The 56,665-nt window shown below is 68.2% G+C and carries 53 protein-coding genes and 1 pseudogene (2 of these 54 cut by a window edge); 31 read left to right on the top strand and 23 right to left on the bottom strand.

The genetic code is table 11. The features are described from left to right. The 13 genes from ACZ0AA_RS14190 to ACZ0AA_RS14130 form a co-directional block, all read left to right on the top strand. Positions 1–503: the end of a DUF4064 domain-containing protein gene (locus ACZ0AA_RS14190; protein ID WP_400863213.1), read on the top strand. Its footprint begins 622 nt before the window's first position; the window shows 503 of its 1,125 coding nt (coding positions 623–1,125); its start codon lies beyond the left edge, outside the window; it ends in the stop codon at positions 501–503. Between the two features lie 39 nt (positions 504–542). Beyond that, the gene (locus tag ACZ0AA_RS14185; RefSeq protein WP_400863215.1) at positions 543–776 is read left to right on the top strand and encodes an AbrB/MazE/SpoVT family DNA-binding domain-containing protein; all 234 of its coding nucleotides are present in this window, start codon (positions 543–545) and stop codon (positions 774–776) included. Beyond that, entirely contained in the window at positions 760–1,176 is a 417-nt protein-coding gene (locus ACZ0AA_RS14180; RefSeq protein WP_400863217.1) for a PIN domain-containing protein, read from the top strand. Before ACZ0AA_RS14185 ends, ACZ0AA_RS14180 begins: the two co-directional genes overlap by 17 nt. A 155-nt stretch (positions 1,177–1,331) precedes the next feature. Beyond that, on the top strand, positions 1,332–2,402 hold the full coding sequence (locus tag ACZ0AA_RS14175; RefSeq protein ID WP_400863218.1) for a LacI family DNA-binding transcriptional regulator: 1,071 nt from the start codon (positions 1,332–1,334) through the stop codon (positions 2,400–2,402). After that, positions 2,399–3,340 carry a carbohydrate ABC transporter permease gene (locus tag ACZ0AA_RS14170; protein WP_400863220.1) on the top strand — a complete coding sequence of 314 codons (942 nt, stop codon included), beginning with the start codon at positions 2,399–2,401 and terminating at the stop codon, positions 3,338–3,340. Before ACZ0AA_RS14175 ends, ACZ0AA_RS14170 begins: the two co-directional genes overlap by 4 nt. Beyond that, entirely contained in the window at positions 3,337–4,176 is an 840-nt protein-coding gene (locus ACZ0AA_RS14165) for a carbohydrate ABC transporter permease (RefSeq protein WP_400863223.1), read from the top strand. Before ACZ0AA_RS14170 ends, ACZ0AA_RS14165 begins: the two co-directional genes overlap by 4 nt. A 65-nt stretch (positions 4,177–4,241) precedes the next feature. After that, positions 4,242–5,534, top strand: coding sequence for an ABC transporter substrate-binding protein (locus ACZ0AA_RS14160; RefSeq protein WP_400863225.1), 1,293 nt, complete (start codon positions 4,242–4,244; stop codon positions 5,532–5,534). Positions 5,535–5,604: 70 nt separating this feature from the next. After that, a complete protein-coding gene (locus tag ACZ0AA_RS14155) occupies positions 5,605–6,774 on the top strand; it encodes an ADP-ribosylglycohydrolase family protein (protein ID WP_400863226.1) in 1,170 nt (389 codons plus the stop codon). Next, positions 6,771–8,138 carry an ADP-ribosylglycohydrolase family protein gene (locus ACZ0AA_RS14150; protein ID WP_400863228.1) on the top strand — a complete coding sequence of 456 codons (1,368 nt, stop codon included), beginning with the start codon at positions 6,771–6,773 and terminating at the stop codon, positions 8,136–8,138. The genes ACZ0AA_RS14155 and ACZ0AA_RS14150 overlap by 4 nt, the downstream gene beginning before the upstream one ends. Beyond that, positions 8,135–9,067, top strand: a complete 933-nt coding sequence (locus tag ACZ0AA_RS14145) for a ribokinase (RefSeq protein ID WP_400863229.1) — start codon at positions 8,135–8,137, stop codon at positions 9,065–9,067. The genes ACZ0AA_RS14150 and ACZ0AA_RS14145 overlap by 4 nt, the downstream gene beginning before the upstream one ends. Then, positions 9,064–11,001 (top strand): SUMF1/EgtB/PvdO family nonheme iron enzyme, encoded by a 1,938-nt coding sequence (locus ACZ0AA_RS14140; RefSeq protein ID WP_463513295.1) that lies wholly within the window; start codon positions 9,064–9,066, stop codon positions 10,999–11,001. Before ACZ0AA_RS14145 ends, ACZ0AA_RS14140 begins: the two co-directional genes overlap by 4 nt. After that, on the top strand, positions 10,998–12,185 hold the full coding sequence (locus ACZ0AA_RS14135; RefSeq protein ID WP_400863232.1) for a CaiB/BaiF CoA transferase family protein: 1,188 nt from the start codon (positions 10,998–11,000) through the stop codon (positions 12,183–12,185). Before ACZ0AA_RS14140 ends, ACZ0AA_RS14135 begins: the two co-directional genes overlap by 4 nt. Next, positions 12,182–13,030 (top strand): HpcH/HpaI aldolase/citrate lyase family protein, encoded by an 849-nt coding sequence (locus ACZ0AA_RS14130; protein ID WP_400863234.1) that lies wholly within the window; start codon positions 12,182–12,184, stop codon positions 13,028–13,030. The genes ACZ0AA_RS14135 and ACZ0AA_RS14130 overlap by 4 nt, the downstream gene beginning before the upstream one ends. 16 nt (positions 13,031–13,046) lie before the next feature. On the opposite strand, the gene ACZ0AA_RS14125 is transcribed toward ACZ0AA_RS14130, so the two are convergent. The 3 genes from ACZ0AA_RS14125 to ACZ0AA_RS14115 all read right to left on the bottom strand — a co-directional run bounded on the left by ACZ0AA_RS14125 (position 13,047) and on the right by ACZ0AA_RS14115 (position 15,993). Next, entirely contained in the window at positions 13,047–13,754 is a 708-nt protein-coding gene (locus ACZ0AA_RS14125; protein WP_400863235.1) for a ZIP family metal transporter, read from the bottom strand. 62 nt (positions 13,755–13,816) lie between these two features. Further along, positions 13,817–14,608 carry an NAD(P)H-dependent oxidoreductase gene (locus tag ACZ0AA_RS14120; protein WP_400863236.1) on the bottom strand — a complete coding sequence of 264 codons (792 nt, stop codon included), beginning with the start codon at positions 14,606–14,608 and terminating at the stop codon, positions 13,817–13,819. Between the two features lie 14 nt (positions 14,609–14,622). After that, a complete protein-coding gene (locus tag ACZ0AA_RS14115; RefSeq protein ID WP_400863237.1) occupies positions 14,623–15,993 on the bottom strand; it encodes an MFS transporter in 1,371 nt (456 codons plus the stop codon). Between the two features lie 98 nt (positions 15,994–16,091). Here ACZ0AA_RS14115 and ACZ0AA_RS14110 point away from each other — a divergent pair, with 98 nt between their 5' ends. The 6 genes from ACZ0AA_RS14110 to ACZ0AA_RS14085 all read left to right on the top strand — a co-directional run bounded on the left by ACZ0AA_RS14110 (position 16,092) and on the right by ACZ0AA_RS14085 (position 24,420). Continuing rightward, positions 16,092–16,496, top strand: coding sequence for a winged helix-turn-helix transcriptional regulator (locus tag ACZ0AA_RS14110; protein ID WP_400863238.1), 405 nt, complete (start codon positions 16,092–16,094; stop codon positions 16,494–16,496). A gap of 49 nt (positions 16,497–16,545) precedes the next feature. Further along, positions 16,546–17,979 (top strand): argininosuccinate synthase, encoded by a 1,434-nt coding sequence (gene argG / locus ACZ0AA_RS14105; protein ID WP_400863240.1) that lies wholly within the window; start codon positions 16,546–16,548, stop codon positions 17,977–17,979. Between the two features lie 173 nt (positions 17,980–18,152). Continuing rightward, positions 18,153–18,776, top strand: a complete 624-nt coding sequence (locus ACZ0AA_RS14100; RefSeq protein WP_400863242.1) for a TetR/AcrR family transcriptional regulator — start codon at positions 18,153–18,155, stop codon at positions 18,774–18,776. Further along, entirely contained in the window at positions 18,773–19,726 is a 954-nt protein-coding gene (locus ACZ0AA_RS14095) for a hypothetical protein (RefSeq protein WP_463513294.1), read from the top strand. Before ACZ0AA_RS14100 ends, ACZ0AA_RS14095 begins: the two co-directional genes overlap by 4 nt. Further along, positions 19,723–21,642, top strand: coding sequence for a YhgE/Pip family protein (locus ACZ0AA_RS14090; protein ID WP_463513293.1), 1,920 nt, complete (start codon positions 19,723–19,725; stop codon positions 21,640–21,642). Before ACZ0AA_RS14095 ends, ACZ0AA_RS14090 begins: the two co-directional genes overlap by 4 nt. 135 nt (positions 21,643–21,777) lie before the next feature. After that, positions 21,778–24,420 carry a penicillin acylase family protein gene (locus tag ACZ0AA_RS14085; protein WP_463513292.1) on the top strand — a complete coding sequence of 881 codons (2,643 nt, stop codon included), beginning with the start codon at positions 21,778–21,780 and terminating at the stop codon, positions 24,418–24,420. Between the two features lie 29 nt (positions 24,421–24,449). On the opposite strand, the gene ACZ0AA_RS14080 is transcribed toward ACZ0AA_RS14085, so the two are convergent. After that, positions 24,450–25,814, bottom strand: a complete 1,365-nt coding sequence (locus tag ACZ0AA_RS14080; RefSeq protein ID WP_463513291.1) for an MFS transporter — start codon at positions 25,812–25,814, stop codon at positions 24,450–24,452. 102 nt (positions 25,815–25,916) lie between these two features. Here ACZ0AA_RS14080 and ACZ0AA_RS14075 point away from each other — a divergent pair, with 102 nt between their 5' ends. Next, a complete protein-coding gene (locus ACZ0AA_RS14075) occupies positions 25,917–26,678 on the top strand; it encodes an alpha/beta fold hydrolase (protein WP_463513290.1) in 762 nt (253 codons plus the stop codon). 28 nt (positions 26,679–26,706) lie between these two features. On the opposite strand, the gene ACZ0AA_RS14070 is transcribed toward ACZ0AA_RS14075, so the two are convergent. The 7 genes and pseudogenes from ACZ0AA_RS14070 to ACZ0AA_RS14040 form a co-directional block, all read right to left on the bottom strand. Next, entirely contained in the window at positions 26,707–27,522 is an 816-nt protein-coding gene (locus tag ACZ0AA_RS14070; RefSeq protein ID WP_400863251.1) for a DUF2510 domain-containing protein, read from the bottom strand. Between the two features lie 15 nt (positions 27,523–27,537). After that, on the bottom strand, positions 27,538–27,927 hold the full coding sequence (gene mnhG, locus ACZ0AA_RS14065; protein WP_400863252.1) for a monovalent cation/H(+) antiporter subunit G: 390 nt from the start codon (positions 27,925–27,927) through the stop codon (positions 27,538–27,540). Continuing rightward, positions 27,924–28,193, bottom strand: a complete 270-nt coding sequence (locus ACZ0AA_RS14060; RefSeq protein ID WP_042540345.1) for an MrpF/PhaF family protein — start codon at positions 28,191–28,193, stop codon at positions 27,924–27,926. The genes mnhG and ACZ0AA_RS14060 overlap by 4 nt, the downstream gene beginning before the upstream one ends. Further along, positions 28,190–28,789: a Na+/H+ antiporter subunit E gene (locus ACZ0AA_RS14055; protein ID WP_400863255.1), complete on the bottom strand. Its 600-nt coding sequence runs from the start codon at positions 28,787–28,789 to the stop codon at positions 28,190–28,192. The genes ACZ0AA_RS14060 and ACZ0AA_RS14055 overlap by 4 nt, the downstream gene beginning before the upstream one ends. Continuing rightward, positions 28,786–30,339 carry a Na+/H+ antiporter subunit D gene (locus ACZ0AA_RS14050; protein WP_463513289.1) on the bottom strand — a complete coding sequence of 518 codons (1,554 nt, stop codon included), beginning with the start codon at positions 30,337–30,339 and terminating at the stop codon, positions 28,786–28,788. The genes ACZ0AA_RS14055 and ACZ0AA_RS14050 overlap by 4 nt, the downstream gene beginning before the upstream one ends. A 263-nt stretch (positions 30,340–30,602) precedes the next feature. Beyond that, positions 30,603–31,112 (bottom strand): annotated as a pseudogene (locus tag ACZ0AA_RS14045) (Na(+)/H(+) antiporter subunit C); the annotation flags it as partial. Further along, positions 31,112–34,054 (bottom strand): Na+/H+ antiporter subunit A, encoded by a 2,943-nt coding sequence (locus ACZ0AA_RS14040; RefSeq protein ID WP_400863257.1) that lies wholly within the window; start codon positions 34,052–34,054, stop codon positions 31,112–31,114. The gene ACZ0AA_RS14040 and the pseudogene ACZ0AA_RS14045, both read right to left, overlap by 1 nt. A gap of 295 nt (positions 34,055–34,349) precedes the next feature. Here ACZ0AA_RS14040 and ACZ0AA_RS14035 point away from each other — a divergent pair, with 295 nt between their 5' ends. Together ACZ0AA_RS14035 and ACZ0AA_RS14030 are read left to right on the top strand one after the other, a co-directional pair. After that, on the top strand, positions 34,350–34,676 hold the full coding sequence (locus tag ACZ0AA_RS14035) for an L-rhamnose mutarotase (protein WP_400863259.1): 327 nt from the start codon (positions 34,350–34,352) through the stop codon (positions 34,674–34,676). Positions 34,677–34,724: 48 nt separating this feature from the next. Beyond that, a complete protein-coding gene (locus tag ACZ0AA_RS14030) occupies positions 34,725–36,224 on the top strand; it encodes a hypothetical protein (RefSeq protein ID WP_463513288.1) in 1,500 nt (499 codons plus the stop codon). Positions 36,225–36,292: 68 nt separating this feature from the next. Here ACZ0AA_RS14030 and ACZ0AA_RS14025 read toward each other — a convergent pair whose 3' ends face one another. Beyond that, a complete protein-coding gene (locus ACZ0AA_RS14025) occupies positions 36,293–37,354 on the bottom strand; it encodes a LacI family DNA-binding transcriptional regulator (RefSeq protein WP_463513287.1) in 1,062 nt (353 codons plus the stop codon). A gap of 59 nt (positions 37,355–37,413) precedes the next feature. Here ACZ0AA_RS14025 and ACZ0AA_RS14020 point away from each other — a divergent pair, with 59 nt between their 5' ends. Continuing rightward, positions 37,414–38,664, top strand: coding sequence for an MFS transporter (locus tag ACZ0AA_RS14020; RefSeq protein ID WP_400863262.1), 1,251 nt, complete (start codon positions 37,414–37,416; stop codon positions 38,662–38,664). Between the two features lies 1 nt (position 38,665). Here ACZ0AA_RS14020 and ACZ0AA_RS14015 read toward each other — a convergent pair whose 3' ends face one another. After that, positions 38,666–39,055, bottom strand: coding sequence for a response regulator (locus tag ACZ0AA_RS14015; RefSeq protein ID WP_463513286.1), 390 nt, complete (start codon positions 39,053–39,055; stop codon positions 38,666–38,668). 147 nt (positions 39,056–39,202) lie between these two features. Between ACZ0AA_RS14015 and nucS the strand changes: the two genes are divergently transcribed. Then, a complete protein-coding gene (gene nucS, locus ACZ0AA_RS14010) occupies positions 39,203–39,898 on the top strand; it encodes an endonuclease NucS (protein WP_400863265.1) in 696 nt (231 codons plus the stop codon). 63 nt (positions 39,899–39,961) lie between these two features. Beyond that, a complete protein-coding gene (locus tag ACZ0AA_RS14005) occupies positions 39,962–40,627 on the top strand; it encodes an HAD hydrolase-like protein (protein WP_463513285.1) in 666 nt (221 codons plus the stop codon). A gap of 259 nt (positions 40,628–40,886) precedes the next feature. On the opposite strand, the gene ACZ0AA_RS14000 is transcribed toward ACZ0AA_RS14005, so the two are convergent. After that, positions 40,887–41,093 carry a cold-shock protein gene (locus tag ACZ0AA_RS14000; RefSeq protein WP_042540947.1) on the bottom strand — a complete coding sequence of 69 codons (207 nt, stop codon included), beginning with the start codon at positions 41,091–41,093 and terminating at the stop codon, positions 40,887–40,889. A gap of 542 nt (positions 41,094–41,635) precedes the next feature. Here ACZ0AA_RS14000 and ACZ0AA_RS13995 point away from each other — a divergent pair. Beyond that, a complete protein-coding gene (locus ACZ0AA_RS13995; protein ID WP_463513284.1) occupies positions 41,636–42,454 on the top strand; it encodes a shikimate 5-dehydrogenase in 819 nt (272 codons plus the stop codon). Positions 42,455–42,484: 30 nt separating this feature from the next. On the opposite strand, the gene ACZ0AA_RS13990 is transcribed toward ACZ0AA_RS13995, so the two are convergent. Both ACZ0AA_RS13990 and ACZ0AA_RS13985 read right to left on the bottom strand, forming a co-directional pair. Beyond that, entirely contained in the window at positions 42,485–43,318 is an 834-nt protein-coding gene (locus ACZ0AA_RS13990; protein ID WP_463513283.1) for an aldo/keto reductase, read from the bottom strand. 32 nt (positions 43,319–43,350) lie between these two features. Next, positions 43,351–44,538, bottom strand: a complete 1,188-nt coding sequence (locus ACZ0AA_RS13985) for an MFS transporter (RefSeq protein WP_463513282.1) — start codon at positions 44,536–44,538, stop codon at positions 43,351–43,353. A gap of 113 nt (positions 44,539–44,651) precedes the next feature. Between ACZ0AA_RS13985 and ACZ0AA_RS13980 the strand changes: the two genes are divergently transcribed. After that, positions 44,652–45,101 (top strand): MarR family winged helix-turn-helix transcriptional regulator, encoded by a 450-nt coding sequence (locus ACZ0AA_RS13980; protein WP_400863275.1) that lies wholly within the window; start codon positions 44,652–44,654, stop codon positions 45,099–45,101. Between the two features lie 69 nt (positions 45,102–45,170). Here the strand turns inward: ACZ0AA_RS13980 and ACZ0AA_RS13975 are convergent, their stop codons facing one another. From ACZ0AA_RS13975 to ACZ0AA_RS13955, 5 genes are read right to left on the bottom strand one after another with little or no spacing between them, the layout of a single operon-like run. Next, complete coding sequence (locus ACZ0AA_RS13975) at positions 45,171–46,160, bottom strand: glycoside hydrolase family 43 protein (protein ID WP_463513281.1); 990 nt, start codon at positions 46,158–46,160, stop codon at positions 45,171–45,173. Then, on the bottom strand, positions 46,157–46,714 hold the full coding sequence (locus ACZ0AA_RS13970) for a carbohydrate ABC transporter permease (protein WP_463513280.1): 558 nt from the start codon (positions 46,712–46,714) through the stop codon (positions 46,157–46,159). Before ACZ0AA_RS13970 ends, ACZ0AA_RS13975 begins: the two co-directional genes overlap by 4 nt. A gap of 17 nt (positions 46,715–46,731) precedes the next feature. Then, complete coding sequence (locus tag ACZ0AA_RS13965; RefSeq protein WP_463513279.1) at positions 46,732–47,010, bottom strand: hypothetical protein; 279 nt, start codon at positions 47,008–47,010, stop codon at positions 46,732–46,734. After that, a complete protein-coding gene (locus ACZ0AA_RS13960; protein ID WP_400863280.1) occupies positions 47,007–47,981 on the bottom strand; it encodes a carbohydrate ABC transporter permease in 975 nt (324 codons plus the stop codon). The genes ACZ0AA_RS13965 and ACZ0AA_RS13960 overlap by 4 nt, the downstream gene beginning before the upstream one ends. After that, complete coding sequence (locus ACZ0AA_RS13955; RefSeq protein ID WP_463513278.1) at positions 47,974–49,284, bottom strand: ABC transporter substrate-binding protein; 1,311 nt, start codon at positions 49,282–49,284, stop codon at positions 47,974–47,976. The genes ACZ0AA_RS13960 and ACZ0AA_RS13955 overlap by 8 nt, the downstream gene beginning before the upstream one ends. 141 nt (positions 49,285–49,425) lie before the next feature. Here ACZ0AA_RS13955 and ACZ0AA_RS13950 point away from each other — a divergent pair, with 141 nt between their 5' ends. From ACZ0AA_RS13950 to ACZ0AA_RS13940, 3 genes are read left to right on the top strand one after another with little or no spacing between them, the layout of a single operon-like run. Continuing rightward, a complete protein-coding gene (locus ACZ0AA_RS13950) occupies positions 49,426–50,475 on the top strand; it encodes a LacI family DNA-binding transcriptional regulator (RefSeq protein ID WP_400863282.1) in 1,050 nt (349 codons plus the stop codon). A gap of 36 nt (positions 50,476–50,511) precedes the next feature. Next, positions 50,512–52,350: a glycoside hydrolase family 2 protein gene (locus tag ACZ0AA_RS13945; protein WP_463513277.1), complete on the top strand. Its 1,839-nt coding sequence runs from the start codon at positions 50,512–50,514 to the stop codon at positions 52,348–52,350. Next, the gene (locus ACZ0AA_RS13940) at positions 52,341–53,297 is read left to right on the top strand and encodes a glycoside hydrolase family 43 protein (protein ID WP_463513276.1); all 957 of its coding nucleotides are present in this window, start codon (positions 52,341–52,343) and stop codon (positions 53,295–53,297) included. Before ACZ0AA_RS13945 ends, ACZ0AA_RS13940 begins: the two co-directional genes overlap by 10 nt. 16 nt (positions 53,298–53,313) lie before the next feature. Here ACZ0AA_RS13940 and ACZ0AA_RS13935 read toward each other — a convergent pair whose 3' ends face one another. Beyond that, entirely contained in the window at positions 53,314–55,668 is a 2,355-nt protein-coding gene (locus ACZ0AA_RS13935) for an FdhF/YdeP family oxidoreductase (RefSeq protein ID WP_463513275.1), read from the bottom strand. After that, positions 55,658–56,548: a formate dehydrogenase accessory sulfurtransferase FdhD gene (gene fdhD, locus ACZ0AA_RS13930; RefSeq protein ID WP_463513274.1), complete on the bottom strand. Its 891-nt coding sequence runs from the start codon at positions 56,546–56,548 to the stop codon at positions 55,658–55,660. The genes ACZ0AA_RS13935 and fdhD overlap by 11 nt, the downstream gene beginning before the upstream one ends. A gap of 77 nt (positions 56,549–56,625) precedes the next feature. Here fdhD and ACZ0AA_RS13925 point away from each other — a divergent pair, with 77 nt between their 5' ends. Next, positions 56,626–56,665: the beginning of a substrate-binding and vWA domain-containing protein gene (locus ACZ0AA_RS13925; protein ID WP_463513273.1), read on the top strand. The gene runs 1,790 nt beyond the window's last position; 40 of the gene's 1,830 nt are visible here — the first part of the coding sequence; its start codon is at positions 56,626–56,628; its stop codon lies off the right edge, out of view.

The following is a 56,665-nucleotide window of genomic DNA, read 5'->3' as shown; positions in this document are numbered from 1 at the left end:
AGTGGGTGCAGGTCGGCGACGAGGATCTGCGTCCCGAGCGCAACGGCTACGGCGGCGAGTCGATGCTCATCGAGTACACCTCCGTCGGATGGGCGACCACCGAGCCGATCCAGGACTACAGCCTCAAGCTCGAGGTCATGGCCACGATCGACTCGGTCGTCGCCGAGCACGGCCTGCCGTCGCTGTACTCGTTCAACGGCGAGTACTCGGGGATCGATCCGTCGATGATCGCCAAGCTCTACGGCAGCGAGGATCCGCGCGAGCAGCACACCTGGGAGTACTACACCGAGAACTACCCCGACCCGATGCGCTTCTACGCGAACATCTTCGACCTCTCGAACGACCCGTCCGGCGACTTCCTGACGACGCGGGAAGCCCAGAGCGCACGCACCGGAGAACCACTCGAGGGGCTGCAGATGGTCGTCATCGCGAGCGCGGTGCTCAGCGAGGCCGACCGTGCCGAATTCGAGGAGAAGCTGCAGGAGTACCCCGGGTTCGGTTGAGTCCTGGTGGATCTGCCATCGCGATGGTACTCTCATGGCATGCACGTGACCATTGACAAGGCAGGGCGAATCGTCATTCCTGCGTCGATCCGCGAGCGTCTCGGGATGGTCCCAGGACCGGTCGACATCATGATCGACGGAACCGGCATCCGCATCGAGGTCACTGCACCGGATGACCTCGTCGAGAAGGACGGACGCCTCGTCATCCGCGGCAGCGGAACGACGCTCTCGGCCGACGACATCAGAGAGCTTCGTCTTGCCGACCAGCGCTGATCTGCTTCTCGACACTAGCGCGGCGATCGCACTGGTCACAGAAGACAGCGACGCGCACGAGCGCGTTCGCGCTGCGTGCGCAGGACTCGTCCTGGGTCTGTCCGGGCACGCGCTGCTCGAGACCTACTCGGTGCTCACCCGACTGCCGGGCGGAAGCCGGCTCAGCCCCGCCGCCGCCGCGCGCGTGATCGCTCATGAGTTCCCCGGCTCCGTCGCAGTGCCTGAAGCGGATGCGCTGCGCGCGGTGGCCGTCCTCGCCGAGGCAGGCATCGCGGGCGGAGCGGTATACGACGGCCTCGTCGCTCTCGCGGCCCGCTCGGCGGGAATCACCCTGCTCACGTGCGATCGGCGCGCGATCGGCACCTACGCGAAGCTGAGAGTCGACGTCGAGATCGTCTGATCCCGAGAGCGGGGTCGCATTCCCGATCACGCGCCGCTGGTCGAACCGATCGTCCTTCACGCACGGATTCCGACCGGGCGCTTGACAGCGAAGGCGCCCGGTGAGATCGTGATGTAGTTCGTTGGAAACGTTTACAGCACTCAAGGGAGAGCGCTTTGGCTCGAGTCACCATCACGCAGGTCGCCGCCCATGCCGGTGTCTCCGTGGCGTCAGCCTCCCGTGCACTGAACGGGATGATCGCGAGCGCCGAGACCGTCGCCAAGGTGCAGGAGGCCGCCGCCGAACTCGGCTATGTCGCCGACGCGACGGCGCGATCCCTCAAGCTGGGTCGTACGAACCAGCTCGCCTACGCGGTGGCCGATATCGGCAACCCCGTGTACGTCGAGATGATGAGCGCGATCGAACGTGTGATCTCCTCGTCTGAGTACCGCTTGGTGCTCTCGTCGACCGGCACGGCGTCGTCGTCTCTCGACGTGGTGCGCGACCTCGGGCGCGGCTACGTCGACGGGATGATCCTCTCGCCTCTCCGGGTCACCGACGAGCTCCTCTCCGCCCTCGCCGCCACTCCCGTGCCCGTCGTCGTGCTCGGACGTCTGCCCGACGGCACCCCGCTCGACACGGTCCGCGCCGACTCCATCACCGCGATGCGCCTGGTCGTCGACCACCTGATCGCCGAGGGGCGCGAAGACATCGCATTCCTCAACGGCCCCACCGACACGACGCCGGGAGCGTTCCGACGCGACGGCTTTGCCGCAGCATCGGCCGCGCACCCTCAGGTGGCCACCCGCAGCATCAGCATCCCCGACTTCACGATCGCCGCCGGCTACTCCGCCGCCCGCACCGTGCTCGACGGAGAGCGACGACCGGATGCCATCGTCGCCGCGAACGACCTGATCGGCATCGGCGCACTCCGCGCCGCAGAAGATCTCGGGCTCACCGTCCCCGGTGACATCGCGATCACCGGTATAGACAACACCGAGCTCGCTGGCGTCGTTCGCCCGGGCCTCACGAGCGTGGACCTCGGCGCTGAGGAGCGCGGACGCGTCGCGGCCGAACTCCTCCTCGCCCGAATCGCGGAGCCCTCGAGAGCGGCGCATACGGTGACGGTCGCCCCCTCGCTCGTCGTCCGCGGATCCTCTCGCGCACTCAGACGCACGAGCCTCGGCTCGCGCACCGACGACGCGCCCGCGAGCGACGCGCACGATGACGAGAGGGCCTTCGGATGAGCACCGACACCGTCACTGGCAGCGCCGCATCGGCGCCCGCCAAGAAGATCGGCCATCGCACCCGCGCTCAGCGCCGCGAGGCCATCGCCCTGGTCATCCCCGCTCTTCTTCCGATCATCATCTTCTCCGTCATCCCGCTCGTCAGCGGCGTGGCCCTCGGCTTCACGGATGCGACTCTCAAGCGCAACGCGGAGATCAACTTCATCGGGCTGGGCAATTTCATCGAGTTGCTCAGCGATCACCGGTTCTGGGGATCGTTCGGCATCGGCATCGTATGGGCAGGCTCGGTCGCCGTCCTGACGCTGGTGTGCGCGATGGGACTCGCGCTGCTGCTCAACAGCGATCTGAGGCTCAAAGGGCTCACTCGGGTCCTCGCCCTCATCCCGTGGGCCATGCCGCCTGTGGTGATCGCCATCGTGTGGCGCATGATCTACAACCCGAACTCAGGGCCCCTGAACGGCGCACTCGAGGCCGTCGGGATTCCGGGAGTGAACTGGCTCGGCGACTTCTCCACCGCTCTGCCCGCCGTCATCGTGGTGGGAGTATGGGCGGGCATCCCGCAGACCACCGTGCTGCTGCTCGCCGGAATGCAGTCGATCTCTGCAGAGCAGCATGAGGCGGCGGCCGTCGACGGCGCAGGAGCGCTGCGTCGCTTCTGGCACATCACGCTGCCGGCGCTGCGCCCGGTCATCATCGCGGTCACGGCCCTCGACTTCATCTGGCAGTTCAACTCCTTCGGGCTCATCTACGTGCTCACCGAGGGCGGACCCGGCGGCCGCACCATGATCCCGCCGCTGTTCACGTACCTCGAGGCCTTCCGCAACCGGGAGATCGGATACGCATCGGCGATGGGCGATGTCCTGGTGATCGCCATCATGTTGATCCTGTCGCTGTACCTCGTCAATCAGTTCCGCCAGACGAAGGGGGCGCGCTCATGACCACTCGGCGACCCTGGTACGCGACGGTGCTGATGTACGTGGCCCTCGCGGCCTTCCTCCTCTTCCTCGGATTCCCACTGCTCTGGCTGCTGTCCGCGTCGTTCAAGTCGTCGGGTGAGCTGAACTCGCTCGCCGTCAACCTGCTGCCCGCCGAGTGGGACTTCAGCAACTACGCGTCGGCTCTCGAACGCCAGAACCTGCTCCCGGCGGCCGCAAACTCGCTGCTCGTCTCGATCGCGACGATGGTGATCACGGTGCTGCTGTCGATGCCCATGGCCTATGCGCTCGCCAGGTTGAAGGGCCGGCTCAGGGCGACGGGAACCGTGTGGATCCTGACCAGCCAGGTGTTCCCATCGATCCTCATCATCATCCCGCTGTTCCTCGTGCTGAGGTCCATCAACTTGAACGACACCCTGTTCGGGCTGATCCTCGTGTACGTCACCTTCACGCTTCCGTTCACTCTCTGGATGCTCCAGGGCTACGTCGCCGCGATCCCCCCGGAGCTCGAGGAAGCCGGCGAGATGGACGGGGCATCGAGGGTCACGATCCTCCGCACGATCATCCTGCCCCTTCTCGCACCCGGCCTCGTGGCGACCGCGATGTTCACCTTCGTCTCGGCGTGGAACGAGTTCTTCCTCGCTCTCGTGCTGCTCCAGAGCCCCGAGCTCTACACGCTTCCGATCGCGCTGCGGTCGTTCCTCGGGGCCGAAGGACAGACCCAGCTCGGCCCGTTGGCGGCCGGTGCGATCCTCGCGACGATCCCGTCGCTCATCATCTTCAGCATCCTGCAGAAGAAACTCACCGGCGGCATGCTCGCCGGTGCCGTCAAGGGCTGAACCACGCCCACCCGGCAATACCGAGAACACCAAGAACACCAAGAACACCAAGAAAGGCGAGCAACATGAACAGCATCCGAGGCATCGGCGCCATCGCTTTCGCAGGCGTCGCCATCCTCTCCCTGAGCGGTTGTCAGCAGGGCAGCGCGAGCAACGGATCCGAAGGCGAAGACGGCGCAGTCACGCTGCAGTTCCAGTCGCTGTCGGATCAGCCGGCAACCCAGGCGGCCGTGAAATCGATCGTCGACGAGTGGAATTCCGAGAACGAAGACGTTCAGGTCGAGATCGTGCAGGCGGGCTGGGACGGCACCTTCGACAAGCTCATCACGCAGTTCACCGGCGGCACCGCGCCAGACATCATCCACTACGAGGCCAGCTCCATCGTGTCCTTCGCAGCGGACGGCTACCTGGCCGACCTCACCGACTACATCGATGAGGACCTGAAGTCGGACATCTCCGAGGGCATCTGGGAGTCGGTCACCCACGACGGTCAGATCGTCGCATACCCGTCGACACTGCAGTCGTACATGGTGTTCGCCAACGCCGACCTGCTCGAGGCGGCGGGGATCGACATCCCCAGCGGCGACACCATGACGTGGGAGGAGATGCAGGAGATCGCGAAGGCGACCACTGCGGGCGACACCTACGGTCTCGGCTGGGGCCTCGCCTCGCCGACCGCGACGATGATGAGCCTCGGACTCGGGTTCGACGGCGGATACTTCTCCGGCGAGGGCACCGACGCGTCGATCGAGATCGGCGAGAACGAGCTCGCCGTACCGGAGCTGATCCACGAGATGGCATACACCGACAAGTCGATCCAGCCGACCTCGCTCACCCAGTCGGGTTCCGACGTGCTCGCCTCGTTCTACGGCGGCAAGGTCGCGATGACGGTGCAGGGGTCATTCCAGGCGACGAACATCGCCAACGACGCCCCCGAGGGATTCAACTGGGTCGCCCTGCCCCCGCTCGAGGGCTCCGAGGGCGCCATCCAGGCGGCGAACCCGCAGACGTACTCGGTGAACGTCGACTCGGAGCACGTCGAGGAGTCGGCCGACTTCCTCAACTTCTTCATGGGTGCCGACAACCTCGCATCGATCGCCTACGCCGACGCGCTCATCCCGTCATCGGGCTCAGCCCGGACAGAGGTCGAGAAGCTCGCGGCAGACAACCCGGCCTGGACGCAGGTGCTCGCCTCCGGAGACGGACTCGTCGGACCTCCGTTCCTCAGTGTCGACAAGTACACGGAGTGGAAGGACACGATCGCCACTCCCGCCTTCCAGCAGTACCTGGCCGATCAGATCACCAGCGAGCAGCTCTCGACCCAGCTGACCGACGGCTGGGCGGACATCGCCGGCTGATGATGCTCGGGGGCGACCCGACCGGTCGCCCCCGTCCGTCATCGACAGAACGACGCAAGAAGGAGTGGGAATGTTCGTGTTGCAGGATCGAGTGGCCGGGGTGCTCGCAGGCGCCGCAGTGGGAGACGCGTTGGGCGGAGCGACGGAAGGATGGACTCCCGAGCAGATCGAGGAGCGTCACGGCGGCCGAGTCGAAGGCATCGTCGGGCCGTTCCTCGCCGACTGGAAGACCGCACGCCCGATCGCTCCGTACCACAAGGGCGATGGCCACGTGACGGATGACACCCTCATGACGCATGCGCTCGTGGAGGTCTATGCGAAGCGGCGCCGCCATCTCGACGCCTACGACGTCGCCTCCGATCTCGTGCCGCTCATGATCGGCGAACGCCGGTGGGTGCCCGAACTCGAAGACGATGCGCTCATCCTGCAGCGCGTGTTCCTCGCGGAGAAGTGGATCGTGGCGAAGCTCCACTACGGTCACGCCGACCCTCGCGAAGCGGGCGTCGGCAACATCGTCAACTGCGGCGCGACGATGTACATGGCTCCGGTGGGACTCGTTCACATCGGCGACCCGGGCGGGGCGTACGCCGAGGCGATCGACATCGCCGGGGCCCACCAGTCGTCGTATGGCCGTGAGGCGGCCGGTGTGTTCGCTGCGGCCGTCGCCGCATCGGCCGCCCCCGGGGCGACGGTGGCCGACGTGCGCACCGCCGTGCTCGATGTCGCCCATGACGGCACTGCCGCTGCGATCCGCGCCGTCTTCGATGCAGTGGATTCGCTGCTCGAGTCGGGCGCGCCCCAGGACCCGCGCGAGCTCGCTCGGGTGGTCCGCGACGCTGTCGCCCCGTTCGACACGGTCGGCGAGCACTACCGCGCCCCGGCGATGGATGCACGGCTGCCCTCTCGGACGAAGTCGATCGAGGAGCTCCCCGTCGCACTCGGATTCGTCGTCGCCCGCGACGGAGACCTGAGAGAGGCGGTCCTCGATGCCGTCAACTACGGTCGCGACTCCGACTCGATCGCCACCATGGCCGGCGCGATCTGCGGCGGACTGCACGGCGCCGACGGGGTTCCCCCTGAATGGGTCGACGGGGTGACGACGGCGAGTCGGCTCGACCTCGACGGCGTCGTCTCGACCATGACCGAGGTCGTGCGAGAGGTGATCAGCGCGGATGCCGACCGCGCGACCAGCCGTGCGATCACTGTGGCTGGCCTGCTCGACCGAGAGGGTGCGGCGTGAGGCTCACCTGGGCGCAGCCGGAGGACCTCGTGCCGGCGGAGTTCGCAGCTCTGCGCGAACAGGGCGTGGCCGAGCGCGACCTGGCGCTGATAGAGCGGCGCTGGACCGACGGAGGGGGCTCGACAGTGCTCGTTCCGTCGGGGGCGAGCGACATTCCCGCACCCGCGGCCGTGCGAGCCCTCGCCCGTGTCGTGCTCGACGAACTGCAGCACCTGCAGGGGGCGAGCACCGAAGAACCGGACGACTGGACGACGATCGCCGCGTTGATCGAGCCCGCAGCGCGCACTGCAGCAGCGCACGTCTCACTCGACCGGATGCACGGCGCGTGGCTCGGCCGTGCAGCCGGCTGCCTGCTCGGCAAGCCCGTCGAGAAGATCCCCCGCGAAGGCATCGAGCAGATCGCGCGGGCTACCGACAACTGGCCCATCCGCCGTTACTTCACCGCCGTCGGACTACCGGCGGAGACGGCCGAGCGCTGGCCGTGGAACCGTCGGTCGGCGCCGACCTCCCTGCGCGAGAACATCGACGGGATGCCGGAGGACGATGACCTCAACTTCCCCATCCTCGCCCTCGATCTGCTCGAGGCGCACGGTGCGGGCCTGACGACCGACCACGTCGCTCAGTCATGGCTCGCAGCGCTGCCGGCCGGTCGGGTCTTCACCGCCGAACGCGCCGCGTATCGCAACATCCTCGATGCCAGACCCGTGCCTGAGACGGCGACGCATCACAATCCCTTCCGCGAATGGATCGGCGCGCTGATCCGCGCCGACGTGCACGGCTGGGCGCACCCGGGCGATGTGCTGGCCGCTGCGGCCTCGGCATGGATCGATGCCCGCCTCAGCCACACGCGCAACGGGATCTACGGCGAGATGTGGGCCGCCGCGCTCTGCTCGGCATCGCTCGTGAGCACGACCGTCGACGAGGTACTGGACGCCGCCGACACCGTGGTGCCACCCGCCTCTCGACTCGCACGCGCCGTGCGAGTCGGACGCACGGTGGGCCGTGAACTCGCCGACGGCGCGCTGAACTCCGCGGCAGCACTCGATCGTCTCCACACCGAGTTCGCCGGGATGCACTGGGTGCACACCCTCAACAACGCCGCACTCGCCGCGTGCGCACTGCAGGCCTATGGAGACGATTTCGACTCCGCCATCGCCTACGCCGTGGCCGGCGGCTGGGACACCGATTCGGTCGGGGCGACAGTCGGCTCGGTGGTGGGCGGTTTCATCGGAGCAGACCGGATCGATGCGGCGTGGACCGCACCGCTGCACGATCGGATCGCGACCTCGATGCCGGGCGGCGCCGAGCGATCGATCCGCGAACTCGCCGAACGCACCCTGCGCCTCTCGGGAGCAGGGTCATGAGCGTCGTCATCGTCGGGAGCATCAACCAGGATGTGGTCGCCCACGTCGATCGGATCCCGGCCCCGGGCGAGACGGTGCTCGGTTCGACGCTGCTGCGCTCGGGGGGAGGCAAGGGCGCGAACCAGGCGGTGGCCGCTCGCCGGGCGGGCGGGGCGGAGGTCGCCTTCGTCGGTGCAGTCGGATCCGACGCGGATGGCGACGCACTGCGCAGCGCGCTCGTCGCTGACGGCATCGACGTCTCGGGTCTCGCCCGGGTCGACGGGCCCAGCGGAGTCGCCCTGATCTCCGTCGACACCCGTGCCGAGAACGCGATCGTCGTCGTGCCCGGCGCGAATGCCGCACTCACCCGCCTGACCGAGGTGCAGCGCTCCGTGGTCTCGCACGCCCGGGTGATCCTCACGCAGCTCGAGATCCCGGTCACTCTCGTGCAGCAGACGGCAGCCGCCAAGGCCGCCGACTGCTGGCTTCTGCTCAATGCCGCGCCGTCGGCGCCGCTCGTCGCCGCGGACACCGACCTGCTGGCGATCGCCGATGTCCTCATCGTCAACGAACACGAAGCTCTCGACGTGGCCCGCGCCGCTGACCTCGACTCGGCTGTCGCTGCTCTCGTCCCCCGCGTGCGGGCACTCGTCATCACACTCGGCCGCGCCGGATCGCTGGTCTTCTGCGGCGGACAGCACGCCGAAGTGCCCGCCTTCCCTGCCGAGGCCGTCGACACGACGGGCGCGGGGGATACGTTCTGCGGCGCGTTCGCCGCGGCTCTCGCCGCCTCCGACCGCACCCCGGAGAGCATTGACCTCGCCCTGCTGACCGACGCGGCGCGCGTGGGCGCGGCTGCGGCCGCTCTGGCGGTCACGCGACTCGGGGCCCAGGAGGCCGTGCCCAGCATCACCGAGGTCGCGGCACTTCTCACAGGAGCGAACGCATGAGCGGTGGATTCGACCCGCTGCAGCCGCGAACGCTCGACCTCCCCACGGAGGTTCCGCTTCACATCGACCTCGTCGACGGAGACGCGGCGACGACCCTCGACGACGCAAAGATCTTCGCGGCCCCGTCGGATCCGGCCGACATCGCGCAGTGGCGCGCTCAGCTCACCGCGTGGCGCGACGGTGCCAGACGCCGCCACGGAGAACCCGTCCGGTACGACGACCCGGCGTCGCACTGGGCGAGCAGCTGCTTCACCGTGGCACAGGTCTGGTTGTGGGACGAGCTGTTCTTCAATTTCGACACCCAGCGGTTCATACCGCAGCGCTTCCTCGACGACGCGCGGCTCCGCTTCGGCGGACTCGACGGAATCGTGCTCTGGCATGCCTACCCGGTGATCGGGATCGACGACCGCAACCAGTGGGACTTCTACGACGTGCCCGGCCTGGCAGACGCCGCAGCCGTTCTGCGCGCCGCCGGGGTCGCCGTCTTCCTCGATTACAACCCCTGGGACACAGGCACCAGGCGTGCCGGCGATGACCCGGCGGAACTCGCCGCGACGGTGCGCCGCCTCGGCGCGGACGGCGTCTTCCTCGACACGCTCAAGAAGGCCGACCCCGATCTCGTGGCCGAGCTCGACGCGGCCCGTCCCGGCATCGGTCTCGAGGGCGAATCGAAACTCGCCACCGAGCGAATCGCCGATCACACCCTCTCGTGGGCACAGTGGTTCGCCGACTCCGAGATGCCGGGAGTCCTTCGGGCACACTGGTTCGAGCGCCGGCACATGCAGCACCACATCCGCCGCTGGCATCGCGACCACTCGGCCGAACTCCGATCAGCCTGGCTCAACGGAGTCGGGGTCATGGTGTGGGAGGTGGTGTTCGGCTCCTGGGTCGGTTGGAACGATCGTGATGCCGCGACACTGCGGCGGATGCTGCCTGTGCAACGCGGACTGCACCGCTGGCTCACGCAGGGCGAATGGACGCCGCTCGCGGTCGTCGACGGGCCGATCGTCGGATCGACGTTCGAGACAGACGACGGCACGCTGCTCCTTCTCGCCAACACGTCAGCAGACGATGCTGCGTTCCGCCCGACGGGAGACGGGTGGACGCCGCTGCACGCGGGAGACACCGTCGAGCGCATCGTCGTGCCCGCAGGAGGAGTCGCCGCAGCCGTGCAGTCGCGCGCCGACAGCATCCCCTCGGAGGAGGTCGCCGGCGTCCGATCCGCACTCGTCGACGTGGCCGCCGAGTCCGACGCTTCGTTCCCGCACCGACGGGCGCTGCGACTGGCCGCTCCGGCCTGGAACGGCCCTGCGAAGTCGGAAGGTCCTGCCGGTCTCGGCTCGGTCGTGGTACCCGCTGGCGAGCACACTCTCACCGTGCGCTTCCGGATGCGGGAGACCGGGATGTACGACGGCGCACCCTACGTCGGCGAGTGGAAGCCCCTCCCCCCACGCCTGCACGACCAGCGGACGCTCGAGCGTACGGTGTCGCTCGAGCACGCGGTGCGGGTCGCGGTCGCCGAGGTGAGCGAGGCGGAGTACGCCCGCTTCCTCGACGCGATCGGGGAGATCCCTCGAGGAGAAGACCGGGAACGCCCGGTCGCCGACGTCACTCTCGCACGCGCCCGCGACTACGCGGCGTGGGCCGGCGGACGCCTTCCCACCGAGAACGAATGGCAGCTCGCGGCTGCGATGCCCGGTTTCCTCAGACGTGCTCCGGCGGTCTGGAACTGGACGGAATCGGAGCACTCCGACGGGCGCACTCGGTTCGTGATGCTGAAGGGAGGCAGCGACCACCGCAGCGAAGGGTCCGACTGGTACTTCGACGGCGGCGTGAGGCCGCCCGAGTTCAGCGCCAAGCTACTGCTGCCCGGTCTCGGCCACGACGCCTCGCCGTCGATCGGCTTCCGCATCTGCTGGGAGGAGAAGACATGAGCCCGCTTCAGGATGTGAGGGTCGTGGACGCGTCGACCCTCTTCGCCGGCCCGATGGCCGCGATGCATCTGGGCGACATGGGCGCGGACGTCATCAAGGTCGAGCACCCGACGCGGCCCGACCCTGCCCGCGGTCACGGCCCGAGCAAAGACGGCCAGAATCTCTGGTGGAAGACCTTGGGACGCAACAAGCGAACCGTCGCGATCGACCTGCACACAGACGGTGGGCGCGATGCTTTTCTGCGGCTCGCCCGGAACGCCGATGTGGTGATCGAGAACTTCCGGCCGGGCACCCTGGAAGGCTGGGGCCTGGGGTACGCCGAGCTCTCGGCCGAGAACCCGGGTCTCGTGCTCGCCAGGGTCACCGGGTTCGGGCAGATCGGACCCTACCGCCGCCGGCCCGGATTCGGCACGCTGGCCGAGGCGATGAGCGGCTTCGCCTCCTCGACGGGCGAGCCCGACGGACCACCGACCCTGCCGCCGTTCGGTCTCGCCGACGGGGTCGCCTCCCTCGCCACCGCCTACGCCATCATGGTCGCTCTGCATTCCCGCGACCGGACGGGAGTCGGGCAGGAGGTGGATGTCGCGATCATCGAACCCATCCTCGCGATGCTGGGTCCGCAGATCACTCGCTGGGACCAGCTCGGCACCGTGCAGCCCCGCACCGGGAATCGCTCGGTGAACAACGCCCCACGCAACGCCTATCGCACCGTCGACGGATCGTGGGTGGCCGTCTCGACGAGCGCCCAGTCCATCGCCGAGCGGGTCGTCACCCTGGTAGGCCGCGCCGAGCTCGCCGATGAGGAATGGTTCGCCACCGGCGCCGCCCGCGCCGAGCACGCCGACGTCCTCGACGACGCAGTCGGCGGTTGGATCGCCCGGCACACGCGCGATGAGGTCGTCGCAGCGTTCGAGGCCGCAGAGGCGGCGGTCGCGCCGATCTACGATCCGTCGGACATCGTCTCAGACCCGCAGTTCAACGCCCTGGGGACCATCCACCGGATTCACGACGACGACCTCGGCGACATGGCCATGCAGGGGCCGCTGTTCCGATTGTCCCGAGAGGATGCGACGATCGCGTTCACCGGCCGATCCCATGGAGCGGACACGGATGCCGTGCTGCGTGAGCTCGGCTACTCGGACGCAGACCTCGCTGCGCTGCGCGACGACGGGAGCATCCGATGAGCAGGCCGATCATCACCGCGCTGTACGCCCCGGCCGACCGGCCGGAGAGATTCGAGAAGGCGCTGCGAGCAGGCGCCGACGCCGTCGTCGTCGACCTCGAGGACGCTGTCGCGGCCTCACGTAAGAGCGTCGCGCGCGCCGCTCTGCTCGAGTTCGCTCGTGCATGGGTTGCCTTCGGCGAGGGCGCCCCCGTGGTGCAGGTGCGGGTGAACGCACTCGGCTCGCCCTTTCATGATGCCGACCTGGCGGCGATCGCCGCCCTCCCCGTGTCCTTCGGAGTGAGGCTGCCGAAGACCGGTTCTGCCGACGATGTGGCGGCGATACGCCGCGCCCTGCCTGCGCGCGATATCCACGCGCTGCTCGAGTCCGCTCTGTCGATCGAGAGGGCGTTCGAGATCGCCTCCTCGGGTGTGAGGTCGATCGCGACCGGCGAGGCCGATCTGCGGGCCGAGCTCGGCGTGCCGGCCGGTCCTGCCGGCGAGGCAGGTCTCGCCTGGTCGCGCAGCCGAGTGGTGAACGCCGCCGCAGCGGCGGGGTTGCCGGCGCCGATGATGGCCGTGTATGCCGACGTCGCCGATCTCGACGGACTGGAGGCGAGCTGCCGCGCAGGTCGCGCTCTCGGCTTCGGCGGGCGGACCGCGGTGCATCCCCGCCAGGTCCCGGTGATCCGTCGTGCCTTCACGCCCGATGCTGGCGAGATCGCCGCCGCCCGGGATGTCATCGAGCGCGTGCGCTCGGCCGCCGCAGACGGCACCGGTGCGTTCGCGTTGGAGGACGGCACCTTCGTCGACGCAGCGATGGTGCACGCCGCCCGCCGCGTTCTCGAACGCGGCGGCACCGAGTGAGCGGCGATCTCCTGCGCTAGCTCGCGAGCGAGAGACCCGCGGCGAGCGCGAAGCCCAGCACGGTCGCGAGCCCCGTCACCTGCTTCGCCTTCTGCTGTGCGTCGGGCACCATCGAGTCCACCAGCATCACAAGCAGGGCGCCGGCCGCGAAGCCGCTCGCGCCTGCACGGAACTCGTCGCCGGTGGCGCTCGCCAGCCCGAAGCCCGCGACTGTCGCGAGGGCGCAGATCACCGAGATGCCGGCCCAGAGAAGCAGCACGCGCGGCTTGGCCATGCCGCCCTTCAGCAGGTCGGCGGCAGACCCGATGGACTCGGGGAGGTTCGAGACCACGATCGCCACGACGAGGGCGATGCTCACCGGTTCACCGGATGCCAGGCCGATGCCGAGCACCAGCTGCTCAGGGATGCCGTCGAGCAGTGCGCCGAGCGCGAGGGGCGCTCCCGCACCCTGGTCCTTCGACTTCGCGGCTCGCGCATCGAGGATCCGGTCGGCGAGGAAGTAGGCCAGTGCTCCGGCCGCGACGCCGATGACGAGCGGAATGGGACCGGCGAGATCCAGGCCCTCTTCCCACAGCTCGAACGCGATGGATGCCATCAGCGCTCCGGCGCCGAAGCCCAGCACGATGCCCAGCCACCGCGGCGGCCAGGTGCGCAGCAGGGCGAGCGCGGCGCCGATGATCAGGGGCGACGCCGCGACGACGCCCCACAGGATCGCTCCACCCATGCCGTCCTCCTTCACGGCAACTCTGCCACCGTCGCGACGGAATCCGCAGAGGCGGCGCGCGTTCAGTCGATCGGCACGCGATGGATGCCGAGGTCGGTGCGACCGGGCAGCAGATCCGCTCGCAGCGCTCGGGTGCCGTGATAGTCGCCGTCGCGCAGCCTGCGATACGGGCTGGTCGGTGATTCGTCGCCGATTCCGGCGAGCCGTTCGACCAGACGCGCGCTCTCGCGATCGATGGATCCCGAGTCCAGACCGTCGGCATCGTGGACCACATGAAGGTCGAGCGGCTCGATGCCGGTGTACCAGAGGGTGCCGTGGGTGAGCGGGAACATCAGCGAGTCCAGATCACCGCTGATGCCCCGTTCTCCGATGGAGCGGTCGTCCTCCCCGGCCGTGACGATCACGAGGGCCCGACGGCCGGCGAGCGGGCCCTCGCCGTAGCGCAGCGGAAGACCGGTCTCGGCATCCGCGGGGCCGTACGCGAACCCGTTCGTGAACACGCGGTCGAACCACCCCTTGAGGATCGCCGGCGGCCCGTACCACCACAGCGGAAACTGGAGCACGACGAGATCGGCGGCCGCGAGCTTGCGCTGCTCCTCGGTCACATCCGGCGGCAGCTGCCCTGCGGCATACGCCTCACCCATGAGATCGACGACGTTGCCCTCCCTGCCGAGGGGCTCGCCCAGGTCCGGGGCCGCGAGAACGGGGTCGAACCGCTGAGCGTAGAGATCCGTGATCTCGACGTCGTGGTCGCGCGAGAGCGCTTCGACTCCGTCGCGGAACAGTCGGGCGTTGAACGAGTTCTCCTGCGGGTGGGCATGGATCCAGTGGACGGTCGGGCGTGATGCTGACACGGATGGCCTTTCTTTCAGCGGGCGGTGTGCGCCGGGTTGTCAGGGGTGCGCCGCCACAGCGGGAGGAGCGCCGCGGCGACGACCGCCCCGGCCGCGACGAGGAGGGCGACGACGAAACCGCGAGACCCGACGATCGAGGCGATCGTGCCGAGCACGGCGATGCCGAGACCGCCGCCGAGGGCGAAGCCGACCTCTTGGATCGCCCCCACCTGCCCGGCGTCGTCCTCTGTCGTCACGTCGAAGAGAGTCGTCGCGGCGAGTGTCGCCGCGACCCCGAAGCCCACACCGACGAGCACGAGCGGGATCGCGACGAGATCGACCCCCGTCGACAGCCAGACGAGTCCCACCCCCTGCACCACGAGAGCGAGCACTGTGAGCGTCGGCGAGCTCAGCCACCGCAGGAGCAGTGGGGCGAGCACCCCGCCGAGCGCGATCGCCACCGCCTGCGGAAGGATGGCGACTCCGGCTTCGGCCGCGCTGAACCCTCTGGCATCCTGCAGGTGCAGGCTCACCAGGAGAACGGATGCCGTCGACACGCCACCGCTCGCCACGATGCGCACGATCGCCGGACTGAACCCCGGCACTCCGAAGAGCCTCATGTCGATGAGGGGTTCGGCGAGGGCCCGCTGGCGGCGGATGAAGAACACGAGCGTCACGACCGCGAGCACTCCGGCGATCGTGGCGGGTACCGGAGCCGCGAGAACCTCGTGCAGGGCGAAGACGAGGGCACCGAGCGCGATGATCGACGACACGATGCTGAGGACGTCCCACGACGGCCGCCGGGAGCTGCGGGAGTCGGGCACGAGCCAGATCGCGAGCACACAGGCGACGACCGCGAGCGGCACACTCCCCAGCAGCAGCCAGCGCCACCCGGGTCCCTCCGTGACGAGGCCGCCGAGCACGGGGCCGAGTGCGCTGCCCGCGCCGAAGGTCGCGGTCCACAGTCCGTATGCCAGCACCCGCTGCCGTGCGTGATAGTGCGCCCCGATGGTGGCGACGACGCCCGCGACGACGAAGGCCTCGGCCACTCCGAGCAGCGCCCGCACGACGATCAGCAGCATCCCGTCCTGCGCGAATCCGCCCACCAGGTTGAGCACGGCGAAGCCGGCGAGGCCGAGGAGCACGATCCGCTTGCGGCCGAACGCGTCGCCGATGCGGGCGGCGATGATGAGGGTCGCCGCCAACGAGAGCGCGTAGATGTCGACGAGCCACAGCGCGCCGCTGTCACTGAGCGTGAGGTCGCCGCGGATCGCGGGCAGCGCGGTCGACATGCTGCTGATCGCGAGCGCCCCGATCAGGATGCCGAGAAGCAGGGGGATCATCGCGAGCCACGGATGCAGGGCCGCGCGCGGACGGGCGGATGCCGTGGGGGTGGGGAAGGTCACCGCCTCAGTCTTGTGGCTGAGTACACTTCAGACAAGTACGGTCATTCCGGGTACATAGTGACCAGGTGGATACTATGGACGGGAACGGAAGGCGGACCATGAGGGAGAAGACGGAGCGCATCGTCCGGGAGTGGGGCGACGCCTGCGACGCGGAGGTCTCGATCGCAGTGCTCGGCGGGGCCTGGAAGCCCAGCATCCTGAGCCTTCTCGGCGAGCATGAGGTGCTGCGATTCGGCGAACTCAGCCGGCTGCTCGACGAGCCGACCGCTCGCGTGCTCACCCGTCAGCTGCGCGAGCTCGAGGACGACGGACTGCTCATCCGCACGGTCTACCGGCAGGTCCCGCCCAAGGTCGAATACCGGCTGAGCGACCTGGGTCGGGGATCGATGCCGCTCGTCCAGGCTCTGACCGACTGGGGCGGCGGATACGCGGCGCACCAGCGGCGCGAACTCGAACGGCTCGCCGCCGAGCCCGAGGCTCTGGACGCCGCCGTCGCGCACTGACTCTCCTCGCGTCCGAAACAGCCGACACGCCGCCGATAGACTGGGAAGCATGTCCAAGGTCCTCCAGTCACTTCCCGTCGGCGAGCGCGTCGGCATCGCCTTCTCCGGAGGACTCGACACCTCCGTCGCCGTCGCGTGGATGCGCGACAAGGGCGCCGTCCCCTACACGTACACCGGTGATCTCGGACAGTACGACGAAGACGACATCGAGTCGATCCCGGGCCGCGCGCTCGAGTACGGCGCCGAGGCCTCGCGCCTGGTCGACTGCAAGACCGCTCTGGTCGAAGAGGGTCTGGTCGCGCTGTCGTGCGGCGCCTTCCACATCCGCTCGGGCGGGCGGACGTACTTCAACACCACTCCTCTCGGCCGCGCCGTCACCGGCACGCTGCTCGTGCGCGCCATGAAGGAAGACGGCGTCGACATCTGGGGCGACGGATCGACCTACAAGGGCAACGACATCGAGCGGTTCTACCGCTACGGCCTGCTGGCCAACCCGCGCCTGCGCGTGTACAAGCCCTGGCTCGACGCCGACTTCGTCACCGAGCTCGGCGGCCGCAAGGAGATGAGCGAATGGCTCGTCGCCCATGACTTCCCCTACCGCGATTCGGTCGAGAAGGCGTACTCGACCGACGCCAACATCTGGGGTGCCACCCACGAGGCCAAGACCCTCGAGCACCTCGACGTCTCGCTCGAGACCGTCGACCCCATCATGGGCGTCAAGTTCTGGGACCCTTCGGTCGCGATCGAGACGGAGGACGTCTCCGTCACGTTCGAAGCCGGCCGCCCCGTCGCACTCAACGGCGTCGAGTACACCGATCCGGTCGCGCTGGTGCAGGAGGCGAACACCATCGGCGGACGCCACGGCCTGGGCATGAGCGACCAGATCGAGAATCGCATCATCGAGGCGAAGTCGCGCGGCATCTACGAGGCTCCGGCCATGGCGCTGCTCTTCATCGCCTACGAGCGCCTCGTCAACGGCATCCTGAACGAAGACACCCTGGCGACGTACCACGAGCAGGGTCGCCGTCTCGGCCGCCTCATGTACGAGGGACGCTGGCTCGAGCCGCAGTCGCTCATGCTGCGCGAGTCGATCCAGCGCTGGGTCGGCCTCACGATCTCGGGCACCGTCACGATCCGCCTGCGCCGCGGTGACGACTGGACGATCCTCGACACCACCTCGCCGAACCTGTCGTACGGACCGGAGAAGCTCTCGATGGAGCGCGTCGGCGATGCCGCCTTCGGCCCGGTCGACCGCATCGGACAGCTGACCATGCGCAACCTCGACATCGCCGACTCGCGCTCGCGCCTCGAGCAGTACGCGGGTCTCGGCCTCATCGGCGGCGCGACGGGCGAGCTCGTCGGACGCGTCACGGCCGGCGAGTCGGGCGAGATCACGGGTTCCGTCGAAGAGGTCGACGAGAACCTGGCGGATGCGGTGGACAACGCATCCGAGGGCGCGGCCTTCGACTCCGGGCTCGACTGACACTCTCGGTTCTTGTGGAGGGGGCGGATGCTGCGGCATCCGCCCCCTTTTCTGTCTGTGCACGCCGTGTCCGCTCCATAACTCCGGAGATCGGTGCTCGGTGCTCGGCGCAGACCCTGTGAGTCTTCCGAGTTATCTTGCACACTCATGTGCACATTAACTACGATGGACACATGACCACCCGTCCTCCCCGCCGCGACTCCGTCGAGAACCGCGCCGGAATCCTCGACGCGGCTCGCGCCACTCTCGCCTCCGACCCCCGCGCGTCGATCGATGTCATCGCACGCAACGCCGGGCTCTCCCGCCGCACTCTCTACGGCCACTTCGACGATCGCGAGGCTCTGATCCGCGAGCTGATCTCGGTCGGAGCGCAGCGCTTCAACGCGATCGCCGAGTCCGTGACCGACGGAGACTCGCGCATCGCGTTGGCCCGCCTCGCCGCCCGTCTCTGGCAGGAGGCCGCGCACGTGCAGATCGCCGCGGCTCTCGCCCTCGACGAGGCCCACGTTCAGCACACCGCCGACGCCCTCGCCCCGCTCCGTCGCACCGTCGCCGCCCTCGCGCGTCGCGGGCAGGAGGACGGCAGCTTCCGCACAGACCTCCCAGCCCCGACGCTCGCCCGACTCATCGAAGAGGTCGCGCGCACGGTCGTCTCGCGCACGGATGCCAGCAGCACCGGCGCCGCCGGTCTCGCGGTGCGCACGTTGCTCAGCATCGCCGGACTCTCCTGGCGCGAGGCCGATGAGCTGCTGAGCGCGCACCCCGACATCGTCGAATCTCAGGAGGTCAGCGCATGAGAGTCACTCTGCACGAGGTGAGCAAAGGGCGCGGCGGGCAGTCACTGCCGACGACGAGCCTCGAATACAACAGCGGAGCGGTGCGCTTCGCCCTCGCCGAGACCGAACAGCGCCCGACCGTGCTCGGCCTGATCGCCAGCGGACGCATGCGGCCCGACACCGGGCGCGTGACGATCGACGGCGACTCGAACAACAGAGCGCTGCGCCGCACCATCGCGCTCGTGGACGCCCCCGATGTCAGCGACCCCCACGCCGACATCGCCCTCTCCGGCGTGGTGGGCGAAGAGCTCATGTTCGCCGGCGTCGGCGCCACTCCTCTGCACGCTCGTCGGTGGTTGAATCAGCTCGGATTCGGCGAGCTCGCCGGAGTGCCGATCGGCAACGTCGACCCGGCTGCACGGGTGCGCATCCTCTGTGAACTCGCGATCCTCCGCGAGGGCACCGAAGGCATCGTGCTCGTCTCGCCCGACCGTCACGGCGGCAGCCCGGACGGCTGGTGGCGCATCGCGTCGGAGTTCGCCGATCGCGGCTACGCCATGCTCGTCGTCATCGGCGGATCCGCCGCGGTCGCCCTCGAACGCATGCACGAGCTCGAGGCGATCAACGCCTCCGGCCCGATCGAGCCCCTCGTGCTCGACCGGCCGGGCGACGAGGCCGAATCCGCATCCGCATCCACATCCGCATCCGCATCGACTCCCGACGCTGCATCCGCAGCCGAATCGACTCCCGACGCGCAGCCGGAAAGCCCAGACGATCCGCTCGAAGCGCCGCGTGTCGACGACCAACGCGCCGAGGTCGCGCCAGAGGCTCTGGGTTCTCCGGACCAGGGTGACCAGGGTGACCCTGGCGCGCCGAGCGGGGCCCCCGAAGCCGACCACGACGGCACGCCCGCCACCGACACCGACACTGACACCGACACAGACACCGAACAGAACGGAGGCGAGCGATGAAGGTTCCCGCCATGATCGCCGCCGAGCTGCGGCGCCTCACTGCGAGCAAGATGGGCATCATCGCCCTGATCGCGCTCGTGTGCGTGCCGATCCTCTACGGCGGCCTGTATCTCTGGGCCAACCAGGACCCGTATGCGAAGTTCCCCGAGGTGCCGGTGGCGCTGGTCGTCGACGACGCCGGGGCCCCCGAACCCACCACCGGGACGGATGCCGCGACCGGCGAGACCGTGAACTACGGCGAGGACGTCGCTGAGAACCTCATCGACGGCAACGCCTTCGACTGGCAGCGCATGTCCTCCGGTGAGGCCGCAGACGCGTTGCGCGAGGGCACGGTCGACTTCACGGTCACGATCCCCGACGACTTCTCTGCGGCGTTGACCTCGGCCGCGGGCGACGACCCGCACCAGGCGCGCATCGAGCTCGAGACCAACGACGCGAACAACTATCTCGCGTCGTCCATGGGCACACAGGCGGTCGAGAAGATCCGCAGCTCGGTGGCCGAGATGGTCGGCAGCGAGGCCGCAGAGCGCCTGCTCACCGGACTCAGCGAGGTGCGCGACAACCTCGTCACCGCTGTCGACGGGGCGAGCCAGCTCACGGATGGCGCCAACACCGCGGCGACCGGCAGCGCCACGCTCGCCGACGGCACATCTCAGCTCGCCGCCGGCACCTCTCAGCTCGCGGGCGGAACGTCGGAGCTGGCGGGCGGCGCGGCTCAGCTCGCCGGTGGCGCGGCGACTCTGGCGTCGGGGGCTCAGCAGGTCAGTGACGGCAACCGTCAGCTGGCCGACGTCGCCGACCGCGCCGGGTCGGCTGTGCAGCAGGCGACGGATGCTCTGCCCCAGGCACGCCAGGACATCGCGACGGTCCTCACGGATCAGGGCCTGACGCAGGAGCAGATCGATCGGGTCCTCGCGACCCTCGATCCGCTCGGGACCCGGCTGCAGGAGGGCAACTCGACCGTGCAGAACGCGGTCGACAAGGTCGACCAGCTCGCCGCCGGAGCCGAGTCGGTGGCATCCGGCGCCTCGCAGCTCGCCAGCGGCTCGCAGACGCTCGCCAGCGGCGCTCAGACCGTCGCCAGCGGCGCTCAGACCGTCGCCACGGGCGCGGCGGCGGCGAACGACGGCGCGACCCAACTGCGCGATGGACTCGGCACCCTCGCGTCGGGCACCGCCGAGCTGCGCGACGGGCTCTCGGACGGCGTCGCGCAGATCCCCGTCTCGACGCCCGATCTGCGCACGCTGCAGGCCGACACCATCGCGGATCCCGTTAAGGTCTCGAGCGACAAGGTCGCGTCGGCCGAGGACTACGGCGCAGGCCTCGCACCGTTCTTCGCCGCCCTGTCGGCCTGGATCGGCATCTACGCGCTGTTCCTCATCGTCAAGCCGGTCTCGCGTCGTGCCGTGACCGCGCTGCACTCCCCGATCCGGGTGACCCTGGCCGGCTGGCTGACCCCGGCGATGCTGGGGGCGGTGCAGATGGTCGGCCTGATGGGCATCCTCGCGATCACCCTGGGCTTCACGTTCAACAACCCCATAGGCACGCTGGGCGTGATGATCCTCGCGTCGGCGACGTTCGCCGCGATCATCCTCACGCTGAACGTCTGGCTCGGCTCCGTCGGGCAGTTCCTGGGTCTCGTGCTCATGGTGCTGCAGCTCGTCACCGCGGGCGGCACCTTCCCCTGGCAGACGCTCCCCGCCCCGCTGGCTGCCCTGCACCATGTGCTGCCGCTCGGCTACGTGGTCGACGCCATGCGACAGCTCATGTACGGAGGCAACCTCGGCAGGGCAGGATGGGATCTCGTCGTGCTCGGGATCTGGCTCGTCGGAGCGCTGCTGCTCGCCGCCATCGGGGTGACGCGCATGACGCACCGGCGCACGCTGCGCGATCTGCAGCCGAGTCTGATCGGCTGACGCCGCGGGCGGGGGGCGAGAACTCCCCCCGCCCGCAGCATCATTGTGGGTAGTATTCCGGAAGCGTCTCCTGAGACGCACTCTGGGACTCTCTGGGACTGAGTTCCGCCATGCCACCCGAAAGAGTTCTCGAAGATGACAACCCATTCGACCGAGATCGCCGACGCGTCGCGCCTTTCCCTGGGTGCCCGTATCGGCCGCATCGTCTTCCTCGTCGTCGCCGCCGTCGTGGTGATCGCTGTCGCCGCCGCCTTCTTCGTGACCTGGACCATCCAGCGGTCCTTCGCGCAGACCGAGGGCACACTGCCGCTCGAGGGCCTGCAGTCCGAGGTCACGGTGCAGCGCGACGACCGCGGCATCCCGACCATCACAGCCGACTCGTCGCACGACCTCTTCTACGCCGAGGGATTCGTGCACGCGCAGGACCGCTTCTTCGAGATGGACTTCCGACGACACGTCACGGCGGGGCGCGTGGCCGAGATGTTCGGCGAATCGCAGGCCGGAACAGACGCCTTTCTGCGCACCCTCGGCTGGCGCAAGGTCGCCGAGGCCGAGGTCGAGGCGATGGACGACGTCACTCGCGGGTACTACGAGTCCTACGCCGACGGCGTCAACGCCTACCTCTCGTCACGTTCGGGTGCCGAGCTGTCGCTCGAATATGCCGTTCTCGGAATACAGAACCCCGAATACGCGCCCGAACCCTGGGAGCCCGCCGATTCGGTCGCGTGGTTGAAGGCGATGGCCTGGGACCTCCGCGGCAACATAGAGGACGAGTCCGAGCGAGCGCTGCTCGCCGCGCAGCTCTCGGACAGCTCCGATGCGACGGGGATCACCACGACTCTCGATGAGCTCTACCCCGCGTATCCGTTCGACGAGCACCCGGTGATCGTCCCTGAGATCTCGACGCCGACTCTCGAGACCGGTGCCGAGCCTGCCTCGTTCACGACCGACTCGAACGACGACGAGATGCAGCAGGCCGCGACGACGATCGAGTGGCAGGGAGCATCCGACGTGATCGAAGCCGCGAGCCTGCTCGTCGGCGACGTCGGCGAGGGCATCGGGTCGAATTCCTGGGTGGTGTCCGGAGACCTCACAGAGACCGGCATGCCGCTGCTCGCCAACGACCCGCACCTGGGCGCATCGCTCCCCTCGGTCTGGTACCAGGTGCAGCTGCGCTGCAGCGAGGTCACCGACGAATGCCCGTTCGACATGGGCGGCTTCTCGTTCTCGGGACTCCCCGGCATCGTGATCGGCCACAACCAGCAGATCGCCTGGGGATTCACCAACCTGACCACCGATGTCACCGATCTCTATGTCGAGCGGATCGAGGGCGACCAGTACTGGCGCGACGGGGCGCTGGTGCCGATCGAGGAGACCACCGAGACGATCAAGGTGGCCGGAGGCGACGACATCGACCTCACGATCCGGTCGACCGTGCACGGACCGATCATCTCGGGTCTCACAGACGACTTCACCGCGATCGCCGAAGACCCTGAGCCGGGCCTCTCCGGCGGAGGCGCCACGGGTGCGGCGCCCACAGGCGATGCCTCCGAGTACGCAGTCAGTCTGCGTTGGACCGCGCTCGACCCCGGCACGGCCGCCACGGCGATCTTCGCGCTGTCATCCGCCCAGGACTTCGAGGAGTTCCGCTCGGCCGCGGCCCTGTTCGATGTGCCGGCACAGAACCTCATCTATGCAGACGTCGAGGGCAACATCGGCTACCAGACACCCGGACGCCTGCCCGTGCGAGGAGCCGGCGACGGATGGATGCCGCAGCCCGGGTGGGACAGCAGCTACGACTGGACCGGGTTCATCCCCTTCGACGAGCTTCCGGTGTCGTACAACCCCGAGTCCGGCTACATCGTGACCGCGAACAACGCGATCGTCACCGACGACTACCCCTACTTCCTCTCGCGGGACTGGGACTACGGCTACCGCGCGGATCGCATCGCGCACCTGATCGAACGACGAGCCGCCGCGGCCTCGCTCACCGCTCAGGACATGCGCGAGATCCAGATGGACAGCGAGATGTGGATCGGCAAGCGACTCGCCTCCGCAATGGACGAGGTCGAGGTGAAGGGCGCAGGAACCGCGGATGCCGTGGCCCTGCTGCGCTCGTGGGACGCGCAGAACGACGCGGCATCCCCTGCCGCCGCCTACGCGAACGTGCTCTGGTCGAACCTCGTGCAGAACCTGTTCGCCGAACGCGACCAGCCTCTGCCGATCGACGGACAGGGTCGCCTCTTCACCGTCGTCGCCGATCTGCTCGACGACCCCTCCGACCCCCTCTGGACGAACGCGGCCATCGATGTCGAGAGCATGGACGAGATGCTGGCGCTGTCGGCAGAAGAGGCATACGACGAGCTCTCGGCCCTGCAGGGCGAAGCGGTCACAGGGTGGAGATGGGGCGATCTGCACGCGATCACCCTCACGAGCGACACCCTCGGGTCGTCCGGCATCACCCCGATCGAGATGCTCTTCAATCGCGGCCCCTACGCCGTCGGCGGCGGCGCATCGGTGGTCAACGCGACCGGCTGGGAGCTCGGTGCCTCCTATGCCACGACCACCGTGCCGTCGATGCGGATGGTCGTCGACCTGGCAGACCTCGACGCCTCGACCTGGATCCACCTCACCGGGGCATCGGGTCACGCGTTCGACGAGCACTACGTCGATCAGACCGCCGACTGGGTGGCCGGTGCGCAGAAGCCGTGGGCGTTCTCCGACAAGGCGGTCGACGCGGCGACACGGCACACCCTGCTGCTGACGCCGGCCGGGTAGCTCTGCACGGCCACGGGTCGGAGTGCGCGTCAGGCGGTCGCGGCGGTCGCTGCGGATCCTGCTGCGCGGCGTGCGATCGCCCAGATGCCCACCGCGGCGGCGAGGAAGATCGCCGCCAGCACCGCCCAGCCCGCGAATCCGAATGTGATCGCGGTGGCGTTCACCACGATCGGCGACGCGAGGGCTCCGAGTGAGAAGCCCATGCCGAACACCCCCTGGTAGGCACCGGCCCGCACCGGGTCGGCGAGCTCGAAGCTGAGTCCCCACGCGCCTGCCTGCGACAGGATCTCGGCGAACGTGTGCGCGATCATGCCGACGATGAGGATGACGATCGCCGCCCACGCCGGAAGGCCCGCGGCGAGCGCGTAGATCAGGCAGGCCGCGACCATGAGCCACCCTGCGATCATCGTCACCCTTCCCGCGGTCCGGAGGTCGTGTGTGCCGCGAGAGGCCCGCACCTGGAACAGCACGACCAGCGCGGTGTTGACGATCAGGAGCACCGCGAACGTGGCATCCGGGGCATTCGTGTACTCGCTGATCCAGAGCGGCACTCCGAGCTCAGCGACCCCGAACTGCATTCCGAAGATCGCCGAGAGGCCGCTCAGGAGCAGGTAGCGCGGGTCACGCCACGGCGAGCGACGGTTCCAGTCCCTGCGTTCGGCGGATGCCGCGGCCGTCGCCTGCGTGTCGATGGACCCCGTCTCCGTGAGCGAGGTCGTGACCCGACTGCGTGCAGGCGCGTCGACCGCCGATGTCAGGCGAAGGAGCGAGAGCGAGCCGAGTGCGCAGACGGCCCCCGCGCCGGCGATCACGGCCCGGTAGGCCTCGGGGGTGCCCAGCGCGAGGGCTACCGCGCCGAAGCCCGAGCCCGCCGCGATCGCGAGGTTCGTGACGGTGCGCAGCACGGCTCGGGCGTGCACCCGTCTGTCCGGTGCGAACCCTCGCGCGATGATCGCCGACCGGGCCGAGTATCCGAGCGAGTCGAAGAAGCCCGAGAGGCTGGCGAGCAGAAGCGCCGAGAGGAAATCTCCGACGAACGCATAGGCGGCGAGCAGCACGCCGCCGGCCATCTCGAAGCCGAACGCGAGGCGTCGCGCGCTCCACCGATCAGCGAGCCAGCCACCGAGCAGCGAACCCACGACACCGCATCCGCTCGACACCGCGAGCACCACCGCGGCCTGGGCGGGCGAGAGACCGATGATCTGCGTGAAGAACAGCACGGTGACCGCGAGGAAGACACCACGGCCGATGCGCGACACGGCGGTCGCTGCGACCAAAGCCCGCAGCACCGGATCGCTCAATCCGTCCGCGACGCGTGCGATGAACCCCTTCAACGGAGCGGCCGTCTCGCCCCCCGTCTCGATCTGATCTGGATCGGGGTGGGGCGAGGACACCCTTCATCCTCGCACGGCGCGCACTCGCAGCTCGCCGCACATCGGCATACGACGCGGGGAATCGGGTTAGCCCCAGTGTGCTCACTCGGTTAGCGTTGGTGGGTGGTCTCCAGCTACCTCGCCCCGAAGGGCACCCCCGTCACCCTGCTCGAGTTCGAGCACGCAGGGGCGACGCTCATCGCAGAGACCTTCGGCGAGGGCCCCCGCACGTTCCTGCTGCTGCACGGCATCGGCATGGGTCGCAGCGTCTACCTCGATGTCGTCCAGCGACTGCGGGGCCGGGTCATCGCGCTCGACCTGCCCGGGTTCGGTGAGGCACCCGAACCCGCGCGCACCTTCACCATGGAACGCCATGCCGACCTCGTCGCCGCCTATCTCCGGCATGCCGGCGAGGGTCCTGTCGTCGTGATCGGCCACTCGATGGGCAGCCAGATCGCCGCAGAGCTCGCCGCTCGGCATCCGGCGCTCGTCGAGGGCGTCGTGCTCGCCGGCCCCACCGTCAACAAAGCCGCCCGCAACGTCGCGGCGCAGGCGAGCTACCTGCTCACCGACCTGGTCGGCGAACGGCCGCTGGTGATCTGGCGTGGCGCCAGGGAGTACCTCCGGGGCGGCCCGCACCTCATCCGCAAGATCCGCGCGACCATCGTGCACCAGCCCGAGAAGGCGTTCGCGCGCATCGATCAGCCGGTGCTGGTGCTCAGAGGGGAAGACGACCCGCTCGCACCCATGAGCTGGTGCCAGGAGATCATCGACGAGATCCCCGGGGCCGATCTGCAGGTGATCCCCGATCACGGCCACGGCACGCTGATCAGCGACTCCGAGCCGGCGGCCCGCCTGATCCAGAGCTTCGCCGACAACCTCTGACTCGCCCCATCGGCGCGGCGCGTCTGCCTCAGCGCAGCGGCGGGGGTGTCGTCGGAAGCAGCAGCGCGTTGCGGCGCGACCGCGTCAGCAGCAGGACGAATGCTCCCAAACCGCCGAAGAGCACGGCGAAGACGATGCCGAACGCGATCAGGAACCCGGCGACGAGGTTCTGCTGCATGATGCTTCCGGCCACCGCGACCACCGCACCGATCACCGCAAGGCCGGCGACGCACCAGCCGACGATCATCGACGTGAGGTAACCGCGAGGCCCGGCGTGCCCTGGGCGTGGGCCGAACTTCGTCCCGAGGTACCAGCTCCAGCGAGAACCTGTCCACCAGCGGCTGGCCTGCCCCGTCACCGGATACCACCCGGCATCCGGCCCGTCGACCTCGCCGGGCAACGGCTGCACGGACGCGTCGACGAACGGCGCCGACTGCGGGGCGGGAAGTCTGCGCAGGGCGCGCGTGTGCGCGGCGCCGAGGATCCAGATCACGGCCACCGACATCAGGATCACGGGAAGCGCGAAGCTGCCCGGGCTCTGCGAGATCACCGCCGCAGTCAACTGCAGCATGGCGAGCACGAGGAACACGATTCCGAACACCAGACCCACCACCGGCGGCTCGACCGCCAGGGCATCGGGCCGCGGCTTGCCCTTGCGGACGCGATACGGCGTCCACATCACACCGTCCCACCAGCGGACGTCCGGGGTTCCCGGCACCTGATACCAGCCCATCGACAGGGTGGTCGGCGGCGCCGCCCGCTCATGTGCGGTCCACTGCACGCCGTCCCACCAGCGCTGCTGGCCGGGCGTTCCCGCGTCGTACCATCCCTGTGGTGCTGACATCGATCCGCCTCCTTCTCAGCCGGCGCCGGGCGGAGTCTGCTTCGAGTCGGCGAGTTCGTCGACGACCAGGCTGCGCTCGTCGGTCGTGCCGTTGCGATAGGCCTGCCGGCCGACGATGTGCGCCGACAGCGGGGCGGTGGCGAACTGCATCAGGACGATCGGGGCCACGAGCGCGAGCCCGATGAGGATTCCGCCGACGGTGCGCTGCGACAGGGCGATCGCGAGACAGATGAGGATCAGGCCGAGCACCTGGGGCTTCGTCGCGGCGTGCAGCCTCGACGGCACGTCACGGAACCGCAGCAGACCGACCGCAGCCGACAGGCAGAGGAGCGCACCGAGCAGGATCAGCACGAGGATGGCGACGTCGATGACGGCGTCGGGAATGGCGAGACCGAACACGTTCATGGGGTCGTGTTGTCCCTTCTGGCCACGAATCGGGCGACCGAGATCGAGCCGAAGACACCCACAGCGGCGATGATCAGCAGCACCGGGATGTTGCGGGTGTGGCCGTTGATCGCCATCTCGGCGCCGAGCACGCACATGACCTCGGTGAGCAGCACATCGGAGGCGACGGCCCGGTCGAGGATCGAGGGTCCTCGCACGATGCGGATGATCGTCAGGATGGCGGCCACCCCGAAGACGACCATGATCGCCAGCATCAGCACATTCATCGGGCACCTCCCCGGGTCGGTCCGCCGGCACGCGCCGCGCGTTCGTCGGCCTTGAGGGCACGGTACTGGTCGGGCGCGCCGAGCGCACGCACGACCCGTCGCTCCCAGCGCAGCACGTTCGCGCGCTGCGCCTCCACGTCGGCCAGGTTCCGCACTCCGATCACGTGCAGATACAGGATCTGGCGATCGCGGTCGGCCTCGACGATCAGCGATCCGGGGACCAGCGACGACACCACCGACACGTGGGTCATGATGAGGTCGTCGGCGTACTTCAACGGCACCGCGATGATCGCCGCGCCGGGCTGACGGCGGAAGTCGAAGACCTGCGCCGTGACCGAGACCGCTCCCCGAAGGATCGCGAAGAGGAACTGCACCACGAACAGCGCGGCGAACCAGATGTTGATGCGCCCGGAGAGCTCGACCGTCGGCAGTCGGAAGACGCGGGTGACGAACACTGCGACGACGAGGCCCGAGATGAAGGCCAGCACCGTGAATTGGCTCCACAGCAGCATCCAGAGCACGACGAGCCACGCCAGGAACGGCAGCTGCACGCGGATGTCCCGCCAGAAGTGGCGGCCGGTCTCGGTGGGGCTCATCCGTCGACCTCGTCTTCCAGCTGCACGAGGGTGACCGGGTCGAGCAGCGCCGCGCCGATGCGGTCGCACAGCGCGTAGAGCGGACCGGCGAACACGGTGAGCGCGATGGTCACGCCGACCATTCCGGCGGTGGCGACGGTCATGATCTTCGGGATGCGGCGACGCTCCTGCTGCTCGTCGGCGGCCGGGGCGTTGCCGAGGTACGAGATGCGACCCTCGGTCTCGGTCGAGTCGTCCTCCTCGCGCCAGAACGCGAGGTTCCACGCGCGCATCAGCGCGTAGAGGGTGAGCAGCGAGGTGACGATCCCACCGAAGATCAGCACGATCATCAGCGGCGTGCCCACGGATGCCGCGGCTTCGAACAGCGCGAACTTTCCGATGAAGCCGGAGAACGGCGGCAGTCCACCCAGGTTGATCGCGGGGATGAAGTACAGCACCGCGATCACGGGCGCGACCTTGAGCAGACCCTTCACCCGGAGGATCGAGGTGCTGCCCGCCCTGCGCTCGATGAGACCGACGGCGAGGAACAGCGTCGTCTGCACGATGATGTGGTGGACGATGTAGTACACCGTCGCGCCGATCGCCGCCGGAGTCGCTATCGCGAGACCGAAGATCATGTATCCGACATGGCTCACGAGCGTGAACGACAGGATTCGTTTGAGCTCGGCTTGCGCCACGGCGCCGAGCACACCCACGATCATGGTCGCCAACGCGATGATCAACAGCACGGTGTCGATGCTGTTCTCGGCGAACAGCTGCGTCTCGGTGCGGATCAGCGCGTAGACGCCGACCTTCGTGAGCAACCCCGCGAACACCGCGGTGACCGGCGCAGGGGCGGTCGGATACGAGTCCGGCAGCCAGAACGACACCGGGAAGATCGCGGCCTTGATGCCGAAGGCGATCACGAGCATCAGGTGCAGCACGAGCTGCGTCTCCTGCGGGAGCTCGGTCATGCGCTCGGCGATCTGCGCCATGTTCACGGTGCCGAGAGCGCCGTAGATCATCGCGATCGAGGCGAGGAACAGGATCGACGAGACCAGTGAGACGACGATGTAGACGGCACCGGTGCGGATGCGGGACTCGGTGCTGCCGAGAGTTATCAGCACGTACGACGCCACGAGCAGGATCTCGAAGCCGACGTAGAGGTTGAACAGGTCGCCCGCGATGAAGGCGTTGAAGATGCCCGCGGCGAGGATCAGGTACGACGGGTTGAAGATCGAGATCGGCGTCTCATCGGTGCCGTCGGCCGCCCCCTGGCCGATCGAGAAGAGCAGAACGGCGAGCAGCACGATGCTCGAGATGAGCACGAGGAGAGCGGCGAGCCTGTCGACGTAGAGCACGATGCCGAACGGCACGGGCCAGCCGCCGACCGAGACCGCGAGCGGCTCTCCGGCATCGACGACGACCAGCAGGACGGCCGCGATCACCGAGACGATCGCGAGCGTCGCGACGGTGACGAAGGCCTGCAGGCGCGGATTGCGACCGAAGATCAGGGTCACGGCCGCGCCGAGCAGCGGCAGGGCGACGAGCAGCGGGACGAGGGCGCTCATCGGCGGTCCTCCCCGTCGTCGGTGTGCTCAGGTGCGCTGTCATCGGATGCCGTGTCTACCGCCGTGTCGCGAGCGGCGTCCGCGGCGTCGGTCTCGTGGGCGTCGGCCGCGTGGGTGTCGGAGTCCGTCCGGAATGCCGACGAGTCCCCCGAGTCCTCTGCGGCGCCATCGTCAGGCGGGGCCGATTCTCCGTCGAGGACGGATGCACCCGCTCCGGCATCCACGTCCGCTTCCGCATCCGCATCCGAATCCGTGGGCGCGGTGCGGGCCGCCGTCGGCCGGTCGGTCGGGGCGTCGTCGTGGATCGACGGGTGGTCGCGCATGTGCAGCACGGTGATCGGCGACGTCTGCACGCCGACGAAGTCGGTGGTCGCCTCGTCGTCTGCGGCGTCGGCCTCGTCGTCCATGAGGTCCTCGTCGGCGTCGGTGCGCTCGCGGAGGGCGATGTCGGCCTCGTCGTCCTCGACGGTGTCGGCCTGACCCAGCTGCCACGAGCGGTAGATGAGCGCGAGGAGGAACGCGGAGACGGCGAAGGTGATGACGATGGCCGTGAGGGTGAGCGCCTGCGGCAGCGGATCGCTCAGCTCTCCTTCTGTGCCGAAGAAGGGAGCGTTGCCCGGCACGCCCATCACGATGAGCAGCAGCAGGTTCGTGGCGTTGCCGAGCAGCAGGAAGCCGATCAGCACACGGGTGAGACTGCGCTCGAGCATCGCGTAGACACCGCAGGCGAACAGCACGGCCATGATCACGATCAGGGTCAATGAGACATCCATCAGATGCTCACCCCCCGTTCGCGGAATTCCTGCGCCTGACGGTCGACCTCAGCGCCGAGGCTGCGCAGCACGTCGAGCACGAGGCCGATCACGACGAGGTACACACCGACGTCGAAGATCGTCGAGGTGACGAACTCCATGTGGCCGATGCCGGGGATCTCCCACTCCCAGAAGTTGCTGGTGAGCGGGGCGAGGCCGAAGAACAGGGGCACGACGGCGGTGCCGACGGCCAGGATCAGACCGGCGCCGAGCAGTCGGCCGGCGTCCGTGGGCGCGGCCGCGCCGAGCTCCCAGCGTCCGCCGGCGACGTAGCGCATGACGAGCGCCATGCCCGCGACGAGTCCGCCCGCGAAGCCGCCTCCCGGAAGGTTGTGGCCGGAGAAGAGCAGGAAGATCGACACGACGATGATCGTGTGGAAGAGGATGCGGACGATCACCTCGAGCAGGATCGACCGGTTCTCCGGGTTCATCTTCGGACCGCCGACGAGCCACGCGCGGGGGCTGCTCTCGTTCTCGTCGGTCTGGAAGCGCACGCCCTCGGTCGTCTCGACCAGGGGACGGCTGAGGGTTCGACGGCGCCGTGCCTTGGGCAGCGTCTTGGTCGCGGACAGCATGTCGGCGCGGTGCGTGACGAACACGAGCGACGCCACGCCGGTGGCTGCCAGCACGAGCACCGAGAGCTCGCCCATCGTGTCCCAGCCGCGAAGGTCGACCAGCGCGACGTTGACGACGTTCTTCCCATGGCCGATCTCGTATGCGAGCTTCGGGAACGCCGCCGAGATCGGGTCCGCGACACGCGACTGGGTCGCGACGACCGCGACCAGGGCCATGGTGAGCCCAACTCCGACACCCAGCAGCGCACGGGGGATGCGGCCGACGGAGGCGTTGTGCTCGCCCATCCGCGCGGGCAGTCGACGCAGCACGAGCGCGAAGGTCACCATCGTCACCGTCTCGACCAGGATCTGCGTGAGTGCCAGGTCGGGGGCGCCGCTGGTCGCGAACAGCACGACCATCCCGAGGCCGGTGATCGAGACGAGCACCACCCCGGTGTATCTCTTCTGCGCCCGAACGGCCATGATGCCGGCGGCGGCCATCATCGGCGCGACCACGAGCTGCGCGGGGGTGTGCCAGGCCGAGAGCTGGAAGCGGTCGATGTCGCTGGCGACGAGAGCCGTGATCTCGGCAGCGACGAAGACCACGAAGATCGTGCCGACGTAGACCGGAAGCGAGCCTCGCTGGGTGAGCGTCGTGCTCAGCACCGAGAGCCTGTCGACGCCGCGCATGACCAGGTAGTAGACGTCTGCCGCAGTGAAGCGGATCATCCGCGCCTTGCGATCCCAGCCGGTGCGCAGCGTCAGGAGGAAGACCCCGGCACCGAGCAGGATCGACAGGATCGAGATGCCGAGGGCGGGCTCGAGACCGTGCCAGAGGGCGAGGTGCCCCGGCCCCTCGGCAGCGACCCCTTCGGCGTCGAGTCCAGGCGTCGCGGTGAGTGCGTAGCCCTGCAGCGCGACGTCGAGAGCCGGGGCTCCGATGCCTGCCGCGAGCGTGAGGCCGGCGAGGATGATCGGCGCCGAGAGGAATCCGACGGGCGGGTCGGGCCATGCGGTGTCCGGCAGGCGATCGCCTGCTGCGTCGCGCTTGGTCCAGAAGGCACCCCAGAGGAAGCGGATGCCATATGCCGCAGTGAGAATGGATCCGATGCTGACGCCGATGATGGCGACGAGTCCCCACGGCGATCCGTGCAGCGCGTCGTCGAGGAGCGCGGTGAGCGTGGACTCCTTGGCGACGAATCCGAGGGTCGGCGCGATCCCGGCCATGGACGCGATGGAGATGAAAGCCGCAGTCGCCATGACCGGCGCCTGACGACCCACGCCACTGAGCTCGGTGATGTCACGCGTCGACAGCTGTCGGTCGATCACACCGACGATCAGGAACAGCGCCGACTTGAACAGGGCGTGCGCGATCACGAGCGCGAGACCGGCCAGGGCGCTCGCCTGCGTGCCGTAGCCGATCACGATCGAGAAGAAGCCGAGCTGGCTGACGGTGCCGAAGGCGAGGATGCGCTTGAGGTCGGTCTCTCGCAGCGCCTGGATGCCGCCGAGCAGCATCGTCACGATTCCCAGCGAGATGATGATGGGGCGCCAGGGTCCGGTGAACGCGAAGATCGGTGCGAAGCGCGCGATCAGATAGATGCCGGCCTTCACCATCGCCGCCGCGTGCAGGTAGGCGCTCACAGGGGTGGGTGCGGCCATCGCGCCCGGCAGCCAGAAGTGGAACGGGAAGATCGCGGACTTGCTGATCGCTCCGACGAGCAGCATCACCACGGCAGCATCGACGATCGCCCCGGTGGGCGCGATCTCGAGGATCTCGCGGATGCTCGAGGTGCCGGCATCGACGACCAGCAGCACGACACCGACGAACATCACGAGTCCACCGAGAGTCGTGACCAGCAGCGCCTGCAGGGCGGCTCGACGACTGGCGGCGCGGCGTCGGTAGTGGCCGATGAGGAGGTACGAGAGGATGCTCGTCACCTCCCAGAACATGACGAGCATGACCAGGTCGTCGGTCAGGACGAGGCCGTACATCGCCCCGGCGAAACCGAGCAGGACTCCGGCGAACTGGCCGATGCCCGCGGAGTCGTCGTGGAAGTACCAGCGGCAGTAGAGCAGCACGAGGGCGCCGACGCCGGTGACGATCAGGGTCAGCACCCAGCCGAGCACGTCCATGTTCATGGACAGGTTCAGCCCGAGCTGCGGAATCCACGCGACCGAGACGAAGGGTGTCGGACCGTCGAGCACCTGGGGGGTGAGGACGAGGGCGTGGATGAATGCCGCGGCGGGAATGAGAGCTGCGATGGCGAATGCCTGAGACCCCAGCCAGCGCACCAGAACGGGCATCAGGAGAGACCCGAGAAGGAACACGGCGAGGAGCGTCAGCATATACGCGGCTCCTCAAAGCTCGTCGGCCGGTGGCGGCGCAGGCGGGCGGGCGGGTGTAGGTATCGAGTTTACCTTGATATTCTGCGCTTCAGGGTCGATCATGTCGGCGCCGACTCACGCAAATGGCCGGTTTCGCCCGGAATTTCGGGCACTTTGCGCGATTCGAATCCGTGGATCAGGTCATTCGGACGGGTTGTTCCCGGTGCACCTCGTGGTGCCATCCTGGTCGACAGGGGCGGATGCCGCGGCACCCGTCGCGGTACCTCTCGCCCCGCCGGACAGAAGGAAGTCACCCATGCGCATCGCCCTGCACTCCGAGATCCGCGACGGCGCGATCGACGACTACCGCACGAACCACGCTCGCATCCCCGATGCCCTCGCCGCGACCTTCTCGCGCATCGGCATCCACGAGTGGACCATCTGGCGGTCGGGTCACCGCCTCTTCCACCTCGTCGACTGCGACGACTGGGATGCTGCGGTCGCGGCGTTGAAGGACGACCCCGCCGATCACGCGTGGCAGTCCGACATCGGCCGTTTCGTCGAGCTGTTCCGCGACGCCGACGGCGCCGAGGCTACCGCTCCTCTCGAACAGATCTGGGATCTCAGGTCGCAGATCGCCTGATCGACGCGGAGTCCACGGTCTTCTCCGGGGCCGTGGCAGAGTAGCCCCGTGACGCGGGCGTGGGTGCGGGAGCTGGCTGGCTGGCTGAGCGCTGCCGCCGTGTCACTCGCGACGACGTCGGCGGTCGCGTCGTCGGCCCGCGCCGATCTGCTGTTCCGCGACGGTGACTCGATGGTCGTGGCGCTGATCGCCCGCTCGCTGCTCTCCGGAGAGCCCCTCGACTGGGCGATGTCGAGCGTGCTGTTCCTGCCGGAGTCCGCGGCTTTCACCGCTCTCGACGCGGCGTTGCCCCTGGAGGCGAACGCCCTCTTCGCGATCAGCGCGATCGTCAACCTCCTCGCTCTCTACGCGGCCATCCGTCTGGTTGCCGGTCGCGCCCGCACGGGAATGGCGCCGGTGGCCTGGTCCGTGGTCGCCCTCGCGGTGTTCGGCGTGCTCTCGATGACCGATGTCTCGGCATCGCGTGAGGCGATGGACCTCGCGTCGCTGCAGCTGACGACCACCTATTACTCCGCGACCGTCGTCGGCGTCGTCGTGACGATCGGGATCGTTCGACGCATGGTCGACATCAGCGAGCTCAGAGCGTCGCCCTTGATCGCACTGGGCCTCGTCGCCCTCGTCTCGACACTCTCGAACCCGCTCTACGCGGTGTGGGCGACGCTTCCGCTCGTGATCCTCCTGGCCATCGCGTCGATCTCGCCCCGGCTGCGCACGCGGACTCCAGTGATCATCGTGGTGCTGCTCGCCGGCACCACGCTCGGTTTCCTCTCACGTATTCCGCTCTCGGCATGGATCACGAAGACCGGCATCGGATATGTGCAGCCCGCGCAGTGGCATGAGTCGATCGACTACTACGCGCGGCTCGTCGGCGAACGATTGCAGAGTCCTCTCGGGGTGCTCGGGATACTCATCACCGCTGCGCTCCTCGTCATGGCCGTCGTGCGAACCGTGCGGCCGCGCCACCCCGGCTCGCGGCTGGTCGCCGCCATGGCCTGGGTCTCGCCGGTCATGGTCGTGGTCGGGGCCATCGCGTTGGGGACCCATGCGGCGCGCTATCTGCAGCCGTTCGCCTTCGCTCCGGTGCTCGCGCTCGTCGCCCATCCGCAGGCCCTGCGGGTCGGCGAACGTGTGCGTCGAGCCGCGGCGGGGCTGACCGCGGTCCTGCTCCTCGTCATCGGCGGGGTCAGCATCCCTCGACTAGCGGATGCCGCCACCCGCCCCGACGCCGATCTCGCCTGCGTCGCCGACTGGGTCGACGCCTCCGGTCGCACCGGGGCCGGGCAGTTCTGGACGGTGCGCCTGCCCAAGCTGCATCTCTCCGACTCCTCGCGACTCGTGCAGGTCGATCATCAGCTCAATGCGTACGCCTGGCTGGTGAATCGCACGGACTTCGCGGTCGGCGAGGTGTCGTTCCTCGTCGAGGATTCGCAGACCGTGCCATGGGATCTTCCGCAGGATGTTCTCCCCGCGAGGGTCGTCGACTGCGGTCGGTATTCGATCCTCGACCTGGGTACCGAGACGCTGCCGTTGGGCCCGCAGCGCTCCTGACGCCTGAGCACGCTCGATCCGGGAACGACGCGCACCCGTTTCGCCCCACCCGCGCGAGTCCCGCCTGCTCAGCGAGCGGGCGCCGCCGTGGTCGTGCCCTCACGGAATCGGCAGGTGAGGTGCAGCGTGAGGCCAGGCTCTCCCTGCAGCATCCGCGCGACCTGCTCTCCCGCGGCGCGCCCCTTCTCGACCGCCGGCTGCACACTGGTCGTCAACACGAGGTCGCCGAGCCCATCGGCGGCGATGCCGTCGAATCCGGCGACCGACAGGTCTTCGGGCACGCGCAGCCCGAGCTCCTCCGCCGCCCGGATGACGCCGACCGCGATCAGGTCGCTCTGAGCGAGGATCGCCGTCGGCCGCGTCTCGGTATCCGCCAGCAGCCGTCGCCCGGCGAGGAGGCCCTCGTCGATGAAGCTGCCTCCCGCCGAGATCGCCGGTGCGTCGGGAAAGATCTCGCGCATGCCGGCGAGACGATCGACCGTGACATCGACCGTCGCCTCGTCGATGCGCTCCTGCGTGACCGGGCCTCGTTCACGCCGCGTGTCGAGCGGCAGGGTGACGAGCGCCACGTCACGGTGACCGAGATCGCGAAGGTGCCGCGCGACGTCTGCGGCAGCGGCGGCATTGTCGAGCGTGATCCTCGGGATGCCCTCGCCGGCATCGCCTTCGATCACGACCACGGGCAGTCCACGACTGCGGACGATGTCGAGCGATGCCTTGGCGCGTCCCGAGCATCCGATCAGCACGACCGCATCGACGGGTGCGCTCGAGAGCGATGAGCCGTCATCGCCCGGTTCGTCTCTCATCAGCAGGATGCCGGCGCTCAGGTCGGCCATCCCATCGGTGAGGCCGTCCATCATGGCGGTGGTCACCGGGTCGAGGAAGGCCGCGCGCAGATGCCCCTCGAGCACGACGGCCACGATGCCACTGCGTCCTCGGCGCAGCGAGGCCGCTCGCGGGTCTGGTCCGGCGTAGCCGAGGTCGGCGGCGGCGGCGAGCACCCGCTCCCGCGTCGCCGGCGCGACGTTGGTCTTGCCGCTGAAGACGACGGATGCCGTCGACGTCGCTACTCCCGCCTGGCGTGCGACATCGGCGATCGTCGCTCGGCGCGGGCTTTCGTGGCTCGTCATACTCCGAGGATAGCTCCCCGGGTTCCCGATCATCGAATCGATTCGATATGCTGTTCGACATGGACACGGTTCTCTCCCGATCGCAGTACGTGCGCTGGCGCACCGCGATCTTCGCGATCTTCCTCGCCAGCGGTCTGTCGATCGCGACCTGGGCGTCCCGTGTCCCCGACATCAAGCTCGCGCTGGAGGTCGACAAGGCGCAGGTCGGCATGCTGCTGCTCGGCGCGGGCATCGCCTCGATCATCGGAATCTCGACCAGCCCGGCGATCATGGCGCGCACCGGTGCACGCCTCGGCATGATGGTGTCGATCTTCACGTTCGCCTCCGGCGTCGCCCTGATCGGCATCGGCGCCAATGTGCTGGGTTCGTACTCGGTGGTGCTGATCGGTCTCGTGCTGTTCGGCCTCGGCAACGGCTGTGTCGACGTCATGATGAACGTCGAAGCCACAGCCATCGAGCAGCACTCGGGCAAGACGATCCTCCCGCTCTTCCACGCCTTCTTCAGCTTCGGCACTGTGATCGGCGCCGGTCTCGGCGCCCTGGCCGCCCAGCTTCAGATCAACGTCTTCACACATACGCTCGTCGTCGCAGTGGCGATCGCCACCATCGGAATCATCAGCATCGCCAGCGTCCCCCGCCGTGCGGAGGCACTCGACCCGACGACGAATGACGGCGAGAAGGTGCACTGGCGCGAGCGGATGCACGTCGCGATGTCGGCCTGGCGCGAGCCGCGCACCTACGCGATCGGCGTCGTGATGCTCGGCATGTCCTTCGCCGAGGGCGGCGCCAACGACTGGCTGGCGCTCGGCGTCGCTGAGGACCACGGCGGCGGAACCGCTCTCGGCGCTGCGGCCCTCGCCACGTTCTCGGTCGCGATGACCGTGGTCCGCGTGTTCGGTGGCCCGCTGGTCGACCGGTTCGGCCGCGTGGCAGTGCTGCGCATCCTCGCGGTGGCCGCAGCATCCGGCATCCTGCTGTTCATCCTGGCGCCGAGCCTGCCGCTCGTGTTCGTGGGCGCGGCTCTGTGGGGCGTCGGTGCCTCTCTCGGCTTCCCGCTCGGAATGTCCGCCGCGGCTGACGACCCCGCCAAAGCGGCCGCGCGCGTGAGCGCCGCGGCGACGATCGGCTACATCTCCTTCCTCGGAGGCCCGCCCGTGCTCGGCTTCATCAGCGAGCACATCGGCCTGCTCAACACCCTCTACATCCTGGTCGGTCTCGTCGTGCTGTCCGGCCTCTTCTCCGGTGCCGCTCGCCCGCTGCGCAAAGACGAGATGTCGACGCCGCCCGTCACCGCGAACTCAGCCTCGTAGATCAGCGGGCGACAAGCAGACACGGTGCCGGGCCTTCGAGTCGGGCAATGGCGATCTTCACCTCTCCGAGCTCGGACCGCACCCCCTTCACCTCAGCCTCCATCCGATCGAATCTCGCGTCGACACGATCGAACATGACGTCCACCTTCTCGAACCGCGCGTCCATGCGCTGCTCGGACTTCTCGAACCGCGCATCCATGCGCTGCTCCGACTTCTCGAACCGCGCATCCATACGCTGCTCCGCCTTCTCGAACCGCGCGTCCATGCGCTGCTCGGAGATCTCGAACCGCGCATCCGTGCGCGTGATCATCCATCCGAAGCCTGCGGCAAGCCCCAGCAGCGTCGTCGCAACGGTCACGATCATGGTCACCAGCTCTGTCGACACCGTCATCTCCTCATCCTTGACCCGTCCGCCCAGAATGTCAGGATCCAGTCCGATGGAATCGACGACGGGAGTCGATCCGCCGCAGATGTGGAAACTTCGCCGCTGACGCTGACATCAGCAGAACGAGTCGACCCGACGAAGTAGGCTCGACGGGTGCGTCTCGTCATCGCCCGCTGCTCCGTGGATTACACGGGCCGGCTCAATGCCCACCTCCCGCTTGCCACGCGTCTGCTCGTGCACAAGGGAGACGGGAGTCTGCTCGTGCACTCCGACGGCGGCAGCTACAAGCCGCTGAACTGGATGAGCCCGCCCTGCTCTCTCGCCTCCGAAGCGCCAGGAGAAGAGGAGTCGATCGCCGGCGTCACCGAGGTGTGGCGCGTCACGCACAAGAAGACCGGCGACGCCCTTCGAGTGCAGATCTACGAGATCCTGCACGACACCAACCACGACCTCGGCGTCGACCCCGGGCTGCAGAAGGACGGCGTCGAGGCGGACCTGCAGCGGCTCCTCGCCGAGCAGGTCGAGCGCATCTCGGATGGCGCGACGCTGGTGCGCCGCGAGTACCCGACGGCCATCGGCCCGGTCGATCTCCTCGTGCGGGATGCCGACGGCGCGGCCATCGCGGTCGAGATCAAGCGCCGCGGCGACATCGACGGCGTCGAGCAGCTCACCCGCTACCTCGAGCTGCTGGGTCGCGACCCGCACCTCGCCCCCGTGCAGGGCGTCTTCGCCGCTCAGGAGATCAAGCCGCAGGCGCGTGTCCTCGCCGAGGACCGCGGCATCCGCTGCCTCGTGCTCGACTACGACGACATGAAGGGCATCGAGTCCGGCATCCCCCGTCTCTTCTGAGGCGAGCTGCACAGATGTTCACCGCGTTCGGTCGCGTCGTGCACTGCCCATAGGCTGGAAGACATGGCTTCCTCCCCCTATTCGTGCGTGCTCTGGGACGTCGACGGCACCATCGCCGACGCGTCGGTCGGCATTCTCCGCCGCCTGAATGTCGCCCTCACGCACTTCGGACACCCTGCTCCCACGCGCGAGCAGCTGGTGCACTGGATCGGGCCGCCGATGTTCCAGTCGTTCCAGGCGCAGGCGGGCATGACGCCCGAGCAGTCTGCCGAGGCCGTGAGCTTCTACCGCACGCTGGGCAAGGCCGACGGCTACACGACCGATGTCGCCACCTATCCCGGCGTGCCCGAGATCATCCGCGATCTGCACGCCGCCGGTGTTCCGCAGGCGACCGCGAGCTCGAAGCCCGAGATCCAGGTCGACGCGATCGTCGACTTCTTCGAACTCCGCCCGTACTTCCTGACGACCGTCGGCGCGACGCCGGACGAGTCGACCCTCGCGTCGAAGACCGACATCGTGGCGGAGGCGCTGCGCCGCCTGGCCGACCGCGGCGCCGACGTCTCGCGGCCGGTGCTCATCGGCGACCGTCACCACGATGTCGAGGGCGGCAACGCCAACGGCGTCCCGGTGATCTTCGTCGAGTGGGGCTTCAGCGACACGCATGAAGGCGATGAGGCGGCCTTCCGCGCAGCATCCCCCGAAGAGCTGCGCGGCCTTCTTCTGAACTGAGCGGACGACCTCGGCGGCGACCTGCCCCGCGAGCACCCGGCCCGCCGCGTCAGGCGGACTTCGCCGCGTGGGGCGGAGCCTCCGCGCGACAGCATCCGCCCATCAGGGAGTTCTCCGCCCGACAGGGCACCGCAACCGAACCGAGCCCGGGGGCCTCAGGGCCCAGCCACGGCCTCGACACCCCGGAAAGCACAGAACTCCCCGCCGAAGGTCGCAGCGAGTGCGTGCCTCCGGTCGGGGAGTTCTATGACGTCCGCTCTCAGAGCGGACGGATGTTCTCAGCCTGCAGGCCCTTGGGGCCCTGCGCCACGTCGAACTCGACTCGCTGATTCTCTTCAAGAGAGCGGTAGCCGGATGACTCGATGGCGGAGTAGTGCGCGAAAACGTCAGCGCCGCCGTCGTCGGGGGAGATGAAGCCGAAGCCCTTCTCCGAGTTGAACCACTTAACCGTGCCCTGGGTGCTCATGTACTGCCTGTTCTGCTGGAAAGAAGCCGACGCAGGATGCCCCGACGTGCTCCACGCTAGTGGAGCACGCGCTGAGCGGAAGTCCCGAGGTCAGCCCGTAACCCAAATGTTGCACGAGCGGTCATCTGCGGTCATACGAGGCCGCGACGAACTCCCCCAGAAAATGGTGTGGCCCTCACCGCGGGGGGAGCGATGAGGGCCGAAGACGACCGGAGGGTGCGTCAGATTCCAGCCTAACCCCTACGGCACGCGTTTGTCCCCCATTTGGGGGACAAATTCGAAAACTTGTGAGAAGGGGACAAACGACAGCGGCCCTCTCGAGCAGTCCGTTGGGGACAGAACTACTCGAGAGGGCCCAATCGCATGCACGAATCGCCTTTGCCTCTGGGGAAGGCAGCCCGTCTCTGGGGAAGACGGAGACGATCAATCCCCTGTGCACGCACTTTCACCCTAGGGGAGGCGGTCGGATCCCGCCAAGGGGGATTGACGATCGCGGTCATCAGTGATCCGGACGGAACGGAGTCGCCGAGTAGCCTGGTGCGGTGACCATGCTGAACAAGGACATGACCCTGTGCATCTCGCTGTCTGCACGCCCGAGCAACAACGGCACGAGATTCCACAACTTCCTCTATGAAGAGCTGGGCCTCAACTGGATCTACAAGGCGTTCGCTCCGACCGACCTCGGGCAGGCGATCGCCGGCGTGCGGGGGCTCGGCATCCGTGGCTGCGCGATCTCGATGCCCTTCAAAGAGGAGGTCATCGCGCTCGTCGACCGCATGGACCCCTCCGCGACCGCCATCGACTCGGTGAACACGATCGTGAATGACGACGGCGTGCTCACCGCCTACAACACCGACTACAGCGCGATCGCCCAGCTGATCGAGCGCAACTCCCTCGACCCTGCGGCATCCGTGCTGCTGCGCGGCTCGGGCGGAATGGCCAAGGCCACGGCCGCGGCCTTCCGCGATGCGGGATTCGCGCGTGTGACGATCGCCGCTCGCAACGAAGAGCGCGGTCGGGGCCTGGCCGACCTCTATGGGTTCGCCTGGACGGCTGATGCGGATGCCGTGACTGCCGACATCATCGTGAACATCACGCCGATCGGCATGGCGGGTGGGGCCGACGAGCATGCGCTGTCGTTCACCGACGAGCAGATCGCGGCGGCATCCGTCGTGTTCGACGTCGTCGCCCTGCCTGCTGAGACCCCGCTGATCGCGGCGGGGCGCGCAGCCGGGAAGACCGTGATCACCGGAGCCGAGGTGGCGACCCTGCAGGCGCTCGAGCAGTTCGTGCTCTACACCGGCATCCGGCCCGCGGCAGCTCAGGTGCAGGCGGCCGAGGAGTTCATGCGGGCGCAGTGAGCACCGCGCCCGCATGGCATCGGACAGCCGTCAGCCGTTGAACTCGGCGGGGTGCGGGCCGGTGCGGCCGTCGCGCTCGAGAAGATCGACCGCGGCGAGCTCGTCGACGGTCAGCTCGAAACCGAACACGTCGAGGTTCTCGGCGATGCGGGCGGGGGTGACCGACTTGGGGATGACGACCCGACCCTGCTGCAGATGCCACCGCAGGACGATCTGCGCGGGCGTCCTTCCATGGCGGGCAGCGATCTCGACGAGGGAGACGTCGCCGAGCACGGCACCCTGCGCGAGCGGGCTCCACGCCTCGGTGATGACCCCCCGCTGAGCGTTCGCCTCGGCAACCGCACGGTTCTGCAGCGCCGGGTGCAGCTCGACCTGGTTGACCGCGGGCACGACGCCTCCGTCTGAAGCGATCCGCTCGAGGTGCTCCGGCTCGAAGTTCGAGACTCCGATCGCCCGCACACGCCCGTCTGCATAGAGTCGCTCGAGGGCACGCCAGGTCTCGGGATACGTCGCCAGAGCCGGGGTCGGCCAGTGGATCAGATACAGGTCGAGGCTCTCGAGCCCCAGACGCTCGAGCGATGCGTCGTAGGCGCGCATCGTGGCGTCGAATCCGTGGTCGGAGATCCACACCTTCGACGTCACGAACAGCTCGTCGCGGGCGATCCCCGAGTCGGCGATCGCGCGCCCGACGCCCGCCTCGTTGCCGTAGACCGCTGCGGTGTCGATGCTGCGGTATCCGGCGTCGAGCGCTGCGGCGACGGCATCCGTCGTCTCGGCATCGGGCACCTGGAACACGCCGTAGCCGAGCTGCGGCATGTCGATGCCGTTGTTCAGGGTGACTGTGGGGATGGTGGGAGCGTGCATGCGTGGTTCTTTCTCTCTGCGGGTCGGTTCGGTCAGGCGGCGACGGTCTGGAGCGTGCCTGTGGCTGCCGGCGCGGGCCGACGTGCGGTGACTACGGCGATCACCATGACGACCAGAGCGGATGCGGTGATCGCGGCGCCGATCCAGATGGGCGAGGTGTAGCCGAGGCCTGCCGCGATGCCGAGGCCGCCGGCCCATGCGCCGAGGGCGTTGCCCACATTGAATGCGCCGATGTTCGCGCCGGAGGCGAGCGTCGGCGCCCCTCCTGCGTAGTGCATGATGCGGCTCTGCAGCCCCGGCACCGTGCCGAATCCGAACGCGCCCATCGCGACGAGGATCGCGATCGTCGCGGGCTGCGACCCGGAGAAGAATCCGAACAGCACGAGCACGACCACCAGCGCCGAGATGAAGATCAGGAGGGTGCGGTCGATCGAGCGGTCGGCCAGGCGTCCGCCGATCCAGTTGCCCGCGACGAGCCCGGCGCCGAAGAGCACGAGCAGCCACGGAACGGAGGTGTCGGCGAATCCGGTGACGTCGGTGAGCGTGTAGGCGATATAGGTGAACGCGCCGAACATGCCGCCGAAGGCGAGGGCGGTGACGATGAGCGAGAGCCACACCTGGCCGGATCGGAAGGCGCGGAGTTCGCTGCGCAGGCTCACCTGCGCGCCGGACTGCTTCGGAGCGGTGACGAGCAGCGCGATGCCCGCGAACGCGACGACGCCGATGGCCGAGATCACCCAGAACGTCGAACGCCAGCCGAACTGCTGGCCGAGGAACGTGCCGAAGGGGACGCCGAACACGTTGGCCGCCGTGAGCCCGGTGAACATGATCGCGATCGCCCGCGCCTTCTTGTCGGGGGCGACGAGCTCGGCCGCGACGACCGATCCGATGCCGAAGAATGCACCGTGGCACAGGGCGGCGATGATGCGGCCGATCATGGCGACGGTGTAGTCGGGGGCGAGAGCCGTGATCGCGTTGCCGACGATGAACAGCACGACGAGGCCGAGCAGCACGGGCTTGCGCGGCAGCCTCGTGGTGGCGGCGGTGAGACCGAGAGCGCCGACGACGACGCTCAGCGCGTACCCCGAGATGAGCCAGCCGGCGGTGGCCTCGGTGACGCCGAAGTCGGTGGCGACCTCGGGCAGCAGGCCCATGATCACGAACTCGGTGAGTCCGATCCCGAAGGCGCCGATGGCGAGTGCGATGAGTCCGAGTGGCATGGGTGTGCTCCGTGGTCCTCTGCTAAAGTAGTTGCAGACGCGGGATATTGCGTCCGACGGATAATCATTGCACACGCAACTATCCAGCGCAAGCAACTACTTCGGAGGTCACTGTGGGCATCTCAGACGACGCTGTCGAGATCCGCGCGCGCGGCTGGCGCACGCTCGCCGCACTGCACGGCATCATCGAGGCCGATCTCGAGAAGGCGCTCGGGGCGTCCGCAGGCCTCTCGGTGGTCGAGTACACGGTGCTCGACGCCCTCAGCCGGCAGGACGGCTGGCACATGCGGATGCAGCAGCTCGCCCGTGCGACGGCGCTGAGCCCGAGCGCGACGACCCGACTCGTCACGCGCCTCGAAGACCGCGGGCTGCTCACGCGCATCCTCTGCGCCGACGACCGCCGAGGCATCTACACCGAACTCACCCCGGCCGGTCTGGCTCTGTATGAGCAGGCGCACCCGATCCACGACGAGACACTCGAACGGGCCCTCGCCGAGGCGGTCACGCAGCCCGAGCTCGCGCCCGTCGTGCACGCACTGCAGGCAGTGACCGTCGACGCATAGTCCCCGGCGAGGGGTCCGAGGTCACGCGTCGCCCGCGACATCAGACCTTCCGCCGAGTGACGTTCGGCGTCAGCCGGCGGTCGAGAGTCGAACGGAGGGTGAGGCGCCCTCCCAGTCGAGAGGCAGAGCGGCGAGACCTCGGTAGATGAAGAGGTCGTCCCAGCCGTGGAAGACGAGCACATCGCCATCGGGTGTGGAGACGACGTCCTGACCTCCCGGACCGAGGTAGCGGTCGTCAGTGGACGACGTGGAGAGGACGGGATCCGGCAGCTTCTCGAACGGCCCGAGCAGCGAAGGGGCTGTCGCCGCCCCGACCGCGTAGTCCTCGGAGCCGTAGTCGTTCGCCGAATAGAGAAGCACGTAGGTGCCGTCGCGCTTGACCAGCACCGGCGCCTCCACCAGATGTCCCTCCCAGCTCTCGGTCTGCATGACCAGTCGGGTCGCCGGCCCGGCCAGCTGGGTGCCGTCGGCCGAGACGGGAGCGATCTGGATCCAGGTGTCGAGTTCGCAGCAGTTGCCGTCGTTCTTCCACAGGAGGAACCGCGACCCGTCGTCGTCGACGAAGGCGGCGGGGTCGATCGCCCCACCCTCCTCGAGCGGACAGACCATCGGCTCCGTGCCGACGGCGACATATGGGCCCGTCAGCGTGGCGGCGGTGGCGGATCCGATGCACTGCCTCCCGGAGGCGGCGTGCTCTGCCGAGAAGTACATCACGAAGCTCCCGTCGGCCCGCTCCGACACGTCCGGTGCCCAGGTTCGCCCGGCGCTCGCCCACTCCGGAAGGTCCGGTAGCGCATCGTCCGTGGAGACGTCCCACGAGACCAGGTCGGTCGATGTCGCGAACTGCACGTTCGCGCCCTGATTCTCGGTGGCGAACGCGACGTAGACCCCGTCGCCCTCGACCACGTCCGGGTCGGCGAAGTCCTGGTCGATGAGGAACGGCGCGCGTTCCACGGCCGTCTCGGGTTCTGCGGGCGCGGAGCATCCGACGAGACCGACGCCCAGTGCGAGCAGGATGCCCGCCGCGACCGCGGGGGCGAGCCTGGCGGTATCGGTCACCCCTTGACCGCCGATCCGGCGACGGATTCGACGATCTGTCGCTGCGCGAACGCGAAGAGGATCAGGACGGGGACGGATGCGATCACCGCACCTGCCATGACGATCGCGAAGTGCGTCGAGTATGCGCCCTGCAGCTGGCTGAGTCCCGGCTGCAATGTGAGGTTCTCGGGGCTCAGCAGCACATAGACGGGCCAGAGGAAGTCGTTCCAGTTGCCGAGGAACGACAGCACAGCCAGAGTCGCGAGCGCGGGGCGAGCGAGCGGAAGCACGACCTGCACGAAGATGCGGATGTCGCCGGCACCGTCGATGCGGGCAGCCTCCTCGATCTCGGGCGGCAGCCCGACGAAGAACTGTCGCAGGAAGAAGATGCCGAAGGCGCCGGCGGCACCGGGCACCGTGATGGCCCAGATCGTGTCGAGCCAACCGAGGTTCTGCACGATCAGGTAGTTGGGGATCAGGAACACCACAGGAGGAACGAGCAGCGTCGCGATGATCACTCCGAAGACGATCCGCTTGCCCGCGAACTCGAGCCGGGCCAGCGCGTACGCACCCATCGACGCCGTCACGAGGATCAGGACGGTCTGCAGAGTCGCGGCCGCGAAGCTGTTCCACAGCCAGAGGAAGATCGGCTGCTCCCCGAGCCGAGCAGGCTCTGGTAGGCCTCGATCGAGAACGGGTCGGGCAAGGAGAACGGAGACCTGATGGCGTCGGCGTCGGTCTTGAAGGACGTGATCAGCATCCACAGCAGCGGGAGGACGATCACGAGAGCCAGCGCGATGAGGGCGGCATACAGCGCGATCCGCGCCCACGCACGGCGGGCGGACGGGCGGCGGGTGAGTGCTGTGGTCATGATGCCTTCTCGACCCTCTCGCGCTGCAGGCGGAAGTTGATCACACTGACGATCGCGAGCGCGAGGAACAGGATGTAGCTCATGGCGGCGGCCGGGGCCATGTTGTTCTGCGAGAGGCCCTGGTCGGCGATGTACATGATCACCGTCCTCGTCTCAGTGCCGGGCCCTCCCTTGGTGAGGAGGTACGACTGGCCGAACATGTTCGCCGACGCGAGGATCGTGGTCGTGGTGATGAAGGTCATCACCGGGCGGAGTCCTGGGAGCGTGACGCTCGAGAACTTCCTCATCGCTCCAGCACCGTCGAGCGCGGCCGCCTCGTAGAGGTCGCCGTTGATGCCCTTGAGGCCGGCGAGGAAGATGATCGTGTTGAGACCCATGGTCCACCAGACGGTCACGCCGACGATGGATACCCAGACCCAGGGGACGTCGACCGTCCACGGGATGTCTGCGGGCAGTCCGACAAGGCTGAGCAGGTGGTTCAGGATCCCGGACTGCGTGTCGAAGATGTAGCCCCAGATCACGCCGATGACCGCGACACCGAGAACGTACGGGGCGAAGAAGATCGTCCGGAACGTGGTGGCCGCGCGGATGCGCTGGTTCAACAGGATCGCGACGAGAAGCGGGATCACGACGAGGAACGGCACGCTGATCACGATGAAGATCCCGGTGACGCTCATCGACTTCCAGAAGTCGCTGGAGAGCACGTTGCCCGGGGTGAACAGATCGATGTAGTTCTGGAACCCCACGAATTGCTGCACGTCGCGGAACGGGCTCCAGTTGGTGAGGCTCATCCAGATGCCGAAGATCCCGGGACCCGCGACGAACGTCACGAAGAGCACGAGGAACGGCGCGAGGAACAGGTACGCGGTGAGCGTCTTGCGCCGAGAGGATGCGGAACCCGGGCGCGTTCGCGGGTGTCGCCCCCCAGCGCTGCTGCGCTGGGGGGCGACGAGGGTGGCTGTCTCAGTCACCGTACTTCGCCCGGTTCTGCTCGAGGATCTGGTCGGCCTTGGCCGCGGCGTCGTCGAGCGCCGTCTTCGGATCCTTCTTTCCGGTGAGGGCCTCGTTCAGCGCGAGGGTGATCTGTGCGTTGACCTCCGAGATCCCGGGAGAGACGGTCTCGTAGTGCGCGTAATCGAGCTGCTCCATGAAGGGTTCGAGGTTCGGATACGTCGACAGCAGCTCGGGGTCCTCGCGGACCGAGTTGGCGGCGGGAAGCTCTCCGGTCTCGGCCCAGCCGAGCGAGTTGTCGTTCATCCACTTCACGAAGACCGATGCGGCGGCCGTCTCGTTCGCATCCTGGCCCTTGTTCGAGGGGAACACCCAGTGGGTCGAGCTCGACCACACGGCCTTCTCCTCGCCGATCTGCGGCACGGGCGCCGGCGCCCACTCGAGATCGTCGAAAGCCGTGTTCGTGGTCTGCCAGACGCCGTTCCAGTTGAACGCCGTGTCACCGGCGATCAGCGCCTTGATGTTGCCGTCCTGTGCCACGTTCGCAGGGCTGTAGCCCTTGTCGACCATGTCGGTCATCCACGTCAGGGCCTTCACACCGGCCTCGGAGTTGAACGTCGCCTCCGTGACGTCGTCGTTGTAGAGATCGCCCCCGAACTGCCAGATCAGGCTCTGGAACTCGAACGTGCCGGTGAAGACGTACCCGTCGACCCACTCGCCCTGGACCCCGGCGCCCTTCAACGCGTCGAGTGCGGCCAGATAGGAGGCCTCATCGGTGGGGATCTCGGTGATGCCCGCCTTGGCGAGAACAGTCTTGTTGGTGAACAGCCCCAGCGGCGTCACGCTCCACGGCACGGCGTACTGGGTGTCCTGGTAGTTGCCCTTGTCGAAGACGGTCGGCGGGAAGTCCGCCGCCGCGTACCCGAGCCCGTCGATGATCTCGCCGGAATCGAGCAGCAGGTTCTGCGCCGCGTACGTGGCCAGGTCGTCTCCGTGCAGGACGGCGACATCCGGGCCCTTGCCCGCCTTGATGGCGAGCGGCATCTTCGCCGTGATGTCCGCCCACTCCTGCGGAACGGCCTTCACGGTGATGTTGTCGTGCTCCGCGTTGAACTCCTCGATGAGCTCGGGAACGATCTTGGGGGCTGCTCCACCCGTCCAGCCGTGCCAGAACGTGACCTCGACATCCGGGCCGGTGTACTCCCCGTCGCCGGAGACGGCGCCTCCGCCGGTGCCGGCGGACGCCGCACACCCTGATGCTGTGATGCCGATGGCGAGTGCGATGCCTGCACCTATCGCTCGGCGAGCCCATGGACTGTTCATGTGATTGCTCTCCTTTGAGTGACTCCGGCGCACCGGAGCGGGATGACCGGATACCCCAGCCGTGATCGCAATTTACAGCGCTGGAATTTTGTTGTCAAGGTAGTATCGCGGTTGACGACGTAGCGACCAATTGGAGACCGCATGGGTGTGCGCTTGCAGGATGTCGCGGAGCTCGCCGGCGTCTCGATGAAGACCGTGTCGAATGTGGTGCGCGGGTACGAGCACGTGAGCGCATCCACGCGGGAACGCGTGCAGCGGGCGATCGACGAGCTGGACTACCGGCCCAACCTCATGGGCAGACGCCTCGCGACCGGGCGGACCGGCCTGCTGGCGCTCGCCTTCGCGAACGTCGCCCTCCCCTACTTCGCAGAACTGTCGCGCGCTGTCTCGGCAGCGGCCGGCGCAGCAGGCTACCGGGTACTGCTCGAGGAGACCGACGGAACACTGGAGGGCGAGCGCGCCGTGCTCACCAGCTCGGAATCGGGGATGGTCGACGGCATCCTGTTCCAGCCGTCAACGATGTCGTCGGCCGAGATCTCGCGCCACCGCAGCGATCTGCCGATGGTGATCCTCGGAGAAGGGGCAGCACCCCTCCCGGTCGACCGCGTCATGATCGACAATTTCGAAGCCGCTCGTACCGCCACCGCGCACCTGGTGTCGCTGGGCCGCCGCCGCATCGGGTTCGCGGGCCACGAGCTGACCGACCTGTCATCGACCTCGCTGCAGCGCATCGCGGGCTATCAGCAGGCTCTCGAAGATGCAGGGCTGCGCCCCGACCCGCTCCTGCTGTTCCCCAGCCGCGAGATCTCGCCTTCCGGGGCGGTCGAAGGCGTCGGTCGAGCGATCGACGCGGGTGCCGAGTTCGACGGCCTCGTCTGCCGCGACGACCTCGCCGCCATCGGCGCCCTGCGTGCCCTGCACGAGCGCGGTCGCCGCATTCCCAGCGACGTCGCCGTGACGGGCTGGGACGACATCGAGCTGAGCAGGGTGACCTTCCCGAGCCTCACCACCATCGCCCCCGACCTCCACGAACTCGCTCGCCGTGCGGTCGAGATGCTCACGGAGCGGATCTCCGGATTCTCCGCGGCCGGACGCCACGAGCTCGTCGGCTACCGACTGGAGGTCCGAGAGAGTGCGCCTTTCGCCCCGGGATCCGACTCCGTGCCGACCTCCGTCTCGGATTCCGCCTAGTTTACAGCGCTGCATATTTGATGCATGCTGGTCTGCATGCTGAGAATCGATGCGTCGCCGCCCCCCACCGCGAGCCAGGGGGACGGAACCTACCCGCGTCCTCAGCTGGTCCGGACCGAATGGAGCGACCTGACCGGCCGATGGGGCTTCGCCGTCGACGACGACGACCGCGGCATCCGAGAGAGATGGTTCGCGAATCCTGCTTTCGAGACGTCGATCGTGGTGCCCTTCCCGCCCGAGTCGTCGGCGTCGGGCATCGGCGATCCGCGCCCCCATACGGCGCTGTGGTACCACCGCGTCCTCACACGCGACGAGGTTCTGGCCTCGGGCCATCGCGACGGACGACGTCTCATCCTGCGCTTCGGAGCAGTCGACTACCGCGCTGTCGTCTGGGTCGACGGGCATCGTGTCGGGTCGCATGAGGGAGGACACACGCCGTTCTCGGTCGACATCACCGACGCTGTCGAGCTCGAGAACGGGGGCCATGTCGTGGTCCGGGTTGAGGATCGGGCGACGGATGTCGCCCAGCCCCGCGGCAAGCAGGACTGGCGTGATGAGCCCCATGCGATCTGGTACCACCGCACGAGCGGCATCTGGCAGCCGGTCTGGCTCGAATCCGTTCCCTCCGGCCCGGCGATCGAGTGGATCCACTGGCGCGCTGATCTGCCGTCCGGTCGCGTGCACGCTCGCATCGGCCTCGCCGGTCCGCCCTCGGCCGAGTGCGTGGTCGAGGTCGAGCTGCGTCATGGCGACACCCTGCTGGCGTACGCCTCGAGTCTCACCCGCGAATCCGAGGTCGAGATCGACATCCCGCTGCCCGGTCAGGAGAACGGCCAGGCCTATGAGGAGCTGCTGTGGTCGCCCGAGAGCCCGCGACTCCTCGACGCCGTCATCCGGACCTCGGACGACGGAGCGCCACTCGATGCGGTGTCGTCGTACCTCGGCCTTCGATCGACCAGCGTCGATCGGCGCCACTTCCTGCTCAACGACAGACCGCGATTCGTCCGCTCAGTGCTCAGCCAGGGATATTGGCCCGACACTCATCTCGCCGCCCCGTCGGCGCACGCCCTGCGCGAAGAGGTCGAGCTCATCAAGGAACTCGGCTTCAACGCTGCCAGAGTGCACCAGAAGTTCGAGGATCCGAGGTTCCTCTTCTGGGCGGACCGGCTCGGGCTCATGATCTGGGCTGAGGCGCCCGCCGTCTTCGCCTTCACGTCGACCGCCGTCGAGCGCACGGTGCGCGAATGGCTGGAGGTCGTCCACCGAGACTTCTCGCACCCCTCGATCGTCACCTGGGTGCCGCTGAACGAGAGCTGGGGCGTTCAGCACATCGCGCACGACAGTCGCATGCTGCACCATGCTCTGGCGCTCGTGCACCTGACGAAGGCCCTCGATCCGACCCGCCCTGTCGTGTCGAACGACGGGTGGGAGCAAGCCGACACCGACATCGTGGCGATCCATGACTACGAGGGCGATGGCGACGTGATGGCTGCGCGCTACAGGGATCGGAGTGCCGTCGACGCGATGATCACGGGCCTCGGACCGGCAGGCAGGCGTCTCGTGCTCACAGGTGACGTCGACGATGCACCCGTGATGCTCACGGAGTTCGGCGGCATCTCCTTCGACGTGCACCGTACGGATCACGCCTGGGGCTATACGCGCGCCAGCTCCGACGCAGACTTCCGTGAGCGGCTGAGCTCGCTGATGACCGCGATCCACGACAGCGACGCCCTTGCGGGGTATTGCTACACCCAGCTCACCGACACGCTTCAGGAGACCAACGGCCTCGTCGGAGCCGACCGGGTCCCCAAGCTTCCCGTGGACGAGCTGCGCGCGATCATGGTGGGGCCGAGAGGGGCACAGCCGTGGGAGTGAGGATTCGCGAGAGCGCGGGCGATGCCGGCCACCGGCCCGTGCATCCCGGCTACTTCGCCGACCCTTTCGTCCTTCGCCTACCCGACGGCACTTATGCGGCGTACGGAACGAATCCGACGGCGACGTCGACCGAGGGAGTCTTCGAGGTCCTGCTGTCGGACGATCTCGACACGTGGCGCAGTGCCGGTCTGGCATTGGTGCGGCTCAGCCCTGAGTCGGGCGACGAGTACTGGGCGCCGGAGGTCTGCTTCCGCGACGGCGCGTGGTGGATGTACTACTCCGTCGGGCACGGCATCAGCGGCCATCATCTGCGCGTCGCCCGCGCGGCTGAGCCGACGGGCCCGTTCCATGATCTGGGCGTGAATCTCACAGCTGACGAGACCTTCGCGATCGACCCGCACCCGTTCCAGGACGCTGACGGGCAGTGGTACCTGTACTTCGCGCGTGACGTGCTCGACGCGGAGCGGCCCGGCACGCATCTCGCGGTCGCTCATCTGCCCGCGCCCGCGCAGCTCACCGAGGCGCGGAGCGTCCTCGAGCCCTACGCCGATTGGCAGATCTACGAACGAGCACGCCCGATGTATGACGGGACCTTCGATTGGCACACTCTCGAAGGCCCGGCTGTGGTGCACAGGCAGGAGAGGTACTGGATGACGTTCTCCGGCGGCGCATGGACGGGCGCCGGCTACGCGGTGTCCTGGGCGTCGTCAGCGAGTCCGCTCGGCCCGTGGACCGCCGCACCGTCGTCAGCGCCTCCTCTTCTCGAGTCGGGCAGCTCGTTGATCGGCCCTGGTCACAACTCGCTCTTCATCGGGCCGGACGGGTACGACCGCATCGCTTTCCATGCGTGGAACGCCGACCGGTCCGAGCGGCAGATGCACGTCGCATCCATCGACTTCGCGGCTGAGGAGCCCGGTCCTGAGCCGGAAGAGCGCGACCGGGTCTAGTCCCCGGCGAGCGCGCTCACGAACCGCTGCGCGAGACGGTCACCTGGATGCTCTTCATGAGCGGCTGGTCGCTCTGCACACTGAAGTCCTTGCGACCGATCAGCACGTTCATCTCGGGCATGTACCCGGCGGCGCTGCCACGAGGAAGGTCGTACGGCACCGCGCGGAATGCTGTCAGCATCCGTGTCGAGCCGTCTTTCGAGGTCGAGACGATGTCGACCGGATCGCCCTCGACGAGCCCCCGGTCGCGCATGTCGTCCTCGTGCAGGAACACCAGCTCTCGCAGGTTCTTCACGCCGCGGTAGCGGTCGTCGTTCGAGTAGATCGTCGTGTTCCACTGATCGTGGGAGCGCACGGTCTGCAGCACCAGGGTCTCGACCGATTCGGGGATGACGTTCGGCAGCGGCGCGAGGGAGAACTCGGCACGGCCCGACGGGGTCTCGAACACCCGCTCCCTGGCAGGCTGCGGGATGCGGAATCCGTGCCTGTCTCGGATCAGGTCGTTGAACCCCTCGAACCCGGGCAGCACCCTCGCCATCACGTCGCGGATGTTGTCGTAGTCGCCGATGTACCAATCCCACGGGGTGGTGGTGTGCGGCAGCGTGGCCTTCGCGATTCCGGCGATGATCGCCGGCTCCGACCTCAGATACGCGGATGCCGGCTGCTTGCGCCCCATCGAGAGGTGCACCATGCTCATCGCGTCCTCGACCGTCACTCCCTGCGGCCCCTGTGCCTGCCGGTCGCGCTCGGTGCGGCCGAGGCAGGGCAGGATCAGCGCCTTCTCACCGTGCACGAGGTGACTGCGGTTGAGCTTGGTGCTGACCTGCACCGTCAGCCGGCACTTCTCGAGACCCTGCGCCGTGAACGGGGTGTCGGGGGCGGCGAGCACGAAGTTGCCGCCCATGCCGACGAACACCGTGACCCGCCCGTCGTGCATCGCCTCGATGGTGCGCACGGTGTCGAGTCCGGGGTGCCGCGGCGGATCGATGCGGCAGACCTCGGCGAGGCGGTCGAGCCATGCGTCCGTCGGACGGTGGTCGATGCCGCAGGTGCGGTTGCCCTGCACGTTGCTGTGCCCGCGGATCGGAGACGGGCCTGCACCTCGACGGCCGATGTTGCCACGGAGAAGCAGCAGGTTGACGATCTCGCGCACCGTGTCGACGCCGTGCTCATGCTGGCTGACGCCGAGACACCAGCTGATGATCGTGCGGTCTGCGGCGAGGTAGACCGCTGCGGCCGCTCGGATCTCGTCTTCGGTGAGACCCGACTGCGTGACCAGCTCGTCCCACGGCGTGGCGTCGACCAGCTCGCGGTAGGCGTCGACGCCATTCGTGAGCGACCCGAGGAACCCGGTGTCGAGCACCGAAGGATCGGTGGCTGCGGCCTCGAAGACGACCTTCGACATGCCTCTGATGAGAGCGAGGTCACCCCCGGGGCGCACTTGCAGGTTCATGGTGCTCGTGCCCGTGGCCTTGAAGCGCGCCATGTCGACGAAGTCATGCGGCACGATCGTGCGGGTCGCGCCCGCTTCGACGAGCGGGTTGACGTGCACGACCTGCGCGCCGCGCTTCACGGCATCCGAGAGCGCCGTGAGCATGCGCGGGGCATTGGATGCCGCGTTGACGCCGAGGACGAAGAGCGCGTCGCACTCATCCCAGTCATGCAGGTCGACCGTGCCCTTGCCCGTGGCGATCGAGGCCTTGAGCGCGCGGCCGGAGGCCTCGTGGCACATGTTCGAGCAGTCGGGCAGGTTGTTCGTGCCGTATTCGCGCACCATCAGCTGATAGAGGAAGGTCGCCTCGTTGCTCAGACGACCGGACGTGTAGAAGGCGGCCTCGTCCGGGCTGTCGAGACCCTGCAGCTCGTCGCCGACGAGCGCGAACGCGTCGTCCCACGAGATCGGCACGTAGTGATCGGTCGCGGCGTCGTAGACCATCGGCTCGGTCAGGCGGCCCTGGTCTTCGAGGTCGAAGTCGGGCCAGGTCGCGAGTTCCGTGACGGTGTGCTCGGCGAAGAAGCGACGGTCGACCCGCTTGCGCGTCATCTCCCAGGTGACGTGCTTGATGCCGTTCTCGCAGATGTCGAGCTTGAGATTACCCGGGTCGTCCGGCCAGGCGCATCCGGGGCAGTCGTAGCCCGAGACCGGATGGTTCATCTGCAGCATGGCGAGAGGACCGGCGATCGGCTCGCGTTGATCCAGCACCACGCGCCCCACTGACACCGCCGCACCCCACCCCGCGGCGGGGTGGTCATAGGGCTTGCGAGACCAGGGTCGATCGGTGCGAGGGCCGTAGCCACCCTGGCGCGGCTCGGCGGGCATCAGCCCGAAGGCGGTTCCGGACGTTCCCGCGGGTCCCTGACTATCGAGCATGACGTGCCCCTCCTTCAGCGTGCGCGGACGGCGCGAGTGACTCGGCGCCGATATGCACCCGCTGCGCGTGCGTGTAGATGTTCATCGACCGCCCTCGGACGAACCCGATGAGCGTCACCCCGGACTCCTCTGCGAGCTCCGCGGCAAGAGACGACGGGGCCGAGACTGCACTGAGCAGAGGGATGCCGGCCATGGCGGCCTTCTGCACCAGCTCGAAGCTCGCCCGGCCCGAGACCTGCAGGACCTGCCGGCGCAGCGGCAGTCGGTCGTTCAGCAGCGCCCAGCCCACCACCTTGTCGACGGCGTTATGACGGCCGACGTCTTCGCGCAGCACGAGCAGCTCGCCCGTATCGGCGTCGAAAAGTGCAGCAGCGTGCAGACCGCCGGTCTTGTCGAACGCCGCCTGCTCGGCACGCAGCCGATCGGGGAAGGCAGCGATCTGCTCGGCCCCGACCCGGACGTCGTCATCGCAGACCGGATGCCGCGACACCGTGCGCACCGCGTCGATGCTGGCCTTGCCGCACACCCCGCACGAGCTGGTCGTGTAGAAGCGTCGAGCAGCGTCGGGGTCGGGAAGCGCGACGCCGTGGGCGAGGCTGATGTCGAGGACGTTGTACGTGTTCCCCTGGCCGCCAGTGCCTGGGCCGCCGCAGTGGATCGCCGAATGGAACTCGTCGGCCCGGGCGATGATCCCTTCGGACACGAGGAACCCCGCCGCCAGTTCGACGTCATGTCCCGGAGTGCGCATCGTGACTGCCAGCGGCGCGCCCGCGACACGGATCTCCAACGGCTCCTCGACGGCGAGCGTGTCGGCGCGACGAGTCGCACCGTCACCGAGGGTGAGCTTCAGAATCGGTCTCCGCGTCGTGATCCGCCCCACACCAGCGAGCGTACTCCGCGGTCACGGGATCGGATCGATACGTGATCGGGAGGCCGATACCTGGGTACCCTAAGCCCATGAGCGCGCCTCGCACAGCACGACGGACACCCGCCGCCC

This window comes from Microbacterium sp. AC035 (assembly GCF_979258485.1).
The sequence above is the reverse complement of the archived record's forward strand: the minus strand, read 5'-3'. Positions and strand labels throughout refer to the sequence as shown.

What these genes read in the sequence shown, in the direction of transcription:
- ACZ0AA_RS14185 (WP_400863215.1), top strand. Translation starts at nt 543, where the DNA reads ATGCACGTGACCATTGACAAGGCAGGGCGAATCGTCATTCCTGCGTCG.
- ACZ0AA_RS14170 (WP_400863220.1), top strand. Translation starts at nt 2,399, where the DNA reads ATGAGCACCGACACCGTCACTGGCAGCGCCGCATCGGCGCCCGCCAAG.
- ACZ0AA_RS14165 (WP_400863223.1), top strand. Translation starts at nt 3,337, where the DNA reads ATGACCACTCGGCGACCCTGGTACGCGACGGTGCTGATGTACGTGGCC.
- ACZ0AA_RS14160 (WP_400863225.1), top strand. Translation starts at nt 4,242, where the DNA reads ATGAACAGCATCCGAGGCATCGGCGCCATCGCTTTCGCAGGCGTCGCC.
- ACZ0AA_RS14155 (WP_400863226.1), top strand. Translation starts at nt 5,605, where the DNA reads ATGTTCGTGTTGCAGGATCGAGTGGCCGGGGTGCTCGCAGGCGCCGCA.
- ACZ0AA_RS14145 (WP_400863229.1), top strand. Translation starts at nt 8,135, where the DNA reads ATGAGCGTCGTCATCGTCGGGAGCATCAACCAGGATGTGGTCGCCCAC.
- ACZ0AA_RS14140 (WP_463513295.1), top strand. Translation starts at nt 9,064, where the DNA reads ATGAGCGGTGGATTCGACCCGCTGCAGCCGCGAACGCTCGACCTCCCC.
- ACZ0AA_RS14135 (WP_400863232.1), top strand. Translation starts at nt 10,998, where the DNA reads ATGAGCCCGCTTCAGGATGTGAGGGTCGTGGACGCGTCGACCCTCTTC.
- ACZ0AA_RS14130 (WP_400863234.1), top strand. Translation starts at nt 12,182, where the DNA reads ATGAGCAGGCCGATCATCACCGCGCTGTACGCCCCGGCCGACCGGCCG.
- ACZ0AA_RS14125 (WP_400863235.1), bottom strand. Translation starts at nt 13,754, where the DNA reads ATGGGTGGAGCGATCCTGTGGGGCGTCGTCGCGGCGTCGCCCCTGATC.
- ACZ0AA_RS14110 (WP_400863238.1), top strand. Translation starts at nt 16,092, where the DNA reads ATGAGGGAGAAGACGGAGCGCATCGTCCGGGAGTGGGGCGACGCCTGC.
- argG (WP_400863240.1), top strand. Translation starts at nt 16,546, where the DNA reads ATGTCCAAGGTCCTCCAGTCACTTCCCGTCGGCGAGCGCGTCGGCATC.
- ACZ0AA_RS14100 (WP_400863242.1), top strand. Translation starts at nt 18,153, where the DNA reads ATGACCACCCGTCCTCCCCGCCGCGACTCCGTCGAGAACCGCGCCGGA.
- ACZ0AA_RS14095 (WP_463513294.1), top strand. Translation starts at nt 18,773, where the DNA reads ATGAGAGTCACTCTGCACGAGGTGAGCAAAGGGCGCGGCGGGCAGTCA.
- ACZ0AA_RS14090 (WP_463513293.1), top strand. Translation starts at nt 19,723, where the DNA reads ATGAAGGTTCCCGCCATGATCGCCGCCGAGCTGCGGCGCCTCACTGCG.
- ACZ0AA_RS14085 (WP_463513292.1), top strand. Translation starts at nt 21,778, where the DNA reads ATGACAACCCATTCGACCGAGATCGCCGACGCGTCGCGCCTTTCCCTG.
- ACZ0AA_RS14070 (WP_400863251.1), bottom strand. Translation starts at nt 27,522, where the DNA reads ATGTCAGCACCACAGGGATGGTACGACGCGGGAACGCCCGGCCAGCAG.
- mnhG (WP_400863252.1), bottom strand. Translation starts at nt 27,927, where the DNA reads ATGAACGTGTTCGGTCTCGCCATTCCCGACGCCGTCATCGACGTCGCC.
- ACZ0AA_RS14060 (WP_042540345.1), bottom strand. Translation starts at nt 28,193, where the DNA reads ATGAATGTGCTGATGCTGGCGATCATGGTCGTCTTCGGGGTGGCCGCC.
- ACZ0AA_RS14055 (WP_400863255.1), bottom strand. Translation starts at nt 28,789, where the DNA reads ATGAGCCCCACCGAGACCGGCCGCCACTTCTGGCGGGACATCCGCGTG.
- ACZ0AA_RS14050 (WP_463513289.1), bottom strand. Translation starts at nt 30,339, where the DNA reads ATGAGCGCCCTCGTCCCGCTGCTCGTCGCCCTGCCGCTGCTCGGCGCG.
- ACZ0AA_RS14040 (WP_400863257.1), bottom strand. Translation starts at nt 34,054, where the DNA reads ATGCTGACGCTCCTCGCCGTGTTCCTTCTCGGGTCTCTCCTGATGCCC.
- ACZ0AA_RS14035 (WP_400863259.1), top strand. Translation starts at nt 34,350, where the DNA reads ATGCGCATCGCCCTGCACTCCGAGATCCGCGACGGCGCGATCGACGAC.
- ACZ0AA_RS14025 (WP_463513287.1), bottom strand. Translation starts at nt 37,354, where the DNA reads ATGACGAGCCACGAAAGCCCGCGCCGAGCGACGATCGCCGATGTCGCA.
- ACZ0AA_RS14020 (WP_400863262.1), top strand. Translation starts at nt 37,414, where the DNA reads ATGGACACGGTTCTCTCCCGATCGCAGTACGTGCGCTGGCGCACCGCG.
- ACZ0AA_RS14015 (WP_463513286.1), bottom strand. Translation starts at nt 39,055, where the DNA reads ATGACGGTGTCGACAGAGCTGGTGACCATGATCGTGACCGTTGCGACG.
- ACZ0AA_RS14005 (WP_463513285.1), top strand. Translation starts at nt 39,962, where the DNA reads ATGGCTTCCTCCCCCTATTCGTGCGTGCTCTGGGACGTCGACGGCACC.
- ACZ0AA_RS14000 (WP_042540947.1), bottom strand. Translation starts at nt 41,093, where the DNA reads ATGAGCACCCAGGGCACGGTTAAGTGGTTCAACTCGGAGAAGGGCTTC.
- ACZ0AA_RS13990 (WP_463513283.1), bottom strand. Translation starts at nt 43,318, where the DNA reads ATGCACGCTCCCACCATCCCCACAGTCACCCTGAACAACGGCATCGAC.
- ACZ0AA_RS13985 (WP_463513282.1), bottom strand. Translation starts at nt 44,538, where the DNA reads ATGCCACTCGGACTCATCGCACTCGCCATCGGCGCCTTCGGGATCGGA.
- ACZ0AA_RS13970 (WP_463513280.1), bottom strand. Translation starts at nt 46,714, where the DNA reads ATGGGTGCGTACGCGCTGGCCCGGCTCGAGTTCGCGGGCAAGCGGATC.
- ACZ0AA_RS13965 (WP_463513279.1), bottom strand. Translation starts at nt 47,010, where the DNA reads ATGACCACAGCACTCACCCGCCGCCCGTCCGCCCGCCGTGCGTGGGCG.
- ACZ0AA_RS13955 (WP_463513278.1), bottom strand. Translation starts at nt 49,284, where the DNA reads ATGAACAGTCCATGGGCTCGCCGAGCGATAGGTGCAGGCATCGCACTC.
- ACZ0AA_RS13950 (WP_400863282.1), top strand. Translation starts at nt 49,426, where the DNA reads ATGGGTGTGCGCTTGCAGGATGTCGCGGAGCTCGCCGGCGTCTCGATG.
- ACZ0AA_RS13945 (WP_463513277.1), top strand. Translation starts at nt 50,512, where the DNA reads ATGCTGAGAATCGATGCGTCGCCGCCCCCCACCGCGAGCCAGGGGGAC.
- ACZ0AA_RS13935 (WP_463513275.1), bottom strand. Translation starts at nt 55,668, where the DNA reads ATGCTCGATAGTCAGGGACCCGCGGGAACGTCCGGAACCGCCTTCGGG.